The sequence below is a fragment of the Chryseobacterium vietnamense genome (assembly GCF_031454475.1).
Taxonomy (GTDB): domain Bacteria; phylum Bacteroidota; class Bacteroidia; order Flavobacteriales; family Weeksellaceae; genus Chryseobacterium; species Chryseobacterium vietnamense.
In genome coordinates, this window is sequence record NZ_JAVDQX010000006.1 from 1 (window position 1) to 57,671 (window position 57,671).

Consider the following 57,671-nt stretch of genomic DNA (forward strand, 5'->3'; position numbering starts at 1 on the left):
ACTGTCATTCTTTCGTTTTTCAGTGGGGCAAAGATAGAAACTTCATACACACCACGCAACTTTATTTAACATAAATTTTACCGTTTTGTAATATTAAGCCTTAAAGGACTGGGTAGCAGAGTGAAAAATTTTAAACAAAATTTCTAAAATTAGAATTTATTTAAGTCAAAACCAACAATACACCTATTATAGCTGGTTTTTATAGTTTGATTTCTGTATAGATAGTGCTTAAGAATTCAGCATATGACTTTTCCAGACCTATAATATCTCCTGATTTAAGGTTTAAACCTCCTACTCCAGAGTTATCGGGCTTTACTTTTAAAGATGAAATCTGGAAGTAAACATTGTCGTCATCAGCTTTAGGCTGAATTTTTACTGTAGAACCTAATAGTTTTCTGGTTGAAATTGTATAAACTTCTTCTGGAATAACTTTTAATTTTAAAAAAGATCTTGGAGCGACAGTATAATCTTTACGGTTGATACTTATTTTCTGCTCTTTATCAGAAGAGGCAAATATATACATCTCTCCATGTTTAACAGCTAATTTTTCTTTGGGTGTATAATACAAGGCGATTTTATAATTGGCAGCATTGAATGGCTGAGGGGTACCATCAACATTTTCGAAAGGTTTTAATTCAAATGTATTGGCACCAATCTCTTTTGCTTTTTTATATACCAGGGAAAATACGAGTGCATCATCTTTTGAAAAACCCTGTACTTCTACTTCTCCTAAATAAATAGCATCTGCAGCAGCTTCTTTTCTGAATAAGAATTTATCTGAGTTATCATTTGTTTTTTCAACTCTCGTCATATAAACATTCTGCGCACTCCAAAACTGGATACATAATATGGAAAAGAGGATTGCTATATTCTTCATATATATAATAGTATTAGTGTGAAAGGATATCAACACATTCTTCAAGACTGTTTTCCCAATGTTTGGGTTCTATTTTATAAACTTCTTCTATTTTATCCAAAGACATGGTACTTCTTACCGGTCTTTTGGCTGGAGTTGGATACTGTTCAGTCGTTAATGGATTTAATTTTATAGATGCCTTTGAAAATTCAGCAATTTTTTTTGCAAATTCAAACCAGGTTGTCTCCGGATAGTTTGAGAAGTGGAAGATTCCATAGGTTTTGTGTGGTGCTTTGATAATCTTCATAATCGCTTCTGCCAAATCGTTTGCATTAGTAGGTTGTCCAAACTGATCAGCAACGATTCCCAACTCTTCTTTTTGGGAGAAAAGGTTTAACATTGTTTTCACAAAGTTCTTATTAAATTCGGAATACAACCATGAAGTTCTCAGAATGATTGTTTTTGGATTGATTTCCAGAGCACGTTCTTCTCCTTCTCTTTTTGATGCTCCATATACACCTACAGGATTGGTAAAATCATCTTCAGAGTAAGGAAGGTTTGTGGTACCATCAAAAACGTAGTCTGTAGAAACATGGATCAGAACAGATTTAAAATCTGCACATGCCTGAGCCAGGTGAGCTACTCCATCAGCATTAACGGCAAAGGCTTTTTCTTTTTCCTTTTCTGCGAGATCAACTGCAGTGTATGCGGAGGCATTGATGCAATAATCAGGTTTGTTATCATAAAAGAAATCATTCACCTGCTCTTCATTGGTAATATCTAAAGTGGATGAGTCTGTAAATAAGAATTCATATAGATGTTCAAAATCCGGGGCAATTTTCTTTATGCAGTTTCCCAATTGTCCGTTACTACCTATTACTGCTATTTTTTTCATTTATTTATTATTAATTTTTAAATTGAAACCTTCCATAAGAAATAAGGCTACGAGTTCTTGGCATTCTGAGATCTTAAGAACTTCACTCTGGACTGGAAGTCTTTCTGGATAAGGTCTACATAAAATTTATCAAAAATCTCTTTGATATCTTCTGGGTGAACTTCGGATTTTCTTGTTTTAACATTAAAATAAATAACGGTCACCCAAAGTACAGCGTGAATTGTTTTTTCATCAAGGCTTTTCATCAGAATTTCGACTTTTGCCGTTCTATCCTGCACATCGATGGTCTTGCTGCTGATTACTACCTGCGTATTATATCTTACTTCTTTCAGATAGGCTATTTCATTTTGAATAGCAATCCAGGTACAGCCGGTTTTTTTGGTATATTCTTCATAGGTAAATCCATAAAATGTTTCTACGTGATCTTCTCTGGCATTGAACATATACTCAAGATATTTTACATTATTCAAATGTCCGATTGGATCACAGTCACTAAACCTAACTTTAACCGTAGTTGATACTTCTTTTTCCATTCCGCAAAAATAAAAAAACCACCTCTAAAAGAGGTGGTTAGTTTTATAAATCTTTGTTAATTTGCTGAAATTATTGAATTCCTAATTCTTTCTTCACAGCTGCAGTTGCGTCTGGTCCTGCTTTATAAAGGAATGCTGTTGAGTTGGCATCCATAATATAATCATATCCATTAGCTTTAGCTACTTTTTCTACTGCATCATTAAGTTTTTTCTCAATAGGAGCGAAAGCTAAGTCTTGCTTACCTTGTAGGTCTTTTTGAGCTTTTTCCTGCATTTGCTGAATTTCTTCAGCTAATTTTTTCATTTCTGCTTCTCTTGCTGTGTTTTCGTCAGCTGTTTTCTTAGGAGCTTCAGTTTGGTATTGCTGATATTTAGTTTGAGCTGCGTCAGCTTTTTTCTTAATCTCAGCTTGTTTAGTATCTAAGAATGTTTTAAGATCAGCATCTGCTTTCTTTTTCTCCGGCATTGCGTTAAGAACTCCCATTACATCTAAAGTAGCAATTTTTTGAGCTTTTGCCATACCTACAGATACAACCATCATTACTGCTGCAAATAATACACTTAATTTTTTCATAACTGGTAAATAAATAATTTAATTTGTTTTTAGATTTAAAAATATAGCAAAAGTTAATTCTTTAATTATTTTTTGCCTTTGCTATTTGTTTTTTCCTTCTTATCTGTTCCTTTTAATAGAATAGACAATACTTTTTCAGTGTAGTCATATTTAGACTGAAGGAAAATAACACTAATGTTATTGCTTTTATCAAGAACTATGCCCAAGCCATTTTTTTCGGACATTGTTTTGATGGCTCCCCAGATCTGATCCTGAAAAGGCTGAACCAGATTTGTTCTCAGTTTTGTAATTTCACCATTGGCTCCAAAACGTAAGCTTGTTGTTGTTTTAATATTTTTATCAAGATCGGTAACTTCCTTTTCTCTAAGTTTAAGCTGGTCACCTATCAATAAAACTTTTTCACTTTCAAAAGCAGCTTTTTTTCTTTCAAATTCAGTCTGGAGGCTTTGAAGTTCAGATTCCCAGGTATCAATCTGAGAATTCAATCTTGCTTCAGCTTCTTTATACTGAGGTAATTTATTTAAAATTTCATTAGTATCCACTACTCCTATTTTCTGGGCATTGTTCAACCCGAAAAGTAAGAGGAATGCGAATGTGAAAATTATTTTAAAGTGCTTCATATTTGTAATTATAATGTTTGGTTCATCAAGAAGTGGTTTCTCCATCCAGACTTATCACCTGAGATTGTCTTATCAAGACCTAGTGCAAAGTCGAATCCGATCAATCCAAATGCTCCCATATAAACTCTTACACCAATTCCGACTGATCTTTTCAACTGGAATGGGCTGTAAGAACTCCATGAATTCCATACGTTACCTCCTTCAGCAAATGTCAATGCGTAGATTTTTGCAGTCTGGCTCATTGAGATCGGGTATCTTAGTTCCAGCGTAAATCTGTTATAGATTGTACCTCCTCCTTTCTGTGTAATATCTTCTGCCTGACCTCCTTCTGTAGTGGCATTTTCATAACCTCTTAAAGGGATCAATTCTCTACCGTCATATCGACCTCCGAAAAGACCTGTACCTCCCATATAGAATCTTTCAAATGGCGGAGCTCCCAACTGGCTGTTGTATCCGTCCATGAATCCCATTTCTGCAGAAGATCTCAAGACAAGTTTTCCAATGATTTCATTGTAAACATCTGCTTTAAACTTGATTTTATAGAATTCCATCCACTTATATTTGTCAATGGCTGACATTGTAGAGTAATCTTTCTTCTTAAATAATGAGTACGGAGGAGTCAGTTTTGCGGATAGCTCAACATTGGATCCCATAGTTGGGAAAATCGGGTCAATACCCGCTGAGTTTCTGCTCAGACCTAAGTTGATACTGAAGTTATTGGCAGTACCATTATTTTCTGTAGATTCCCCAAATTGGAATGGATAGTTTTTGAAGTCGTACTTCTGGAACTGTAAACCAGTATACAGGGAGAAATAGTCATCCGGCCAGTTTAATAGTCTGTTCAGACCTACTGAAGCCGAGAAGATATTCAATTTCTGAGCATCTCCATATTGATCTGTATATCTTACTCTTGAGTTGTTCAAACTTACAGAAAGGGCGGTTGGTCTTGTACCAAATAACCAAGGTTCTGTGAATGACACTCCATAGTTCTGGAAGTACTGTCCTGCCTGTACCTGAACAGAGAACGTTTGTCCGTCTCCCTGAGGTACTGGTTTGAAATCTTTAAACTTAAGGAAATTCTTTAATGAGAAGTTATTAAATGTTAATCCTAAAGTACCGATGAAACTGTTACCACCGTAACCTGCCTGTAGCTGAACCTGAGACGATCCTTTTTCTACAAGTTTCCAGTTGATATCTACGGTATTATCCACCTGATTTGGCTGAATATCCTGTCCGATTTGCTGAGGGTCAAAGAATGACATCCCTGCTAAATCAAAATAGGTTCTCTTAATTTCTGTTTTCTTGAATAGCTCTCCCGGTTTTGTTCTCAGTGCTCTAAGAATTACGTGGTCATGGGTTGTTACATTCCCCTGCCATGTTACTTTATTCCAGGTAGCCTGCTCTCCTTCATTAATTCTTACTTCAAGGTTTACGGCATCACCAGACACTGACTTTTCTACCGGTGTTACGTTAGAGAAAAGGTAACCGTTATTCATGTAAACAGATTTAATATCTGAATCATCTTCTTTACCTCCGTCTTCACCAACTTTTTTGTTGAAACCTACAGCATCGTAAATATCACCTTTCTTATATCCTAACAATCTCTGTAAATATTCTGTAGAGTATACCGTATTACCCGTGAATGTAACATCCCCGATATAATATTTTTTACCCTCACTAAGTTTTACATTGATTTCATAGTTATTTCTTTTGTTTCTCCATACTGAATCTGAAACAATTTTAGCGTCTCTGTATCCAAGGGAGTTGTAATAACTGATAAGACTCTGTTTGTCTTCCTGATATTTATCTTCAATGAATTTTGAGGATTTCAATATTCCACCGATACCGAAACGTTTTTGTTTCGTTTCTTTGAAAGCTTTATTTCTAAGTTTTCTGTCGGTTACATTATCGTTTCCTTCAAATTCAATATGGTCAATTTTAATTCTTTTACCCTTATCTACATTAATTGTCCAGTCTACCAAAGCAGGGTCTCCTGCATTTACTTTATCCTGGATCGTAATTTTAGCATCAGCAAAACCTTTTTTGATGTAGTCTTTAGGGACATGGGTTTTAAGGCTTGAAACTAAGTTCTGAGTAATCTTAGTTCCTGGTTTAAGGTTGTTATCCTTTGCCAGTTTTTCACTTTTAGATTTACCGATTCCTTTTCCTGAAAATTTAACTTCTCCAAGTTCTTTCAGATCCTGCAGGTGAAATTTCAGAACGATCGTCTGTCCTTCAATGCTTTGAACATAAACTTCCACTTCAGAAAAAGATTGGGTATCCCAAAGTTTTTTTACAGCATTGCTGATTTTCTGTCCTGGAATGTCTACACTTTCTCCTTTTGTAAGGCCCGTAAATCTTAAGATCTGAGCTGGTGTATATTTTTTTACCCCATCTACAACGATGTCTTTAAGAGTATAAGTTCCTGCCTCATTTTCTGCGTGTACAGCATTATTTACTTTTGTGCTGTCTTGTGGAGTTACTTGTCCATAAAAATGTGCAGAAGCAGCAAACATAATGATGGGTAATAGTCTAAACTTCATTTTATCGAGTCTTTCTTTTCTTAAAATTTTATTGGCCTTTTACCTGTTCGCCGGTTAAGCCATATCTTCTTTCTTTGTTTTGATAATCAACAATACATTGAAAGAAAATATCTTTGGTGAAATCCGGCCACAGAACATTTAAAAACTGTAATTCTGCATAAGCAATCTGCCAAAGCAGGAAGTTGCTTATCCTTATTTCGCCGCTGGTTCTGATCAGTAAATCTACAGGAGGAAAATCTTTTGTGTAAAGATAGTTTTCAAATAAACTTTCGTTTATGTTTTCTATCTCTACTTTTCCTTCTTTTACATCAGAACTTATATTTTTTACGGCTTCCAGTATTTCATTTTGCGAGCCATAGCTAATAGCCAATACAAGGTTTCCTTTTGTGTTTTCTTTTGTGAGTTCTACCACACGTTCCAACTGCTCTTTTACTAATACCGGCAATTTTTCAAGATTCCCTATAACATGCATTCTCAGTCCTTTGCTGAAGATTTCTTCTGCTTCCAGCAGCAAGGTTTCTACCAACAGATTCATAAGGGTATTCACTTCTTCGCTTGGACGATTCCAGTTTTCTGAAGAGAATGTATACAATGTTAAGTAGGGGATATTAATCTCATTACAAGCATTAATAGCATTTCTTACTGCATTAATGGCATTTTTGTGACCGAAAGTTCTTTCTTCGCCACGAGATTTTGCCCATCTCCCATTACCATCCATAATGATGGCTACGTGTTTTGGTAAATTCTCAGAATTTATTTTTTCTTTAATCAACGACATATTATTCACAATAACATGGAGGTCTTCCGAACGAATATGTAAGTCCTAAACTGAACGTATTTATCCAGTCGTTGGATCTTCCATCTCCAATATTTCTCTTTTTAATAAACTCTGCTTCTCTTTCTTTAGAAACCGCATAATAATTTCCTGACTGTAATAATGAACCACCTGTAGCAGGGTCCAAAATATCAGCATTAAAAGAAGTTTTTACATCTTTGGAAAGGATCTTGCTATGATCCAACTGATCCGTCAATGTATATCTGAATGTAGCTTCTGCAAATATAGCCCAGGAATGGTTGAACTTATACTTCAAACCTACTCCAAAAGGAATATGCATTGTTACTTTTTTCCCTAATGAATAATCTGTGGTAGTGGTAAAATCCAATTCATTAATCGGAGCCAGTGCTACCCCATCAGCATCTCTTCTGAAATCATTCACCAGAGTCGCTTTCGGAGCATCAAACATCAAAGCACCAATACCTCCGAAGATGTAAGGGCTCAGCATGCTGATCTGCTCATTATTTACCGGGAAAAAGTTATATTCAAACATTAAACTCGCCTCATACACATTATTTTTTCCGTATGAGTTTCTATTTCTTCTATAATCTTCCTTTGCCGCTTTATCACTGAACTGGATCTGGTTGTATCCTAAATCCAATCTGACAGTCTGATGCGGGTTAAAATTAAATCTGTATAATAAACCACCATAAAATGGCACGCCCCAATCTGACGCTCTGCTTAAATCCAACGGCTTCTGTAAAATATAATTTGTCCTTCCTACATCTCCCACTAGGTTACTCATACCTAGACGAACTCCCAATTCGTTTCTTTGTGCTTTAACACTTACCATTCCAAGGAAAGCAAGGAAGCTAAACAATAATTTTTTATTCATAAAAGAATATGGATTTATGGTTATTTTAAAATTTAATTTTTGCAAATATAAAACATTTTTATATTAATGATAATCTTAATGTTTAGTTAAAAATAAACAAAAAAACATAATTTGTTATAAAGTAAACGGCAAAGTGGCAAAAATATTCTTTTTTTCATAGAATGAAAATACTTTAAATATGAAAAAACCCCCATTAAATGAGGGTTTAATGCTTTATTTTTTATTGAATAATACCTGTACTTTATTTCTGATCCTTATCAGTAATGGCTCTTTATAATTTTTATCTTCATCAAAATATCCGTAACCATAGCCATATCCATAACCGTAGCCGTAGCCATATCCGTAGCCTTGTTTAGTATTATAGTCGTTATAAACAAGTCCCAAATTATTAACTTCATCATTATGATACTTTTCAGTAATCATTTTCAGCATATACTTTTCTGTGTATTCATGACGCACTACATAAATATTAGCATCAGAATGCTTCATAAGCTCATATGAGTCAGCTACAAGACCTACAGGTGGAGAATCTATAATAATGAAATCATATTTTTCTTTAAGTTCTTCTATAAATCTGATATTTCTCTGGCTCATTAAAAGTTCAGACGGGTTTGGCGGGATAGGACCTGAAGTGGCAACATCAAGATTAGGGATCTTGGTCTTGTTAATAATCTGGTCGATATCAACTTCTCCTGTAAGATAATTTGAGATACCATATTTATTATCAATCTTAAAGTCTCCAAAAATTTTTGGTTTTCTAAGATCCATTCCTAATAAGATTGTTTTCTTATCACTTAAACCTATTACAGATGCCAGATTGATAGAAATATAAGTTTTCCCTTCTCCTCCAATGGATGATGTAATCAAAATAACTTTACCTTTTCCACTTTCATTATCCATTAAGAATCTCATATTTGCTCTTATTCCCCTGAATGCCTCAGATACGGATGATTTTGGCTGCTCCAGGACGGTAAGCATATTTTCATTGCTGTTATTTCCTATTACTCCGAGAAGCGGAATTTTCGTAGCGCTTAACAACTCTTTAATATTTCTTATTTTACTATCCAATACTTCACCTATAAAGATAAACAGTAATGGAAGCAGCAGTAATCCGGAGATAATGGCAGTCTTGGCCAACTTTACATTAGGTCCGATTGCTCTTTGCCCCAGGTTTTTAGCAGGGTCAATTACTGTAATATCAGATTGATTGGTAGCCATTCTCATCTTAGTATCACTCTGTCTTCCGAGAAGACTATTATAAGTAGCCTCAATCATATTATATCCTCTCTCTGCATCCAGATATCTTCTTTCTTTTTCAGGGTAAGATGCTAAATCTGAGTTGGCACCTGAAATATCACGATCAATTTTGTTGATCTCATCATAATATCTGCTATAGTATCCTCTTAAGCTATTTGATGATCCCATTCTTGCTTCATCAATAAGCCTGTTGATTTCTCTCATCGGCTCAGATGAAGGCTTATAAATAGAAGCCATTTCTGCTTTTTTGGTATAAAGAGCTTTCAGTTCAGAAACTGTTGCTGAGAATACGCCATCTTCAAAACCTGCAGCATTGGTTCCAATCATTTTATCAAAATTCTGAGACTGCAGCGTGTTTTTTATATTGTTAAGTGAGTTGATTTTGCTTATGATATCTGCTTTTTTAGCTTCCAACTCTTTTATTTTCTCAAGAGATTTTTCATCTCTGTCTTTAATATTATAGAGTTTTTCTGAGGTTTTTAAATAATTCAGCACATTCGCACTTGAATCAAGCTTTTTACGGATATTATCCAGATTTTCTTTTAAAAAGATGTCTGTGTTTTTATTAACTATATTTTTATCAGCCAATCTCTTTTTTTGTAATTCTGCAACAGATTTATTAAGGAAATTAACTGTACTATTAAGATTATATCCTTTTTTGGTAATAATCATAATCGATCTGATCTCTTTATCAAAGTCAACCCCTGTAGTAGAAACAATTTCATTTACACTCTCATTTACTGAGTTCAGGTTTACAATGATATTATCCAACTTGATTTTAGTGGGTACAGGATTTCTAACCAGTCTGAATCTCAGGTTTGGAGAATTGTACCACTCATTGATTTTAATGATTTTATCAGCGGGTCTGCTATATGCGCTGATACTCTGGAAGCCTTCAATCTCATAATTATATAAGTTGGTAGATTCTCCTTCTTCGGGTAAAACTACTTGATAGGCTCCATCTCCTTTGGGTATCAGGGTAATAGGATAATTAATCTGCTGAAGATGTTTTTTATCAATCTGAAGAAAGACAGGTGAGTCATCTTTATCCAGATAGGTAGATTTTATCAGTCCTTTAGTAGAATAATTAACAAAAAGGTCAAGTTCTTTTACCAAAAATTCGTTATGCGATCTGGATAAAAGCATTTTCTTCAGATAAAGCCCATCCTGATTTCCGGTATCTCCCCAAATGAAGTTGATAGATTGATTAGCCTGTGTTGGTAAAAACTCAGCTCCTTTACTGGAAGTACTTAATGACAGGTCTGATGCATAAATATTTTGTGCATAGTAATGACTGTATCCCCATGCCAGTGCATAGCCGATAAAAAACATAAATACAAACCAGTACCAGTTCTTAAGAATCCTTCTTAAAAAGTGCTCTAAATCAAATAATGCAAATGACCCATACTTTTCTTTCTGAGAATTATTCTTCTCTGCAGCGGTTACTCTTTCTGGAATCATGACTAAAGATTTTTAAGAAGTAAATAAATAGACAATGCTGTAGTAATGACCGAAACTCCTGTTGTTAAAGTCTGAATAGGATCTTTTCCGAAACCATTCAAGCTTTTTGCTCTTGTATTCAGATAGATCTCATCACCATTCTGAACATAATAGAAAGGAGAGTTCATAAGATCTTCCCGGGTAAGATCTATTTTGGCAATTTTGATTCCTTCCGGAAGTTTTCTGTGAATAACGATCTCTTTTTTGTCGATCGTTCTGTTCAGCCCACCATTGATAGCTAAAGCTTCAGTAATGGTAAGGGTATTTTTATGAGCTACTTTCTCTCCTGAAAGACCTGTAGTTTCCACATCACCAAGAATATAATAGGTGATACCGTCTGTATTCAGACGTACTTCAGACTTACCTTCCTGGAAATTTTCATTTACTTTTTCCTGAATTTCTTTTCTAATATCCTCTAATGTTCTCCCTTCTGCTTTTACATAGCCGATTCCAAAAACATTAATATCACCATTGGAGTCTACCTTGAGTCCATTAAAGTAAAAATTCATATTTCCACCTCTGCTTGCTCCAGAGGTTGCACCAACTCCTCCTCCAACAGAGCCACCCCCTGACATAGCGGGGCTTATTACAGTTCCGGCTCCGGTTCCGCTTCCTCCAGAGGAATTGTAAGAAGAATAAAACTGTGCAGCATCACCTTTGGGGGTTGTTACAATGTTAAGATTAAGGATATCATTTTTAGTAATCCTGTATACAGGAATGTTATAGGGAACAAGACCTTCTTCATTAATTACGAGACTCTCACTTGGCTGTAAATATCTTACATCCTTTGTTGTAATACATGAGGTAACTAAAAGAGGGAATATTAAAAATAAATATTTAAAGTTTTTCATCATATATATATAATATTGTTTACAAAAGTAATATTTAATTGTTAATTTTTGTTATTTCTTAATCGATATAGCAAATCTGGCAAATAAGCACCAAAAAAACCTATTGAAATAATCACCACTAATAAAAGATTGACATTAATATGTCTTAAATAATAAGCCACTCCAACAATCATCAGGTAGTACAGGATAATATAAAAAGTTGATCTCCTATGGGTAAGGTTCAATTTCAGCAGTTTATGATGAATATGGTTTTTATCGGCATCAAATGGGGACTTTTTGTTGTAAAGCCTGATCATAATTACATTTAAAGTATCCACAATCGGAAGAATCAGAATGGCTACTGCCACTACAGGAGCAGATTGAAGGTGATATCTTGGAACATCTATGAGCTTTTTATCTATAAAAATATCTATAAAACAAATGGATGTAAAAGCTAACAAAAAGCCCAGGAGCATAGAACCGGTATCGCCCATAAATATTTTGCGGGTACGGTAGTTAGACAGATTATAATACAAAAATGCCAATACAGTCCCAATAATAACAACAGATAATACCACCAACGGATAGTTATATTCTCCTAAGCGATAATAACTGATTCCAAATAAAGCACTACAGATAACAGAATAACCACCTGCCAGCCCGTCTATTCCGTCAATCAGGTTGAATGCATTAATCAGAATAATAAATGTTACAATACTGAATATCACACTTACGAAATACTCCAGCTCATATATTCCAAAGATCCCGAATAAGCTTCTGATTCTGATATCAGATCCAATAACAATCAGGGAAGACACAACAATTTGTGCAACGAGTTTTTTGTAAGCCCTCATGACTACAATATCATCCATTACTCCTACATAGAGAAGGATAATTAATGAGGCAAATAAAAATTTATAGAGATCAAATAATTCATAGGCAAAAATAGAGGCACAGATTCCTATTGAATAAAAGATGGCAATTCCTCCCAGGTTGGGAATTTCTCTAAGGTGCGAGCTTCTTATTCCAGGCTCATCCATCAGATTCTTTCTTCTTGAGATCTTGACAATGGTAGGAATAGAGAAGAATGTAATTAAAAAGGAGAACACGAAGCCTAGTCCTATTTTTACGTAGAAAATAGGTATTCCCGATCCGCTTAAGAACAATTCAAAATTTTTCATTCTTTTCTTATTCAGCACTTGTATCTCCTAAATAAAAAACCACAATACAGAACTTTACAAGAACTTCATTATCATTTTCTATTGACCGAAACAATAGTACTTACATTTGTGTTTACTAAATCAACTTTCTTATCAATCTTTTCTGTCCTGCAAAAAACAACAGATAAAAAATCTTTTTCTTCAAAGGCAAAGATAAAAGATAATTCTTACCAAAACGACTATACTTCAATATATCTTGAATTTTTATTTGTCTTTCCTTCATAAAAAGAACTAACTGATCAGACATACTATAAAATATTTCTTCTTTTTTCACATACGCCAGGTAGGCCAAAAATGAATAAACCCCTTCAAAAATCTGAAAATTTTTCAGCGCTTCATTTTTGTGGGAATATGGGGATTTACTAAATATCTGTTCCACATCAGATACAGCTTTTAATATATCCAGTCCTTTTTCTGTGTGGGTTTTTGTAATAGAATCAGTACGTTCAAGATACTGGTAATGGAAATTCTGAGTCTGAGCAATGATTTCACATTCCAATAAAAGTTGTGGAATAAGCTGAATATCTTCAAAATGAACTCCTTTTTTAAATCTTTTCTGATTAAAAAGTTCTTTTTTGAACAGCTTATTGCATGCAAAATAGCTGATATCAGAAAATACCGAGAAGTTTTTTTCAAGCACTATCTTCTCCGGCATATTGGGAAGCTGCGTCAGTTTTTGGATAATCTTCCCGTTCTCATCCACTTTCTGAATATTACAGATTACCATTTTTGCCTGGTGTTTTTCTGCTAAAAGAAGCATTTCCTCAAACATCGTTTCGGAGACATAATCATCACTGTCTACAAAACCAATGTAATCTCCGTTAGCTCTGTCAATCCCAAAATTACGGGCATCACTGAGACCTCCGTTTTCTTTGGTAAAGGCTTTTATTTTGTCAGGATATTTGTGTGCAAATTCTTTAATAATTTTTTCAGAGTTGTCTTTACTTCCATCGTTCACTACAAGAACCTCAATATCGGGAAGGCTCTGCTTCACCAAAGAGTCAAGGCATTTTGTCAAATAATGTTCGACATTATAGACGGGAACAATAATGGATACTCTTGCGGGAACATTTGTCATACATTAAATTTTCGTCAGTCTTGCATTCAGCCAGCCTTTTTTAGCTTCATCAAAATCTTTTCTGGAGCAGGGAATGCAGTTTTCTATATTTTCATCATCACCAAAATACCACAAATTACTGAAAGTATCACGTCTGAATGCATACTGCCTGTCATCTATCAAAACATAAAACAGCTCGTAATGTCTTTCTTTCGGATGGGAATGCTGGATATTGATTCCTTCGATCAGATACCACAGCATTTGTGCTAAAAGCTGATGATTCAGCTGGTTTTCAGAATAAATATTATAATTAAAAATACCAACAGACTTAAGATTTTCGCTTAATCCGATTTCCTTCATATAGGCACAGATTTCTCTTTTGTTCAAACCATTTACCTGTGGATTCATTGAAAAAGGCTCACTAAAGCTTTCAATAGCATCACAATTTACGGTCACCAAATCTGCTTTTCTGAAGAAAGGCTCTGTCTTTTCAGTAGAATTCATCATTTCAGCCAGTCGGATAATATCAAACTCTACTTCTTTGATGAGTCTTACAGAATCCATCTCATTCAGATGTTTCTGATAACCCAGATGATGATAATTTTTAATGGAAAAATTCTTGGCTCCGAAAATTTTGCTTAAAAAAGTATGTTCATTAATGGTCTCTCCTTGCTGAAGGGAGATAATATTACTGATTTGGGTATAATTGATACTTTTCTTATGGAAATTCAATGCTGAAAATAATGAAAAAGCAAAATCATTGGATCCGCCAATAATTACCGGAATGGCTCTTTTATAATGACATGCCGACAGCACTTCCTGTAAGATATAATGGGTATCCTGAACAGATTTCCCGGACACCAGATCTCCAAGATCTACAACCGGAATTTCGAAGTCCATCTGTGAAAGCTTGTAAAATTCTTTTCTTACTGCCGTAAAATCCTGCACTTCCGCATCTCCGCCTGCTCCTCTATAGTCTGATACGAACAAAAGAACAATACTGTCTTCTCTGATATCTTTTGTAATCCGATTTCCTATCTGCCAGCTTTCTGTTTTGAAATTTCTTGGTGAAATGATAAAGTCTTCGAAATCCATATTTTAATTTAAAATGTAATAATTGATTGATGTAACAAACATACAAAAAACACAGGAACTGAGTAAGACGTGGATCTTTTTGTTCATAAAAAAAGCCGTCAACATCTGTTAACGGCTTATTATCATTATTTTATATTTACTTTTTCTTAGCTGCCGGTTTTTTTGCGGCAGTTGTTTTCTTTGTAGTGGCTGCCTTTTTAGCTGCTGGTTTTTTCTTTTCTGCAAAGGCTTTAGGATCCTGATCTGTAATCCATTTCTTAACCTCATCCAAAGAAAGTTCTTTTAATTCCTCAGCTTCATATTTTGTATCATCTGCTTTTTTCGGAATTTTGAACATGGCTTTTCCAAACTTAATGAAAGGTCCCCATCTTCCGTTTTCTATGGAAATTTTTTCTTTTTCCCATTGCTGGATATATCGGTTGGCTTCTTTCTCCAATTTAGCGTCAATCAGTTCGTTGATATCGCTTTGTGAAAGATTTTCAAAATCATATCTTTTTGGAACATTCACGAAAATATCTTTGTATTTGATAAATGGTCCGAATCTGCCAGATCCTTTTGTTACCGGTTCTCCTTTATACGTAGCAATAGGAGCATCAGCAATTTTCTTTTCATTGATGATTTCCTCGGCACGTTTCTGATCTACAGAAAGCGGATCTTCACCTTTCGGAATACTGATATATGTTTCGCCCCATTTCACATAAGGTCCAAATCTACCAACACCTACAGAAACTGGCTGTCCGTCAACTTCACTTAAATCGAAAGGCAATTTGAATAACTCCAATGCTTCTTCAAAAGTAATGGTTGCAATATTCTGTCCTGTCATTAGCGAGGCAAAGATTGGTTTTTCCTCATCATCGGTTTCTCCAATCTGGATCATCGCTCCGAATCTTCCGATTCTTGCATGAACATTTTTACCTGTCTTTGGATCTACTCCTAATAATCTATCTCCGGTAGCACGGTCTGCATTTTCTTCTACATCTTCAATTCTCGGGTGGAATTTGGAGTAGAAATTGGTCATCATCTCTTTCCATTTCTGATCACCGCTTGCAATTTCGTCAAAACTTTCTTCTACTCTTGCCGTGAAACCGTAATCAAGGATTTCTCTGAAATTATCTGTTAAGAAATCATTGACTACTTCACCGATGTCTGTAGGAACGAATTTATTTTTATCACCACCGAATTTCTCTTCAAGAACTACTTTTTTGATCTTATCTTTTGTTAAAGACATTTTAATCACTTCACGGGTATGTGGTTCGATTTCTCTTTTATCTACATACTCTCTGTTCTGAATAGTCTGAATTGTAGGGGCGTAAGTAGATGGTCTACCAATCCCTAATTCTTCAAGTTTTCTTACCAATCCGGCTTCAGTATATCTTGCACTTGGTCTGGTGAACTTTTCAGTAGCAGTAATGGTTTTATAGTTTAAGACTTCTCCCACCCTTACTTTCGGTAACAACTTGTCGTTATTTTCCTCATCCTCTTCTTCTGTCTTTACAATTCCGTAAGCTTTCAGGAAACCGTCGAATATGATCACCTCTCCTTGTGCTTCAAAGTGATGTGGCAATGATGCATTTCCTATTTCAATCACTGTCTTTTCAATTTTGGCATTAGCCATCTGAGAAGCCAGTGTTCGTCTGTAAATTAATTGATATAATCTGTTTAATTGCACATCAGCTACGGTTTTTACTCCAAAATCTGTAGGTCGGATAGCTTCGTGAGCTTCCTGTGCTGATGCTGATTTTGTAGTATAGTTTCTTGGAGAAGAATATTCTGCTCCGTATTCTGATATAATTTGTTTTTTAGCTCCTTCAATAGCTTCCTGGGAAAGGTTCACGGAGTCTGTTCTCATATAGGTAATAAAACCTTCTTCGTACAGTCTCTGTGCCAGACGCATGGTATTGGTTACATTATATCCAAGTCTTGAGGAAGCTTCCTGCTGTAATGTAGAGGTTGTAAACGGAGCTGAAGCTGAACGCGTACCTGGTTTGGTTTCAACGTTGAGAACTTTAAATTCTGTAGTTTTAGCCTGCTCCAGGAATTTTTCTGCTTCTTCTTCCTTTTCAAAGTCTTTTTTCAGTTTGGCAGCAATTTCCTGCTCTGTTTTATTTAAAAAGATTCCGTCAAGTTTAAAACTTGCTTTGGGTGTAAAATCACGGATTTCTTTTTCTCTTTCAACAATTAACCTAACTGCTACAGACTGTACTCTACCTGCAGACAGCCCCGGTTTTACTTTTTTCCATAAAACGGGAGACATTTCAAAACCTACGATTCTGTCCAGCACTCTTCTTGCCTGCTGTGCATTCACTAAGTTCTGATCAATATCTCTTGGATTGTCGATTGCTTTTAGAATGGCGTTTTTGGTAATCTCGTGGAAAACAATTCTTTTTCTGTTTTCAGGCTTCAGTTTCAATTCATCCGCAAGATGCCATGCAATAGCTTCTCCTTCGCGGTCCTCATCGGAAGCGAGCCATACCATATCAGCTTTCTTTACGGCAGCCTTTAATTCGGTTACCAATTTCTTTTTGTCTGCTGAAACTTCGTAATCAGGACTGAATGTGGCAAGGTCTATCCCCATTCCTTTTTTAGGAAGATCCCGGATATGTCCGAAACTGGATTTCACGTCAAAATCCTTTCCTAGATATTTCTGAATAGTTTTTGCTTTTGCCGGGGACTCTACGATTACTAAATTTTTCGACATTCTAACTAAAAATTTTTGCAAAAGTAAAGCTTTTTTATTATATACTTTTTGTTAAACAGGTTTAATTTAATAATCATGGCGCTTTATACCCTCTTTCCACACTGGTTTTTTGGAGAAACAAACCCTTTGTAGCATAGGTTTTAGACTGTTATACAATTATCAGCATGGATTGATATAGAAATTTTCATCAGCCATAATAGATGTAAAAAATATGGTGTCCTATAAAAAAGCAGAATAAGAGACCTTATTCTGCTTTTTAGCACCTATTGTAAGATTTATTGTTTTATAATTTTCACAATCGCTTCGGAATTATTTATCCTTATTATATAAATTCCTGTGCTTAAAGATGAAAGATCTGTCTGGTTGTTGATAAACCGTCCTGATCTTACAAGTTGCCCCAGACTATTAAATATCTGAAAATTATATTCTTTATTTTCTGCTGCTCTGATATAAAGAACACTGGAAAAAGGGCTCGGATAAATAGAAATCCTGTTATTGACCACCGTAGATTTCGCAGTTTCTTTGATCAGTCTGGAGCTGCTGGCCACAACCAAAGCTCCTGATGCAGGACCTTCTTCATTACCATTGGCATCATATTTTATTTTCACACATCGGCATCCTGTTCCAAAGTAAGGGTCATTATTGTCATGAAAGGCTATCATTCTGTTGGTTGTAGAAGCTGCATCAAACAGCACATTAATAGATCTTCCAATGTAGTTTGAATTTAAAGCAGCCGTCCATACCGCAGGATACTGGAAATTGAGTGTATTAAAAGTTCCCTGCGCAGTCTGATTGGCGGTCACACTTCTGAATCCTCTTGAACCGGAATCAGGGTAATTCCCTATGAGATATGCGGGATTATTAAAGATATATCCTACTGTAGCATTGGCAGAATTCCTCACTCTTATTCCTAAATAATCTGTAGCAATACTGTAAGATGTTGCTACATTTTTATCTTTTTTATACCATGGCGTCTGTCCGAAATCAGCACCTGAAACCAGAGCTACACTTGTCAGATCCGGCACTCTCCATCCTTCAGGACAAGGATCAAAAGGAGATTTCTTACCTCCTCTTCCCCATCTGTCCGGAGCTAAATTAGGCTCCTGTGCCAGCCAGTCCGTTCCGTTGGTATAATTGGGAGTAGTACTGTTATAGGGAGCGAAAGTACTTGGAATCATGTATACCAAAGGGTTCTTCACAGAATAGGACAGTATCTTGGAGATTTTTTCTGATGGCTTATCCGTTACCTGTACATTTGATGCCGACGCATAAGTGTTATAAGGTACTATATAATTTCCTGAAAGATTATTATAATCAGACTGATCAAGCGTAATGTACGAAACAGTTCCTTTGGGACCGGGAGTCCCCAGAAATACATTATAAAAACTTCTGTTATCCGCATACTGGAATGGAGGAATAGGATCTTTCCTTCCCCATTGATAATGCAGCCCTGTAGCAGCACGTATTTTTAACAGTTCATCAGCTGTCGGTGCCTGTGGATTGGCAACGTTGGGAAAAACATCTGTTGCCCCAAGATTACGATCCATAAAAACGGTTTGCAATGCAACATCGGCTTTATTGACATAGTTCACGTAATTTGTAATAGCTGCCGGAGTTTCCGTAGTATAGGAATAAGATCCTACAGGAGAATCCGTTACCCAGATATGCCAGCTCCAATATACGGGCGAAGATATACTGCCATTATGCAATGTCACTACAGCATTTCCACTTTCATTAGGAGCAATTTCTATGGATATTTTAGAATTACCGATATCCTGTAGTGATGAAGGTGCTGGATTCACCATTAAAATTTTCCCGATAAGAGCTGTATTAGTTGTCCAGAGAACATTCACTTTTAAATTATTAAAACTGGAAGGATTTAATATATCAGCATTATCCAGTAATTGACTTTGTACAGAGAATGCTTTACTAACCGGAATTTCAATGGTCGTAACTGTTTCGCTTTTAACAACCTGGTAAGTGTTCGGATTATTGAGACCTTCCTTGTACTCTGTAGCTACAGGCAGATATTCCGTTGGAAAATCATAATCATTAATGGTGTAAAGCGGATCTTTGATACATCTGCAGCCATTTGCATCTGAAGTATACATTCCGGACATGGGAAAGTAGTAAAAACGCCCTTTAATATTGGGATAATTGGCATCCGGAGTATCAGGCTGTGTTTTATCCGGAATCATGGAAAGTCCTCTTACGGTAACAGCAGGAGAAGTATCGAACAACCGGGTCAGAGTAGCTGTCCACAATGCAATGTGATGCTGATCACTATACTGCCCTAAATGAGCTCCTCTGATAAGCTGCCCGGTTCCGGGAAAGATTCCCATATTATATCCACCGACCGCCGAAAGATCAAAGCCCAGATTAGGATAAATTCTAAATCCTGTCATGAAGGCAGGAACTCCTGTGTCAGTAGGTTTTATAATATGGTATTTATTGGTTTCAAAAACATTTTTTGCCATATTGGTTTTGACTCCAAAAGGAGAAAAGTCTATTCTGATATCATCTACATAAGAGGGTGAAGCCAGATTTGCTACCAGCATAGAAGGGATACGCCACCCATTGGGGCAAGGATCATAAGGAGATTTATCTCTATAAGGTTTTGTTTTATCGTCGGTATTATAAACGGTTTCAATCTTTCCCTGTGCATTATCAGACCACAGATTAAGTTCTGAAAGTCTGTTATTGGGCAAAGTTGTTGATTTGCCAAACCAATTAACAGGAAGATTAAGGTTATTATTGTAGTATGCCTGACCTGAGTTATCATCTTTATTAACATAGATAAGACTCAGTGGATTTTTTACAGAAAGTCTGATATTATTGGTAACCTCTGCAGCGGAAAGCGGAACAAATTTCCTGAAATCATCAATACTTACGGCATTAGTCATATATTTTGCCCCTCGATGTCTTACCCTGCCTATAGATCCGGATGCCTCATAAAAATCATTTCCTCTTGTTACTAAAGGCGGAATAGGATCTTTCCTTCCCCATTGATAAAGAAGCCCGATACTTCTGTTCCAGTCTGAGGCTGTGATAGAACTTGTGATTGCTCCCAGATTTCTATCCATCCATTTCCAGTCTGAGTCCGGGATTACCTCTGTTGTTCCGTCAGACTTCATTCTTTTGACGTTGTTGAAACTTTTATAGGTAACTCCATTGGTAGGATCATCCGTTACCCAGATATGCCAGCTCCAATAGATCTCTCCGTTTACTTTGAGAGCTATCACAGCATTTCCTTTCTTGGCTTTATTGACAGGGACTTTTATCTTGGCCTCCTGCCCGGTTCCCGTTATTTCAAGGGTATAATTCACTCCTGATTTTATAAGCCCATGAACATCTTCCCACAAAACGTCTGCTGTTACCGCCCCTGCCGGAATACCACTTCCATTAAGATACCCGCCTCCTTCCCACATAGCATAAGCTTTTTTTACAGGAACCAATAATCCTTCACTGTTCTGACTGGGATCAAAGATGTAACTGTTGGGTGCTTTTTTCCAGTCCGGAACAAACAACGGAGTTAATTCATTCAATGGTCTTTTCAATGAGTCCTTATTCTCAGTATGCCATATTGTTCTTATATGCCCAACTGAGCGAAGATCTTCTATGATATTACCTTTGGAACTTATTCCAAATAATATCAGGCAGATGACTGCCGCTAATTTTCCAGCTAATGTTTTCATTCCTTAGGTTTTAGTGTCATTAATAAATGCAATTTTTAAGCCCACTTCAACAAAAAGTGATTTATTTTATAAATTACAACACAATATATAAATTATGTTATTAATAAACCAACATAAAAGTCAATAAACAAAACAAACCTTAACGGAATTTTCACACAAAAAAAAAAAGACAGCCTGAGGCTGCCTTATATTTTAACTTTCAAAATTCTATGGAAGAACATGGTTTTGATAACGATCAATCGAAAACCGCCCAGCTGTGATATTATTAAACATAGAGAAAACGACAAAATTGAAGACGACAAGCGCGATTATAAATGCATAAATCATATTTTTAACCCTACCGGAAACAACATACATTGCGTTCGGAATAATAATGTACGAGAACCCGATAAACGCTCCTGCAAGTCTGGATGAGAAGATAGGGTTATTTCTAAAAATAAAATAAAGACATATTCCAATCACCGCATAGTTTCTATGGTATTCATAGTAGGGATACAGTTCTTTCATCTTATTATCAAAAACAAAAAGGAAGAAAGTAAGGATAGCCATCATGACCTCCGGGATTCCAATTCCTCCGTTAAGTCGTTGTACCGTTTCATCCATATATCCATTGAATCCTTCTACAAGTGTACTGTTGGAGGCCATACCATCTAAGAAACCTCCAAAACTCCTATAGATTTCAAACGGAGATAAAAAGACGGAACCTACAATCATAATCAGCATTACCGTTCTGTTCAAAGGAACGCGGGCCAGCCAATACATCGGCAGGAATAAATAACAAACGCTGTGTATACCCGATCCTATGAATATAAAAAACAGGTAATGCCAGAGCTTCCGTTCTTTGATATACCGTATCGCAAAATAAACGATAAAAGTTCCCAGGTTTTGTCTGATCTGCCCACTTTCCCCGATAAAAAAGTTGGGAATAAACATGAAAAGGGTAAACGTAAAGGGATAAAAAGTATTGTCTTCGGTATATTCCACTTTAAAGATCATCGCAAAAATAGCGATAACCAGTGTCAGCATATAAAAAGGGGCATCAAAAAAATTGAGAAGGACTTTATTAATCAAGGTATACAGCCATTCCACATCCAGAGTTTCCGTCCCTTCCATATGGAGCATCTTCATAAAGATACTGTAGTAGCTTTTGGTATCAGAATAAATATAAATTCCTTTGTAACTTCCGTAATCCGGACCTACGCTGTCTCTGAAACCGACAATAAGAATAAAATAGATAGCAAGAAACCAGAACCATTTTTTATCAACCTTCTTTCCATACACTTCCTGAACACTGAAAAACAGCATGTAGACGATTGCAATTATATAATATGGATGTAGTAAACTCATGCTAACTCTCTGATGTTTTTTTAAACTGATGATATGCTGTGATGAATCCGGTCAGAATTAATGGCAGGAAAAGCCTCACTTCCCAGAAAAGTCCTACTAAAGTAATCATAAGAAGATAAGGAATGGAAAAGAAAAAATACTTTCCAAAAACACTTTTGTTTTCTTCTTCTGTACAGAGACCATATATAAAATAAATCACAATTAATGCAAAGACCAGTCCCGCAAGATTAAAAGGACTGGAAAAGTTCCTGTTAATGTAAAATCCTTCCACAAAAGTTGTTTCATCCTGAACAAGCAGGGCTCTCAATCCCAGATAAGGAATCAGAAAAGCAACAACAAGTGGTATAATTTTCCAGATTACCTGATAATTTCCTTTCTTCAAGTCATCTATATTGAAAAATACTGCTGCAAAAAAAGCAATATTCAGGCAAGCCGTTTCTCTCACCAAAGTAGAGATACCAATAAGACCGATAAGAATAAAAAAGAAAGCATTTTTTCTGGTATCTAAATATTTCAGAGTCAAAAATACCCCTAACAGATAACAGAAGAGTGCAATAGTATCACAGTTTGTAGGGGCATACTGCGTTATCACAATAAAAAACACAGACAGGAGATGAATAATCCTTCTTGCATTAAGATTCAACAAAAGCCCTGTTGACTTCATCCGGAAGATAGCATTCAAAATCAAAGAACACAAAATAAAGAACACACTGTTCATCAGGAAAAGCCCATGATAAAAAGGGGTTCCGTTTTTTGACAAGAAATCTTTGAAGAAAGAAAGAGGTCCATTGATCAGGGTATACATCAGATCTGTCATCTGTACACTCAGATAATTAGGAATCACTCTGTAAGCATATACCGAGGAGAATAAAAAATCGGGAGTTTTTTCTGATGTTTTCAGTCTTGTATAGGAAGATTCAAATCCGTAATAAGACATAGCAAACAACAGAAGCGGAAGTACTATTACAAATAGAAATCCGTTTATTTTTTCATCATTTCTTTTCAACATATCTAAAACAGATTCTTATTTTTTTAATAATAATGGTGGTTTAAAATACATTTTTTCAAAAGGGAACTTTTGCAAAAGTAGAATATTTTTTCATTCTTCCTAGAATATTTTATTGATTTTCAGTTAAAACTTATCACTAACTATTTTGAACTAATGCTTAAAAAATTAAATTTGCAGACTTGATTTAAATGCAATGCATCGCTTTTTTATATTTTTATATTATCTGATTTCCAAAAATAAAATTCTATCTGTACTGACAGCACTTGGAATTGCCGTTTTATGCATTTTCTTTGCGTCAAAGATTAATTTTGAGGAAGACATCAATCAGATTATTCCTAAAAATGAAAAGTCAGATCTTACAGCAAAGGTCCTGAAACAGCTTAATTTTTCGGATAAGATTATTGTTATTATTGAGAACAAATCCGGCGAAGACAGCTTCCAGCTTTCTGAAACGGCAGATTCTTTCCTGAAAAAAATTGAACCCTTACAAAAATACATCGGTTCTGTTCAGGGTAAGGTGAATGATAATGAAATCTCCGAAACCTTTGATTTTGTTAATCAGAATTTACCTCTATTCCTTAATGAGAGTGATTATAAGGAAATTGACCGGAAACTTCAGAAAGACAGCATTGCCAGACAGGTAGAAAATAATTATATATCATTGGTTTCTCCCACAAGTCTTGTTACCAAAGAGTTTATTAAAAAAGATCCTCTGGGGCTTACTTTTTTGGGAATCAAAAAATTAAATACTTTAAACATCAGTAAAGACTTCAAACTTGAAGACAGCTATATTGTAACGAAAGACGGTAAGAACCTCTTGCTTTTCATTGATCCTAAAAATAAAAGTAATGACACGAAAGCCAATGAGGCCTTTGTAGATCAGCTTAATTCCATCAAAGACGGAATCAACAAACAATTCAAAGGAAAAACAGAGATCAGCTATTTTGGTTCTCCGGTGATTGCAGTGGCCAATGCGAAGCAGATTAAAAAAGATATTCAGAATACTGTGGTGATTTCCATGACGGTTCTTTTAATCCTTCTCATTTATTATTTCAGAAATATTTTCACCCCCGTCATTGTTTTTCTGCCTACCGTATTTTCAGTTCTGCTTGCGCTCTTAGTCCTTTATTTTATTAAAGATAAGATTTCGGCAATTTCACTAAGTGTGGGAGCTATTCTGATTGGGATTACCATTGATTACGCCCTGCATATTCTTACCCATTATAAGCACAACAATAATATTGAAGAGCTCTACAAAGAAATTACGCAGCCTATCATACTAAGTAGTGCAACGACAGCCGTTTCATTCTTATGTCTGGTTTTTGTCCGTTCGGAAGCATTGAAAGACTTAGGACTTTTTGCAGCTATTACCGTAATTCTTTCTTCAGTCACAGCATTAATTATTGTTCCTCAGCTTTATAAGCCAAAAGAGAAAGGAGAACATCTCAACACCAACTTTATTGACAAGATCGGGTCTTATCCATATGAGAAAAACAAACCTCTGATTATAGGATGCTCTGTCATTATTCTTGCCTGTCTTTTTGGTTTCAGGCATGTCGGTTTTAATGAAGACATCGGTGATCTGAATTATATTCCAAAAGAATTAAAGATCAGCGAAGCAAAACTTCAGAAACTTTCAGACATTACTTCCAAGTCTATCTATACTATTTCTTATGGAAATTCTGAAGAAGAGGCCTTATCCCGAAATTCAGAATTAAGTAGTTTTCTTGAAAAAGAGAAAAAAGAAGGCAAAATTTTAAGCTATAACTCTATTGGAAGTGTAGTACTCTCAGAAAAGGATCAGCAGAAAAAGATAGAGAAATGGAATAGCTTCTGGAATGATCAGAAGAAAAATCAAACTACTTCTGAATTGATCAGTAATGGGAACAAATTCGGTTTCAACAGTTCTGCATTTGACAGCTTCAATGAAACTTTGCGTAAAAATTACTCCGCGTTGAGCCTGAAGGATTATCAAAAGGTAAAAGCACTTCAGATTTCAGAATTCATGAGCAACGAAAATGGTTTCTATACGGTTTCCAATGTGGTAAAAGTGGACGAAAAAAAACGGGATACTTTCATCAGGGATATTGAGAAGAAACATGATGCTATTGCCATTGACCGCCAGCAGATGAATGAAAATTTTCTTGGTTTGCTGAAAAGAGATTTCAATACATTGATTAATTATTCTCTTCTTGCCATCATTTTAACGATCATTGTTTTCTTCAGGAATTTTGAGTTAACAATTCTTACGATGTTTCCCATTGTTTTAACAGGAGTAGTTACAGCAGGAATCCTTTATTTTCTTGGATTGGAATTAAATATTTTCAGTACCGTAGTGTGTACGCTGGTATTTGGAGTTGGAGATGACTTCAGTATCTTCCTGACTCAGGCTATGCAGAAAGAACATACCACAGGAAAGAATGAATTACCAACCTATAGAATTTCAATTATTCTTGCCGTTTTTACTACGATTCTTTCAATTGGCTCTCTGATTTTCGCCAAACACCCGGCACTGCATTCTCTGGCGTTGGTAGCCTTGATAGGAATGTTCTCTGTCATTGTGATCACCTCTACCCTATATCCTTTCTGGTTCAGATTATTCATTACCAACCGAACCAAAAAAGGACTTTCTCCAATCACCTTAAGATTATTTTTTATTTCAGTCTTTTCATTTTTATATTACGGACTTGGAGGACTTATATTTTCAGCATTCGGAAGCTTCTTTGTGAAAAATTCCAAAGGCCCGGCATTGAATATTATCAAATTTATTTTAGCCAGGTTTTTAACTTCTGTCCTTTATTCTAATCCATTTGTAAAGAAGAAGGTCATTAAAAATACATCGGAGGATTTCAGCAAACCTGCAGTCATTATTGCCAATCATACCTCTTTCCTGGATACGCTGGCCATCGCAATGGCTACCCACAAAATCATTTACCTGGTGAATGACTGGGTTTATCAGTCTCCTGTTTTTGGAAAACTGGTAAGGGCGCTGGGTTTTTATCCCGTTTCACAAGGAATCGAGAATGGAATGGATAAACTGAAAGAGAAAGTAGACCAGGGCTATTCCCTGGTAGTTTTCCCGGAAGCAGAGCGTTCTTATACCAATGATGTGAAAAGATTCCATAAAGGAGCATTTTATCTTGCTGAACAATTCGGGTTGGATATTCTCCCACTTTATATCCATGGAAATTCTGAAGTATTACCGAAAGGAGATTTCATTATCTATGACGGAAGTATTACGGTAAAAGTGGGCAACAGAATAAGCAAAGACGATATGAGCTTTGGCACCAACTATTCTGAGAGAACAAAGAAGATCAATGCCTATTTCAGAGAAGAATTTGCCAGACTGCGTGAAGAAATTGAGGATGAGAATTATTTTAAAAAGAAATTATTCCTCAGCTACCTGTATAAAGACAGTGAAGTGGTAAAAGAAGTAAAAGAAGACTTTAATACCAATAAATCAGTATATTTCGAACTGAATAAACATATTTCTCCTGATGCCAATATTATTCATATTGCTGATGATTTTGGACAGAAAGATGCTTTATTAACCTTATATCAGGCGAGCCGAAGAGTTTTTTCTCTGATCCGAAATGATGAAAAAAGAGCAACAGCTGCCCACAGTTATCTGGTAAAAAGAAGAAAGCTGCAGTATATTAAAGACCTTTCTGAAGTTAATAAAAAGATTGATGTTCTTTTGATTTCAGATGAACAGTTTACCATGAATAAAATTCAGGATTTGCCTGAAACAATCATTTTTGTAAATACAAAAAGCACTTCATTTGAAAGTGATAATTATACAGTACAATTTAGTTCCGAATCATTAAAAGTATTTAAAACTAAATAATACATATGAAAAACATACTTTTGTAAACGCTAAAGAAAACTAATGAAGAAAAATATACTTGTCATATATTATTCACAAACCGGACAACTCGAAGATATCGTGAGAAACATAGCCCAGCCTTTTGAAGCTAAAAAAGAGGCTTATGATATTACGTATTACAACATTCAGCTCAAGGAAGATTTTCCTTTTCCCTGGCCGGGTGATGTTTTTTTCAACACTTTTCCTGAGTCTTATTTGCAGATTCCAAAAGAAATCCTTCCTCCTTCAGAAGAAATTCTGAACAAAAAATACGACCTTATCCTGTTTGGGTATCAGGTATGGTATCTCACACCATCCATTCCTATTATTTCTTTCTTAAAGAGTGATTATGCAAAGCAAATCCTTAAAAATACACCTGTAGTAACGATCTCAGGAACCAGAAATATGTGGATGCTTTCCCAGGAAAAATTAAAGGTTTACTTGAGAGATTTACAGGCTAAACTGGTAGGAAACATCGCTTTGGTAGACAGACACGACAATTATACCAGTGTATTAACAATTCTCCGATGGCTCACTACAGGTCAGAAAGAAAAATCAGGAATGCTTCCTGCTGCAGGAGTTTCTGATGAAGAAATTTCAGGTTCGGTAAAGTATGGCGAGATTATTGAAAGACATTTTAATAATAATGACCTTACTCATTTGCAGCCGGATCTTGTGAAAAACGGAGCCGTTGAAATCCGTGCTTTTTTAGTACGCGTAGAAAAGGTGGGAAACAAAATTTTTACAGTATGGTCTAACCTGATTATCAAGAAAAAAGAGAAACGCCCATTGCTGATAAAATTCTTTAAGGTATATTTGATGGCAGCGATATGGATTATCTCACCTGTCGTTTTGGTTTTACACCTGCTTACAACCCCTATATTTTGGTTTAAAAGACAAAAACAAAAAAGATATTTACAAGGAATTAATTTAAAATAGAATGTACGACGTATTTATAACAAAAGCATCAAAATACTTACCCAATGAGCCGGTAGCGAATGATGAAATGGAGACTTATCTTGGGCTTATCAATGATGCGCCATCCAAAGCAAAATCACTTATCCTAAGAAATAATAAAATCACGACTAGATACTACGCTTTAGACAAAGAAGGAAACCCCACCCACTCTAATGCGCAGCTTACTGCAAAAGCAATTGAAGGACTCTTTGATGAGAATTTCAAAAAGGAAGATATGAAATTATTATCCGTAGGAACTACTTCACCGGACCAGATCCAGCCGTCTCACGCTTCTATGGTACATGGTGAGCTGAACATTGGAAAATCTATTGAGATTAATACCTCAACAGGTCTTTGTAATTCAGGGATGAATGCGTTAAACTATGGATTCCTTTCTGTAAAAGCTGGTGTTCAGGAAAATGCAGTATGTGCAGGTTCTGAAAGAATGTCTGCATGGATGACTGCTGACAAGTTCAACCACGAAGCTGAAAATTTAAAATTACTGGAGGAAAGACCTATCATTGCCTTCAAAAGAGAATTCCTGAGATGGATGCTTTCTGACGGAGCAGGTGCTTTCTTATTAGAAAATAAACCGAGAGAAAACAGTACTTCCTTAAAAGTAGAATTCATTGATTTCTATTCTTATGCCCACGAAATTGAAGCTTGTATGTATGCCGGATGTGACAAACTGGAAGACGGAAGCCTGAAATCATGGGCGGATTACCCTTCCGATGAATGGCTGAAGCAATCTATTTTTGCCATCAAACAGGATACTAAAATCCTTGATAAGTACATTCTGGTAAAAGGAGCTGAAAGTTTAAGATCATCTTTTGACAAACACAATTTAGATCCGGAAAAAATTGACCACGTATTGGCTCATATTTCTTCAGGTTACTTCAAAGATGGGCTGAAAGAAGAATTTGCTAAAAAAGGAATGGACTTCCCTGCAGAAAAATGGTTCTATAACCTTTCCGAGGTTGGAAACATTGGTGCAGGATCTATATTTATCGCTCTTGAAGAACTGATGAATTCCGGAACCTTGAAAAAAGGAGAAAAGGTACTTCTTTGTGTTCCTGAAAGTGGAAGATTCGCTTATTCATGCGCTTTATTAACTGTTTGCTAATGGAAAACAGACTGCCGACATCCGATAAAGATTTTGTAGAAAGCCTTATCCCACAAAGGTTTCCTTTTGTAATGGTGCACGAATTGTCAGAATATTCTGAAAATCATCTTTTATCCGGTTTTGAAATAAAAGAAGATAACCTTTTCATTCAGGACGGCTTATTCCAGGCTTCAGGCTTAATAGAGCACCAGGCACAGAGCGTTGCCTTGCATACCGGATATAAATATTATCTGCTGGGAAAAGATGCACCTACCGGATATATTGGTGCTATCAAATCTTTTGAGGCTGAAATACTGCCTAAAACAGGAGATCATCTGATATCTGAAGTAACTATTCTTAATGAAGTAATGGGAGTAACCCTTGTAGATATTGTTACGAAACTAAACGGTAAAGTGATTGCAAAATCTCAAATGAAAACCGCTGTAAAATAAACTGAAATGGAGATAAAGGAAGAGAATATCATCAATATACACAACTTTTTACCGCACCGTGAACCGATGCTGATGGCAGACTATATCCTGGAACTGACCAAAGAAAAAGTAGTGACTTCCTTTGAAATCAAAGCAGATAATATATTCGTTCACAACAATGAATTCGCAGAGGCAGGCTTAATCGAAAACCTGGCTCAAACCTGTTCATCTATCCTTGGACAAAGCTTCTTTGAAAATCCTGAAGCCGATACAAAAGTAATCGGGTTCATTACCAATATCAAGAAGATTGAAATATTTGCCCTTCCAAAAGTGAATGACAAAATTATTTCCAAAGCATCTCTTATCTCACAGTTTGAGAACATTTGCCATATCTTCTGTGAAACCTTTAATAATGATGAGTTATTGATCAGAGCAGAAATCAACCTGTTTATTCAGGAAGTAAAATCGTAATGATCAATTGAACATAGATATAGAAAAGCTGTACAAAACGTACAGCTTTTTTTATTCCAAACTATCTTAAATGAATTTGTGTTATTCGTGTTTAAAATATAGGTTTCGGCTAAAGCCCATTGATTTTTTCTTTTTTTTAAGCGGGCTAAAGCCCACTTCTATTGAATTGATTACAATGCCTTTACGAAAAAAAGTTCCTTTTTTGTTTATTTACACATTCATCAGAACGTTTAAAAACAACTGATAAACAATACATTACAGAATTAAAAACCTCATCATCAGATGAATTATTTCACGTGAAACATTTTATAAATCCGTGAAACTCTGATGGTCAGGAAGAAACAGTTGTAAACAACAAAAAAGCGGAACATTTCTGTCCCGCTTTTATCATTATTTTAAACAAAAGGAATTAATATCCAAAGATCTCTTCAAGAGATACTTCCTGGAATTCTCCCATTTTGTTGATCGATTCCATATTCAGGTTTTCTTTCTTACCGATGATCGCTGTATTGTATTTTACAGGTTTTACTTCAGTGTTGTAGAATCCTGTAAGCTGTGGCAGTGTCAATCCCTGGATTTCAGCGTAAATATCTTTTCTGATATCATAGTCAACCCCTAATTTTTTCAATGCTAACTGATTGAAGAAAATATTTGTTCTGTTGATTCTGTTGGAAGCAATCTGTTTCAAGGCAGAACCTCTTGCATTCTCAAACTGTGCTGGAATTTGTGGTAAAGATACCATCAGATCATTCATTGCATTTACCGCTAAAGGAAGCTTGTTTGACTGCGTTCCAATATAATTCGTCACATAGTTCGCTTTCCCTTTTTCTGAAGCATTTCCATAAGAAACATAGGCTGTATAAGCCAACGACTTACTTTCTCTGATTTCCTGGAAAACAATAGAAGACAGCCCTCTTCCGAAATACTCATTGAAAACATTAGCTTTTCCGAAGTTGCTAAGGTTTACAGTATTGGCTTTTGCAACTTTAGACATTTCCATCTGTACCATGTCGTAGTTTGTGAAATACACCTTCCCTTCAGTAGCCGGTTCAGCATATTCTTTTGCCTTTGCCGGCTGAAGACTTGTATTGATGATAAATGGCTTCACCGCTTTTTCCAATCCTGCCTGATCCTGTCCGTAAAGAAGCACCTGGTAAGGATATTGGTTCAGCGTTTTCACTTTCTTCATCAATTCTACGGCGTCAATGCTCTCAAGACGTTCTTTGGAAACAATGTCTGTCATTCTTGAATTTTTACCGTATTTAGCATAGTTTGAAAGAGCAGCCATAATTCTCACTTTATCTTTCTTCGCAGAAGCTCTTGATTCCAGAATTGTTTTTACCGTTTGGGCATAAATAGCTTTATCAGCTTTAACATTCGTCATCCAGTGGTTCATCAGCTCTGCAGCTTTTTTCATATTACTTTCAAGACCACTCAAAGTGATAATCATCTGATCGTTGGAAGTTCTCAGGCTATAGCTTACTCCCAGTTTAAAAAACTCTTCTTTCAGCTGCTCCGGAGTATACTTATCTGTTCCAAGATATTCGAAAAGAGTTCCTGCAACAGAAAGTTCTTTGTCATTATCTGTTCCGAAAGGGAAGACATAACTGATCTGTGCAACCTCATTATACTTGTTCTTCACAAAGCTTACCGTCTTATCTTTGATCTTTGAGGTCTGAATAGCTGTTTTAAAATCGATAAATTCCGGCTTACTTTCCGGCACTTTAGTATTCAGAATATCTTTAAGGAAAGGAGACTGAGCTTCTCTGTTCAGTTTAATCGGGGTAATTCCAGGGTTTTGTACACGTACAAGCTTATCGTTCACTCCTTTTTCCTTATAAATAACAACATAATTATCTTTAAAGAAATCGTTGGCAAACTTTACCACGTCAGCTTTTGTGATCTTATCATATTGATTGATCTCATCAAGCTCCTGCTCCCAGGTTCTTACATTGATATAGGAATCATAAAGCTCAGTAGCTAATCCATCAGCTGTTTCCCAGCTTTTCATGCGCTGAACTTTTTTATCATTTACGATAGCTTTAAGTATCCAGTCCGGGAACTGTCCTTTTTTCACAAGATCCAGCTGATCCATCAGAAGTTTTTTAGCTTCATCAAAACTTTGCCCTTCTTTGGGAGTTACTACCAGTCCAAATGTACCATACATTTTGTAAGGAGATTCATACGCTCCTGCTCCAAGCGTTTTTTGCTTCTGGTTGATATTCAGGTCAATTAATCCTGCATCTCCCCTATTACTTAAAATTTCAGAGACTACGTCTGCCAGTCTTGCTTCCTGAGTTCCATAAGAATCTGTTCTCCAGGCAACCGTCATTCTTGGAGTAGTAGGACTTTTTACAGTTCTGGTAACAATACTGGTCATTGGTTCTTCTGTAACCATCTTTTTCATCGGAAGTTCTTTGTATTTGAACGTTCCGAAATATTGATCAACTAATTTTATAGTTTTGTCATAATCCAGATCTCCTACCAATACTACAGCCATATTATTAGGCACATAATAGGTATCAAAATACTTGTGGATCGCTTCCATAGAAGGGCTCTTCAAATGTTCAGAAGTTCCGATTGTCGTTTGCTGTCCGTTCGGATGTTTTGGGAAAAGAGCCTGCATCAATGAATAGAAAACAAGACGGCTGTCATTATCCTGTGCTCTGTTGTACTCTTCATACACCGCTTCAAGCTCTGTATGGAAAAGACGTAAAACCAATTCTGAAAAACGTTCTTTTTCTACTCTTAACCATTTTTCCAGTTCATTGGAAGGAATATTGTTTTTGTAAACCGTTTCATCCAGAGATGTATGAGCATTTGTTCCTGTAGCTCCTAATGACGAAATCGCTTTATCATACTCATTAGCGATAGCATATTTGGAGGCTTCCTGGGAAACTTCGTCAATTTTTTTATAAAGTTCTTTCTTTTTTTCAGGATCTTTTTCTGCTTTATGCTGCTCATAAAGATCAGAGATCTGCTGTAATAAAACTTTTTCTTTTGCCCAGTCCTGGGTTCCCAAATGCGAAGTTCCTTTGAAAACCATATGTTCCAGGTAGTGCGCTAAACCTGTATTATCACTTGGGTCATTATTAGATCCAGTTCTTACGGGAATATAAGTCTGGATTCTTGGGGCATCATCATTTTTTGCCAGATACACCTTCAAACCATTTTTCAGGGTATATACACGTACGCCAGCCTGATCGTTCTTTACTGTTTCATAGGTATACCCTTGAGCATCTGTAAGCTTTTGGGTCTCAAATTTTTGTGCCATTGCGCTTATCATACAGAAAAGCGAAACCGAAATAAAAATTTTCTTCATAGTAGTTATTTAATATTATTTTCAAACCAATTTCCAGACATTAGTCTTATTTATCTTAACACTTGTTACAAGAGAACTGTTACAAGCAGAATAATAAGCCTTAGGATTCTTTTAAGATTCTTTTCAATATGATTAGTTAAAAGCTTCCTTTTAAACAGTGACAAGAAAATTCAGGATATATTAAAATATGGTAGGCTTATTGAAGGTATATCCTTTATCTTACAACAATAACTCCCTCAAATTTAATATGATTTACATATAATGTATTTTCACTATTTTAGCCACCTGATTAAAACAATCAAAAACAGGTGAGCCATATTTCATCTGGAATCTAAAAATATAAACATTATTTAGATGAAAAAACAAGACCTGCCTCAAGACGAAAGTAACCTGAAATCCGCCAACATGACTGAAGTTCTGTATGTAACGGATGAGAACGACAATTACACGACAGCAAACAGTACAGGCTGGGATGCCAAGAAAGCTGCTCTGGATGAATCTATGGAACTTATTTATGAGAGAATTGAGGAAGCAAAACAAAATGTTGCCAATAATGTAGCAAGTCCTATTGCCTATTTTATGGAACTGAATAAAATGGACATTGGTGTTCTTGCTTCTTATGTAGGAATGTGGCAATGGAGGGTAAAAAGACATTTTAAACCCAAAGTATTCAAAACACTAAGCGAAAATGCACTGAAAAAATATGCCGATGCATTCGGAATTTCAGTGGATGAATTAAAGAACTTCAACGGGAAATAAATGAGACCAGGCAGTGTAATGCCGGATCCTTTTTAACCCATGAAAAGATACAATCAGCAAATGAAATTAAACTTTGAACACCATCAGACTGCGCATTGCGAAAACGGTGTTGCTTCTAATTTACTGCTTAACAAAGGACTTAAACTAAGTGAGCCCATGATCTTCGGGATCGGTTCAGGACTGTTTTTTGTCTATCTTCCTTTTTTAAAGGTGAATTTTGCTCCGGGCTTCAGCTATCGTCCGATGCCGGGTGCTATTTTCAGTAAAGCAGCCAAAAGATTAGGAATTAAAATCAAAAGAGAAAAATTCTCAAATCCTCAAGATGCTCAAAAAGCGCTTGAAAGAAATCTGGAACAAAATATTCCTACAGGACTTCAGGTAGGAGTTTTCAACCTTACCTATTTCCCTGAAGAGTACAAATTCCACTTCAACGCCCACAACCTTGTGGTGTATGGAAAAGAAGACGGAAAATTTCTGATCAGTGATCCGGTAATGGACTATACAACCTCTCTTTCCGAAGCCGAACTGGAAAAAGTAAGATATGCCAAAGGAGCACTTCCTCCGAAAGGACATATGTACTACCCTGTTTATGTTCCGGAAAATGTAAACCTTGAGGAAGCTATCAAAAAAGGGATTAAAGATACCTGTAAAAATATGCTGGCTCCCGTACCGCTTATCGGCGTAAAAGCCATGAGGTGGGTTGCCAAAAGCATCCCTAAATGGGCAGAAAAGAAAGGAACAAAGGTAACCAACCATTATTTGGGACAGTTGATCAGAATGCAGGAAGAAATTGGAACCGGAGGCGGAGGCTTCAGATTTATCTATGGTGCATTTCTTCAGGAAGCATCTGTTATTCTTAAAAATGATGAATTAAAAGAATTATCAAAAGAAATTACTTCGATTGGTGACCTTTGGAGAGATTTTGCCGTGGATATTGCCAGAGTGTATAAGAACAGGAACTCAAAAAGCAATATCTATAACGAACTTTCAAAAACGATGCTGCACATTGCAGATCTGGAGGAAGCTTTCTATAAAAAACTGAGAAAAGCGATCTGATATGGCAGAAAATATGATTGAGATCAAAAACTTATACAAGAAATACAAAAATTCTGATGAGTTTTCTGTAAATGATATTTCTTTGAGCATCAGCCAAAATGAAATCTACGGAATTCTCGGACCCAACGGAGCCGGAAAAACGACATTAATTTCCATGCTTTCGGGACTGATAAAACCTACTTCAGGGCAGTTTACCATCAATGGTTTATCTCCTCAGAAGGATGGTTTCAAAATCAGACAGATTATCGGAATTGTCCCTCAGGAATATGCTTTATATCCAACGCTTACAGCCAAAGAAAACCTGATGTTTTTTGGAAGCCTGTATGGTTTAAAGCATAACCAGCTTAAAAAAGCCATTGATGAATCCCTGGAAATTATGGGTCTTTCAAAATTTGCCAACAAACAGGTAGGACAGTTTTCAGGAGGAATGAAACGCCGCTGCAACCTCATCGCCGGCACCCTTCACAATCCTAAAGTTCTTTTTCTGGATGAGCCAACCGTAGGAGTAGATGTTCAGTCCAAAAAAGCCATTATTGATTATCTGTTAGATTTAAATAAACAGGGCACCTGCATTATTTATACTTCTCATCACCTTTCAGAAGCGGAAGAGTTCTGTACTAAAATTGCCATCATCGATCATGGAAAAATCCACGCTGTAGGAACTCCTGAAGAATTGGTGAACAGAGTAGCAAGCGCTGAAAACCTTGAAGATGTTTTCATTTCATTAACCGGAAAAGAATTAAGAGATGTTGTTGTATAAACTGTGGAGAAGCTTTACTAAAGAAATCCTGCTGCTGAAAAGAGATATCGGAGGAATTGTCATCATCTTTGTGATGCCTTTGCTTTTGATTGTCACTATTACCCTTATTCAGGATTCTACCTTTAAAAACCTTGAAGGATCAAAGATTCCGATTATTTTTATTGATAATGATAAGTCTGAGGTTTCAAAAAATATAAAAGCAGAGCTGGAAAACAGCAAAACATTTCAGCTGCTGACCAATTTCAATGAAAAGTCTGCTCAGGATGCTGTTTTTTCGGGAGATTACCAGATGGCGATCGTCATTCCTGATAATTTAACGAAAGATTTAAATTCCAATATTGATTCTAAAGTTCAGACCATTGTAAGTTCATTCGGACTGGAAGGAGATTCAGCAAAAGTAAAAACAGCTGCTCCTAAGGCGAAAGAAATTCATTTGTATTTTGATCCCGCTACCAATGCCGGATTCAAAAACTCCGTGATGAATTCTGTGAATAAAATGGTTTTTGAGATTGAAAATAAAAAGATTTACAAGGCATTTCAGGAACAGCTGGGAACAACTGAAAATCTTGACGAAAATAAAAACCTGATCAGCTTTAAAGAGATCACTCCCAAAAAAGGAGAAATGGATGTGATGCCGAATTCCGTTCAGCATAACGTTCCTGCATGGACTCTTTTTGCAATCTTCTTTATTGTAGTTCCTTTATCCATCAACCTTGTAAAGGAAAAAAGCCAGGGCACAAGTGTACGAGCAAGAATAAGCCCTACGCCTTATTTTGTACATATTTTAGGAAAAACATTTACCTATCTTATCATCTGTCTTATTCAGTTTTTACTGATGGTTGCAGTAGGTATTTATCTTTTCCCTTATATGGATCTTCCGGCTTTTGATGTATCCGGAAAAATGTTTCAGCTTGTAACAGTAACGCTGTTTGCAGGACTGGCAGCCATTGGATTCGGTGTTTTATTGGGAACTATTGCCGATACACAGGAGCAGTCTGCCCCATTTGGAGCGACCTCTGTAGTTGTTTTGGCAGCTATCGGCGGAATCTGGGTTCCTGTATTTTTAATGCCGGAATTCATGCAGACCGTAGCCAAATTCTCCCCTATGAACTGGGGATTGAATGCCTATTATGATATTATTTTAAGAAACAGCGGAATTGGCGGGATTGCCAAAGAACTGGTTTTCCTTTTCTTATTCTATATTGCCACTGTAGCTATTTCCATATTTTATGAAAGAAAACAAAATGCAGTCTAAAGAAAATATATTAACCTGTACTGAAGAAGTAAGAGTACGCTTTAATGAAACAGATCCGCTGGGAATTGTCTGGCATGGTCATTATATCGTATATTTTGAAGACGGAAGGGAAGCTTTCGGACGTCAGCACGGTTTAACTTATCTCGATATTCAGAATGCAGGATTTGTAACACCAATTGTAAAAAGTACCTGTGAGCATTTTCTTCCTTTAAAATATGGAGAAACATTCAAAATTGTAACTACTTTTATCAATTCTGTTTCAGCTAAGCTTATCTACCGATATGAGATCTTCAATCAGGGAAATCAATTGGTATGCAGCGGTGAAACCATTCAGGTGTTTCTTGATAGTAACGGAAGCTTATGTTTGTATAATCCGGAATTTTTTCAAAACTGGAAAGATAAAATGGGATTGTCATGAGGAAAGAAATTTACATCACAGACTACAATTGTGTAACTCCGTTAGGTTTCAATGTTGATGCCAACTGGAATGCTCTTGTAGAAGGAAAATCTGGAGTTGATTTGCACAAAATCATCGACAAGCAGGATGCTTTTTACGCTTCCATGATTGATTCTGACAAACTGAATGAAGAATTCAACAGATTCTTCGACTCCACTCAGAATGACATTCCTAATTTCACAAGACTGGAAAAGATGCTTCTTTTAAGCTTACAGCCACTTGTTGAAAAACATACTATATCAGAAGACACCGCTTTCATCCTTTCCACCACAAAAGGAAATATCAGTCTGTTAAAAAACCAGTCTGACCTGCCGCAAGGCGTATATTTATCAAAATTAGCAGAAAAAATTGCAGATTTTTTCGGATTCAAAACAAAACCAATTGTAGTTTCCAATGCCTGTGTTTCAGGAGTAATGGCAATTGCTGTAGCGAAAAATATGATTCGGGCAGGAAAATACAAAGATGCTTTCGTTATTGCAGGAGATGAGCTTTCTGAATTTGTTATTTCAGGATTCAACTCATTTCAGGCTATAGGATCAGGACCATGCAAGCCTTATGATAAAAGCAGAGACGGTATCAATATTGGTGAAGCCGCGGCTGCAGTCTATATAACCAGCTGTCATTCTGACGAAGGAAGAATCTCACAAAACGGGAAATTCAGATTCAAGGTTCTGGGAGACTCTGCTGTCAATGATGCCAATCACATTTCCGGACCTTCAAGAACGGGTGACGGTTTATATGCCAGTATCAAAAGTGCCATGACAGAAGCGAATGTTTCTGCTGAACAGATTGATTTTATTTCTGCCCACGGAACAGCTACTTTATATAACGATGAAATGGAAGCTATTGCCTTCAACAGAATGGATCTTCAGCATATTCCGCTCAACAGTATGAAAGGCTATTACGGACATTGTCTGGGTGCATCAGGGCTTCTTGAAAGCATTATTTCCATGGAGAGCGCTCTTCACAGCACTTTGCTTCCTTCAAAGAATTTTGAGGAAACAGGAGTAACCCAGCCTTTGAATATCATTAAAGAAAACAAAACTGCAGATATTAAATATATTCTAAAGACCGCTTCCGGTTTTGGCGGTTGTAATGCAGCAGTTGTACTTGAAAAATGTTAAAATTATGCCCTTCAATTCTGAAGGGCATATATATCTTTATTCTCTCCTGGAAAACGAATTATTTCCCAGACCAATCATTGCTGTTATAACCGTTAACACCGATAAACTCTATACTTTCTATTTTCATATTAGAAAAAAATTGGACAAAAGTGTTATTCCATTCTCCATGATATTGCAGTACCATACTTTTAATTTGAGAGGGAATTTCATCCTGAAAGGTAATTGTTATCCAGGGAATTTGAAATTTATTGTCCAATGCGGGCTTATCCATATTAGAATCACAAAAAAACAATCTTAGTTTATAATATTTTATACCAGTATCTGTTTTGCCGCCATACCCTAAATTTACAATACTTACATTTTTACTTAATAATTCATTATAAAATTCAGAGAAATTATGCCCATAAAACTGTGTTTTATTAGCGGCAACAGAATTCAATTTTGGAACAACTCCATTATAAAATGCAATATATTCATTTACAGACGCATGCTGAGCATTGCAGTTATACATTAAAAATATATTTATTACAAATAAACTTTTTAAAAAGATAGATTTCATATTATTTTTTTTAATAATTAAATTATGGACATTTTGATACTTTCACACCATCTTTAATTTTACCACCGCTGTACGGCACTGTTATTTGTGTTACCTCTGCATTTATCTTTTTAAGATTTCCATTCGCATCCGCTTTAGCAATACTAATACCCGCATTAAATTTATCCAAAATATAAGCCATTGCAACAGCCCTACTATCATAATCTTCTCCCGAACTATTTTCAGATGCCCCAGATTGATAATATACGTCGGCCTTATAAAATTCTATTCCCAACATACTTTTTTCTTTAATTGAATGATCTTGAGAATTATAATTTTCATCTTTTGGGTATTGGCTAAGAAATTGCTGAGCCAAAGAAGCATTATTAATGACTAAGGCATAGGTCTCTGCAGTTCCTTCGCCAGAATTGCCATACACAAAACGATATTTAAGGGCAGGGTTACCAGCAAGGGAAGTAATCATATTATATAAATCTCCTCCCGAAGGATTACCTCTATCGCCAGAGTGAGAATGCCCATCACCAATATAGGGACTTGTTAACTGAGCACTGGGAATGGTTCCATTAGAAATATTTTGTTCTACAGGTGGTGTTATTTCATACTCACCATTAGGCTTCTGACCTATCGCTACCGCCCATTCATTAGGAGCCTGAATTTTTCCTTTTAAAGCTACATCCATTTTTTGTTTTACTTCACTATTTTTTAAAATAGTATTGGCACTCGTCATTGAGCTTTCTGCTTTCTTACAAGGATCGTCCATTTCCGGTGGATCCGGGTACTCATAACCATCACCTCCTCCTCCTCCTCCTCCTCCTCCGTCATCCATTCCTATAGGATCAAATGTTTTGGGGGTTGTACCAGGTACCCACTTGCAAATTGTTTCTGACGTTGTATACGGGGTGCAATTAGGGTCTTTATCAGTACATCCTATGGTAATCCATCTGGTACTGCACTGAAAAACGGGTGTGTTTCTTGACGAAGTTGAGGTTTGAGAATCTGTTTTCTCCCCATAATCGGTGATATTGGAAAAGATAACGGCATGGAAAAAATCAATTATTCTTTTGTCATCTTTTTCAAAGAAATAGACTTTATTTCCTTCTCTTACAGCTTCCATCAGCAAAACCACTCTGTTGTCTTTTACTACAGGTACCAAAAGATAACTTTCTCCAAACTGGCCGAAAGTCATGGCATAATCCCAATACAGATCACCATATTTGCTTTTTATGTGTTCCATATTGGCTACTTTCATAAATACCTGATGTACTTTACTGATGTACACTTCGTCTTCCTTCCAGAAACTTTTTGATGAAAATCTGGCTGAAGAATTATAAGAGCGTTGCTGAGCAGAATCTTCTGTAGAGAATTCTTCATTCCGGCAACACCATAAGGTAGACAGAATGGCAAGAAGAAAGCAAAGCTGGAAAATAGTTTTTTTCATAGACATTTGTTTTTTAATGTGTTAAATATAAATTTTTTTATCACATTGATGTGATAACAGATGCAATATTATTTAGAATTTAATATCTGTACAACAACTGTTGGTTATAAAATCAATAACCAACAGTTATCATTTCAAATTATTTTATATTTGTAAAAAATACCTCCATGAGCTTAGGAACCAAACTAAAACAGCTAAGACAAGATAAAAACTGGTCACAGGCTGATGCTGCTTACCGATTAGATATTTCACAACCGGCTTATAACAAATGGGAAACAGATCAGACAAAACCCAATATAGATAAGCTGGGAAAAATTGCAGAGGTTTTTGAAACAGACATCTATGAGTTATTAGAAAATATATCTACTATTAATTTTCCAAATGCAAATTTTGAGGGCACTTCTTATGTTGTTTCTGCTGAATCAACTATCAATATGCAATCGCCTGAACTTATTGAAAGTATTCTAAAAAATCAGGAGCAGATTTCGAAACTCATTGAATCTCAAAATAAATTAATAGAAAGCCTGCTGAAGAAATAATGGAAATACCATTAATGAAGAAAACAAACACCTGCACCATAGAACATTCAAAAATAACCGTTGACGGAAATCTTATTTTTGAAAGCCCTGCCGAAACCTTTCAGGAATTTGCCAAAGAAGCTTATAAAAGTTTAGATCTCAGCTATCCTAAATTTCATAAAATGGATCATTTGAGTAAACTGGCTTTTCTTTCCGCTGAAACCATTCTGAAAGATGATGATCACAGCAGAACAGCTATTGTTTTTGCCAACAGATCTTCCAGTCTGGACACAGATTTCAAATATCAGGAAAGTATCAATGATCAGGATAACTTCTATCCGAGTCCTGCCGTTTTTGTCTATACTCTGCCCAACATCTGTGTAGGCGAAATCAGTATTAAGCACAAAATGCAGACAGAAAATGCTTTTTTTGTTTTAGATGAATTTGATGAAAATTTTTTAAACGATTATTCTGAACAAATCCTGCTGTCCGGGAAGGCTGATAAAGTATTGTGTGGCTGGGTAGAATTGTATCAGGAAAATTATAAAGCTTTTGTATATTTGCTAACCTTATAAAAATGTAACAATATAACAGTGTAATGATGTAATGATCTTTATGATATGCCGAAGCACTGATAAACCAACTTAATTATGGAAAACTTAAAAACAGAATTGAAACACAAAATTATCGAAGTTCTTAATCTTGAAGATGTATCTGTAGAAGAAATCAAAGATACTGATCCATTGTTCGGAGGAGGATTAGGATTAGATTCTATCGATGCTTTGGAATTGATCGTTCTTTTGGATAAAGACTATGGAATAAAGTTAGCAGATCCTAAAAAAGGAAAAGAGATTTTCCAGTCTATCGATACGATGGCTAAATTCATCGAGGATAACAGAACAAAATAAATACAACAATCTAACTATATAGCAATGTGGTAATTACTAATCAATTATCACATTGCTACACTGTTTTATGATTTAATACCATGAGTCAAAAAATTGCCATAACGGGAATGGGCATCATTTCCTCCATCGGAAACAATGTGGAGGAAAATTTTATTTCACTACGATCCGGAAAACATGGAATTTCAGATATAGAAATGTTTGAAACCCGTCATACGGGAGCCATTAAAACGGGTGAAATAAAATTATCCAACGAAGAACTTGCAGAGAAACTTCAGCTTGATGAAGACAATAATGTGACAAGAACTTCTTTATTGGGAATGATTGCTGCAAAAGAAGCTGTAGAAAGTGCAGGAATTTCAGATATCAATGGATACAGAACCGGATTGATCTCTTCTACCAGTGTAGGCGGGATGGATATCACTGAAAAGTACTTCTACTCTTACGAAGACTTTCCTGAAAAGCAAAAATATATTGACGCCCATGATGCCGGAAATTCTTCACTGGCTATTGCCGGTTATCTGGGACTAAAAGGCATGGTTTCTACCATCAGTACAGCCTGTTCTTCGGCAGCCAATGCTATTATGATGGGTGCAAAACTGATTAAAAACGGAGTTTTGGATCGTGTGATTGTCGGGGGAACAGATTCTCTTTCAAAATTTACTTTGAACGGTTTCAATACTCTGATGATTCTTACAGATTCCTATAACACTCCTTTTGACAACAACAGAAAAGGACTGAATCTTGGGGAAGCTGCGGCTTTCCTAGTTCTTGAATCTGAAGAAATGGTCAAAAAAGAAAATAAAAAAGTTCTTGCCTATCTTTCCGGATATGGGAATGCCAATGATGCACACCATCAGACGGCATCGTCAGACAACGGACAGGGTGCATTTTTAGCGATGCAGCAAGCCCTGAAAATTTCCGGACTGGAAAAAGAAAATATAGATTACATCAACGTTCACGGAACTGCTACTCCTAATAATGATTTATCTGAGGGAATTGCAATGATAAGAATCTTCGGGGAAAACAAAGTTCCTGAATTTAGCTCTACAAAAGCGTTTACAGGACATACTCTGGCCGCAGCAGCAGGAATTGAAGCTGTATTTTCAGTTTTAGCCATGCAAAACAGTGTCATCTTCCCAAACCTGAATTTTAAAACAAAAATGGAAGAGTTCGACCTTACTCCTGTTACCGAATTGAAAGAGAAAAACATCAATCATGTACTTTCCAACTCATTTGGATTTGGAGGAAACTGTTCCACCTTAATTTTCTCAAAATCATGAGTGCAGTATACATCAACAGTGCATCCTGTATCTCTGTTCAGGACACTTTAAACGAAAATATTCTTCAGAACCTTCGTTTTGAGAATTCTTCAAACATTATTAAAGCAATAGAACCTAATTACAAAGAGTTCATTCCGCCAGCCATGATCAGAAGAATGTCCAAAACGGTAAAAATGAGCTCTGTCGCATCACACCACGCATTAAAAGAAGCAGGAGTTGAAAAACCTGACGCTATCATTGTAGGAACAGGAATGGGCTGTTCACAGGATTCTGAAAAGTTTCTGAAAAACGTGATTGACAATCATGAAGAATTTCTTACTCCTACCTTTTTTATCCAGTCTACCCACAATACGGTAGCAGGACAGATTGCTCTGGGATTACAATGCCATGCGTACAACTTTACCTATGTAAATACATCTTCTTCACTGGAGTTTTCATTACTGGACGCTCAGCTTCAGATCAATGACGGAGAAGCAGAAAATGTTCTGGTAGGTTCCACAGATGAGCAGACGGACAGAACAATGGAGCTTTACTGCTTAAATAATACCATAAAAAAAGAAGAAGATCTTCCTGCAGATTATCTGAATTCCAATACCAACGGAGTCATCTGGGGTGAAGGTGCCAGTTTTTTCGTTGTAGGAAAAGATAAGACCGAAAAGTCTTACGCCAGGCTTAAGAATATCCACATCAGCAATAAGGTTGAATTGAATGAAGTAAAGGATTTTATCCAGAATTTCTTAGTCAGTAATAACCTTTCAAACCATGATATTGATGCTGTTATTTTAGGATTCAGCGGAGATACCGATTCAGATATTTACTATAAAAAAGCAATGGATATCTTTCCGGATTCCGCACAGCTGTATTATAAACATTTAAGTGGTGAATTCAACACAGCAAGTGGTTTCTCAACTTTCATAGCCTGCCATATCCTGAAGGAACAGCAGATTCCGGAAGTAATGATGATCAATGCTGAGAAAAAGGAAAGTATAAAGAATGTACTTCTTTACAACCATCTGGCGGGTGATGATCATAGTTTGGTATTACTGGAAAAAGCTTAATTAAAGAGAAGTAATAAAAACAGTGCTGCTGTCATTCTGACGAAGGAAGAATCTCTGCTTTTTATATGATAGATTTTTCATTTCGCTTCGCTACACTCAAAATGACAAAATGGGTATAAATTCAAGAAGTTTAACAATAAAAAACAATCAGCAATGAAACATTATCCCTTCATCCTGTTCTATATTTTCTGCAACGTTTTTATTTATGCGTTCCACGGGAGCTTTTGGGTATACTTGTTTTGTTTTTTTGCTTTTTCTGCGGTAGTTGTCTGGGGTTCATTTGATATTGAACTGGGATATTTTGTTAACAGCATTACTCATAAACGTACTAAAATCAAGGAAGTGGCTCTTACGTTTGATGACGGTCCCACTGAATTTACGCCAAAGTTTTTAGACCTGCTTAAAGAGCATCAGGTAAAAGCCACCTTTTTCTGTATCGGGAAACAGATTGAAAAATATCCTGAGACATTTCAGAGAATTATTGCAGAAGGGCATATAATTGGTAATCATACCTTATCACATTCTAATTCTACCGGATTTTTATCAACTTTAAAAATGATTGAGGAGATTGAAAAGTGTGATAAGATCATGAAAAATGTGGGAAATATTAAGACCAATCTCTACAGACCACCTTTTGGGGTGACAAATCCCAATATTGCAAAAGCAATCAAAAAGACCAATAAAGACAGCATCGGATGGAATGTAAGATCATTGGATACCATCATTGACGATGAAAATAAAATATACAACAGAGTAACCAAAGGCCTGAAAAAAGGAAGTATTATCCTCCTTCACGATACCTCGGAAAAGACGTTTCGTGTGCTGGCCAATTTATTAGTATTTTTGAAGGATAAAAAATATACAACCTTTACTGTTGAAACAGTGATAAATTCAAATAGAAATGATTAAAAATATAGCTTTCGGAGTGTTCTTACTGGTTTCCGGTTTCTTTTTTGCACAAAGCACACCTATGTCAGGAGCTGAAGCCAAAGCATTTGTATCTAAGGTTTCTTCAGAAACGAAAGAAATTAAAACGTTGCAGAGTGATTTTACCCAGACCAAAAAAATGGATTTTCTGGATAAAAGTATTGTTACCTATGGAAAAATGTCTTTGCAGACACCCAATATGCTGAGCTGGAAATACACCAAACCATATCAGTACAGCATCGTTTTTAAAAGTAATAAAATTTTCATCAATGATCAGGGGAAAAAATCTTCTGTAGATGCCAAGAGTAAAACATTTGAAAAAATCAATAAGCTGATTGTAGGAAGCTCAAACGGAACCATGTTCAATGATCCCGAGTTTACCGTAACTTATTTTAAGAGCGGAAATTACAATGTGGCAAAGTTTATTCCCAAGACTTCCCAGCTGTTGAAATACATCAAACAGATTGAGCTGTTTTTCCCAAAGAACCAATCAACGGTTTCACAGGTGAATATGACTGAAGCTTCCGGAGATACAACCAATATTGTTTTCAAAAATACCAAGATCAATGCTTCCATTCCTGCGTCAGAGTTTACTTTATAGCCTGATTCTGATCCTGGCTGTTTCCTGTAAAACGTATAAGTTAACGGAAGTACAACCTGTTTCCTCTTCTGAAAAGCTGGTGGAAAACTTATACTTCTCCTCCGGTGAAGATTACGTTTACAAATGTCAGATGGATATTTATAAAAACCATATAAGTGGTATTCTGATCATCAAAAAACTGAATGAAACAACGCATCGTGTGGCATTAACTTCAGATTTTGGGAATAAACTGATTGATTTTGAAGTTTCTGACAATAATTTCAAGCTGAATTATGTACTTCCTGATCTGGATAAAAAAATAGTCATCAACTTCCTGAAAAACGACTTCCAGCAGCTTTTGAAAAGACAGTACCCGGTAAGCGAAAGTTTTGAGAATGACAATGCTAAAATCTTTCTTTCCAAAATTGAGAATAAAAGCTATTATTTATTCTTCAACAAGGAAAACGGTTTACTGAAACAGATCATTTACACGAAAAATAATAAGGAAAAAATCGATTTTACTTTTGATGCAAAAAAACCTATCTTCGCGGATAGCTTAAACTTACAGCACAAAGATTTTAAGATCAATATAAAACTATTTCAAATAACCGAAACAGAGTAATTTCCGACAGGAAAGACTGTACAACGTACAAATATTGTTTTCAACCGAAATGTATTGTACATTTAATCTTAAAAAATAAGATCATGCAAACCATTCTTACAGACTTTTATACTTTAACATCATACGATAAGACAGAAGACGGAAAGTTTACTGCTCATATTCATCTTAATAAGGACCATGATATTTTCAAAGGACATTTCCCCGGAAATCCGGTAACTCCCGGTGTTTGCATGATGCAGATTATTAAGGAGCTCACTGAAGAATTTACAGGTTCAAAATTGTTTCTGAAAACAGCATCCAATGTAAAATTCATGGCGATTATCAATCCTTTTGAAACCCCTGATCTGATACTGCATCTTGATATTGCTGAAAATGAAGAAGATGTTAAAGTAAAGAATACCACTTCTTTTGGCGAGACTATTGCATTGAAAATGTCTGTAAGCTATAAAAAATTACCCTCATGAAACTAATCTTATCATTCTTTGCAGCATTTGTTTTTCTCTTTCAGTCTGATCTTGAAACTCTGAGAAACAGCTATGCTAAAGCCACTGAATCTAACAGCAATACTCAAAACTTTATTGATACTGCAGAAAAGCAATCCGGTTCTGATGCAGTAACTGTAGGATATAAAGCAGCAGCAAAGATTATGGAGGCAAAAATTGCTAAAAGTAATAGAAAATCTCTTGTAAAAACAGGAGCTACAAGTCTTGAAGCGGTTATCAAAAGTAATCCTAATAATGCAGAACTTCGCCTGATCAGAATGAGTGTTCAGGAAAATATTCCAAAGATTGTAGGGTACCGTGGAAGCCTGAAGGATGATAAAGCTTTCCTGTTGAATAATTACAGCAAACAGAATACAGCCCTGAAAGGCTATATCAAAAGGTTTGCAACACAATCTAAAACTATGACAGAGGCAGAAAAAGCCACTTTAAAATAAAAAAATGTTCCTTGCTGCAGTACAAAATGCTATTTCTGAAAAGAAGATATGCATTTTAATACCTACCTACAATAATGAAAAAACTCTGAAAAGGGTTATTGACGGTGTTCTCGATTACACCGAAAGTATTATTGTGGTGAATGACGGTTCCACAGATTCTACGTTACAGATTCTTTCTCAATATCCTCAGATTATGGTTATTTCCCTTCCGGAGAACAAAGGAAAAGGAAACGGTCTTAAAACAGGTTTTAGAGCAGCAAAGAAGTCAGGATATGATTATGCCATCACTATTGATTCGGATGGCCAGCATTATCCGGATGATATTCCGGTATTTGTAGAAGCTCTTCTTCAGGAAAAAGAGGACGTTCTTCTGATCGGAAACAGAAATATGTCTCAGGATGGTATTCCTAAGAAAAGCAGTTTTGGAAACCGTTTTTCCAATTTCTGGTTCTGGTTTGAAACCGGAATCAAGCTGGAAGATACACAATCCGGCTACAGACTTTATCCTTTACATAAAATTCCAAAGAAATATTTTACCCCAAAGTTTGAATTTGAGATCGAGATCATTGTAAGAACCGCATGGAGACATGTTCCGGTAAAAAATGTTCCGATCAAGGTTTTGTATGATCCGGCAGAACGTGTTTCACATTTCAGACCTTTCAAAGATTTTACAAGGATCAGTATTCTGAATACAATTCTGGTAACGATTACTTTATTTTATATTATTCCGAGAAACTTCGTGAATAATTTCAAAAAAAAAAGCTTTAAAAGATTCATACAGGAAGATGTCTTAGAAAGTGACGGGAGCAACCGTACCAAAGCATTTTCTATAGCACTGGGAGTTTTTATAGGGCTTTCGCCTTTCTGGGGATTCCAGACGCTTCTGGTTATCAGTTTATCTGTACTTTTCAAACTCAACAAAGTACTAGCCTTTGTAGCATCCAATGTAAGTCTTCCACCTTTTATTCCCTTTATCATTGCGGCTTCTCTTTTTCTGGGAGCACCGTTTGTAAGCGGTAACAGTGATATTTTAAGTCAGGATTTAAACTTTGAGCTCATTAAGAACAATCTTCTCCAATATGTAATCGGTAGTTTTATTTTAAGTATTACACTTTCTGCTCTTGCAGGGATAGCTTCTTTTTTGTTTTTGAATAAAGTAAGCCCGGAAAACAACTAAAAAAGCCCGGACAATGTTCCAGGCTTATCACACAATAAATTAGTCCTATTTAGAAACAATTATCTTTTGAGAGTAATCAATTGAGTTATTGCTCACTTTCACAATATAAGCTCCATTGATTAGTTTTTGTACATTGACGGTATTTTGCTTGTTAAGATTGATATTTTCTTTAGAGATAAGCTTTCCTGTAAAGTCAAAGATAGAAACCGTAGTAATTCCTGATAGTTTCATATCGGATGGGGTTTTTATCATGAATTCATTTCTTACAGGATTCGGATAGATCGATATTCCTTTAGAATTATCAGTTTCTTTTACGGCCAATGCACATTCTGCAGGAACTGTAAAGTCTTCTACCTGATCACTCATTTCCGGTAAAGGTTGATTTGAACCCATTGCTAAACCATTTAGGGCCCCTGCAGATGCATTAACTCCTAATCCTCTTTTAGCGAATGTATTCCAGATCATACATTTATTTTCTCCTCCTGTGGAAGCCTGATCAGCAGCAAGAATAGCATCTCTGCCCTGAGCAAACGTTGGGTTACACGGCTGTAATTTAAGAGCATCCACTACCAGCTGTAAAACTCTTGCACTTCCGCTGTTAGGATCTGCCAGAACATTACTGTTATACCCATACTTCTCTACATACTTCCAGTTAAGATCCCAGAGCATACTTGCCCAGATAAATCCAATACTATGAACATCTGGTATTGTAATAGGGGTTCCCGAGACATTTGAGTTTATTTTCATGCCGTTTGTACGCCCGTAAGTATAATTATTGATTGCAAAATCAGGGGAATATTTTGCAGGTCTGATTCCTCCTGCGGTGGTAGCTTGTCCTGAAACAAAAGTTCCTATACCTCTGGCTATAGAAGAAGTATCTCCAGGTCTGGTTGTCATCATCAAAGCAAAGAAATCAGACCATCCTTCCCCCATTTGTTCATTTGATGAAACAAAATACAAGCACGAATCTCCTGTTCCGGTAAGTCGGTTAGAAATACCATGTCCAAATTCGTGGCTGATGACTCCGTTGTCTAAGCTTCCATCTTTATAAACTGCGGTGGTTTTGATTGTTGCATTGCCAACAATACCGTTAGTCAGATCATTTACCAGAAACTGGCCTTCTGTCATCCCCACCATAATGGTTGGAATTGTAATCGTAGTATCCGTTCCTGACATTGTTATCGGAGTATTGCTATACGGGTGGTATTGTATAACCCCTACTGCTCCTGCATTTTGCAAATTCTTTGTTTTGATAGTAAAAGCACATCCTGCAGCATTTACCACAGCAATCTTTCCTGTAAGACTTCCCGGGGTGACTGCAGTACATGCGTCAGCCGGCGTTGAAAGGGCAAGATCTCCTGTTACAGGAGGATTACCCATAATCTGAGGTCCAAAACTTGCAGTAGTAGCAGCCGGAGTTCTGGAGGTATATGTTGATGGTGCATTATAATAAAGATATCTTATCCCTCCACTAGGCGAGAAAAGGTACATCTGCATTCTTCCGCTTGTACCATCAGCTCCCGCGCTAAAGTTGGCATTATTAGTACCACCGCCATCTCTTGATTCTGCCAGAACAGGGTCGTTACCGGCACCTCCGTTTCCAAAATTGTTTACCTGGTAATTTCTTGCAGATTCTGTAAAACCAAATTTATAAAATACGTCATGCATTTTATTTGTATTATAGAATAAATTAGTTACAGCTGCCGACGTATAAGTAGTATGGGGTGCTGTTACATCCAATGGAAAGTCAAATGCTCGGTTTGTTCCTCCATCCGGATAAAACTGTGGTGTATTGAGGTTGTTCTCATCTGTATAGGCAAATGAATTATTACCTCTTGTTATTGTGTAATGATTAGTACCATCAGAATGCCAGCCTTCGGGTGAAGCGGTCAGATCCCAGGGATTAGTAAGAAGTGTTCTGCTACCGAATGTGGGGGCTTCTGCAGGGAATGCAAATACGTTATAAGTAGCATTATCTGGTGTTAATACAAAGTTGGCAGGTTTCTGCAGGTTTGCAGCAGCTTCAGCAGAGGAAAGAACTGGTGGAAGATGCTCTAGCTGTGATTCGGAGTGGTGATCATAAGCTTCGTCGTGAAAACGGCATGATAAAGTAGTATTTTCCTGATATAAAATAGTACCATCTTCTGTACTGACAATAGTGTTCCATACATTACTGGACTCTTTTTCTTCAACATAGAACTGATATCCCAGAACCAGCTCACCACCTTTTGCAACGTAAACTGTCTTTATATGAGTTGGTTTTTCTTTTCCATCAACATCTTTTACAGTATGCTTCCCATTAAGTTTTTTAATGGTTTCTGCAACTAACAGTTCTTTTTTGTCATTCTCTTTTCCTTTAACGGAGGTTGGATACACTCTAATAAACGTATCAGCAAGGCTTAATACTTTTCCATCCCTGATTAATACATTAGCAGAGCTCCCAAAAACAGGAATTCCATTAACCGTTTGCTGTATTCCTACAATATCACCTTTCAAACTTTTTGAAGGATCTACATTGATGACAGTAAACGTCTTCAACTTTTCATCTATTCTTTGAAAAGACGTTTTCTCAGAGTTGAAATAGTTGGTAATAATCTGTTCGTACTTTTGTGCTGAGATCATTCCAAATCCTGAAAAGAAACCCAATACTAAAAGTTTAAGAGTAAATTTTGTTTTTTTCATTGCTTCATATTTAATACACGCAATAAAAAATATAGCATATATAAAAACAAGAAAAAGACGGACAAAACAAATATTACATAAACAAATGGAGCATTTTAAGATAAATGATTAAAAAAAAATTAAAAATACAGAGAATTTCAAAATTTCAACAATGTAAAAAAAAATACAATAACTCTATATTTAGTGGTTTATTTATTAAAATCTAAACGTCTATTTAATTTATTTTTAAAGATCAACAGGATAATACTGCTGATTAAAAGAATATTAAGTCTTATTGCGAAATAAACTGAAGCAAATCTTTTAAAAACTGTTCGTCCACTTTTCCTTTTGTTTCATAATCTTTTGGAGATGGCTTACCGGAACCGGCAATGAATAAGTGGCTTAATGCAGGATACAACTTAAATACGGCTGTCTTATCATTTTTTAATGTTTCTTTCCAAAGATTAAAATCTTTTTCAGTCACCTGATAATCTCTTCCTCCTTGTGCAAAAAACATGGGAGCTTTTACTTTTTTAACCTCGTTAAGCTGATTGTAATCTTTTAAATATTTCCAGTAGGCAGCAGATTGTCCCAAAGGAAGTTCTGATGATGGTGAGCTTACATTAAATTTAGATGAATTTAAAAATGCTACCTGTTTTTTTACTTCCTGAACAGCCTCAGCAGGTACTTTAGCCGGATCTAAAGAATGAAGGTACTCATACTGCTCCACCAATATATCCTGTAATGGTCTTGCATTTCCAGCCATAAAAATATATTTCGAAACCTGAGCTTTTTCTGCAATTTTCGGCATCATATATGCTCCCTGACTGTGTCCCAGAAAGATAATCTGATAGCCTTTATAATCAGTATTATTTTTAAAATAAAGAGCTGCGTTTACGGCATCATTAATGGTTTCCTCCTCTACAGTAGATTTTTCATTAAATGTCTCAGGATAAGAATAGGTTCTTTTATCATATCGGTAGGAAGCAATTCCGTTGGCTAAAAGGTATTCTGCTATGTCTTTAAACGGCTTGTTTTCCCCAATGGTTTCGTCTCTGTCATGCGCTCCGGAACCGTGAACGAAAATCACCAGTCTCTTTTTATTATTGGAAGGTGGAACCAAAAGCGTCCCATTAAGTTCAACGGCATCACTCTTTATTTTGAGTTCTGTTTTATCATCTCTTTTTTCAAATGTTTTATGCGGAACTAAAAAGAAGCCCAGCATTTTATTATTGTCTCCAAAAGTTAGTTGAATATCCAGTTTTTCTTTTTCAAATTCAGAATAGTAATAATAGATATTTCCTTCATTATTTACTTCAAGGATATTTTTTAAACCTCCAACCTGGCCCTGAAGCTGCTCTGGAATGGCTTTAAGCTGATCCACAGGAATTTGTCCGGCTACGGAAGGATCGAAATAAGAGTGTGCTTTCTCCGCATTTTTATCTACAAGCAAAGCTTTAATGAAAGCATTTCCGATTTCTTTTCTGTCCTGGGAAAATGATAACAGAGCGTGTACAGTAAATAATAAGGTTAAAAGTTTTTTCATAATCAATTATTTATAAACCACATCATAAAATGATAGTGGCGTCATCATTATGGTGACAAATATCGCAATAATTACAAGAGCCAACTGGGTGATATGGTATATTTTTTCTTTTTCTTCGTCGCTGATTTCAAAAGTAAACTTTATTTTATCCGGTCTTCTGATGATCAGCCAGATAAAAATAAGTACAGCTAAATTCATCAGTACAGGAAACACTACAAATATTTTACTTCCATCAATATCTTTCATATTTCCGTACCCGTGAATAGGGATAATGTCAGGAATTGAACTATAAACTGTACACAAGTATACTGAATGGCAGATGATAATAACAAAGGGAATGCAAAACAGCAGTTTTATATATCTGGGGATCATTTCAGTTTCTTTAAAGTTTTCTTCAGGTATTTTTCAACATTTTTTCTGTCGGGAACCGTCGTTATTTCTTTAGCCAAAGCTTTCTCAAATTCAATTTTCGCGTTTGAATATTCTTTTTTGCTAAAATAGTATTTTCCGGATTGATAATAGACCAGCCAAAAATCAGGGTTCATAGCCTTATAGGATTGGATGACATCATCTGTCAACAACGTCTTTTTATCGTCAGCTGCTTCAGTGATTTCTTTACCATACATTTTGGACAGTTCATAGTTTTGAAATTCTTCAGAGTCGGCAAATGGATCTCTTGCAATATTCAAATCTGTTTTAGCCAGCAGACTTTGTGATAATGGCTTACCGGAAAAAATCTCATTAAGGTCATAACAAACAAATTCTCCCAGCTGATAAGGATTGGAAGAAACCCAAACCAATTTTTTCTGAGGTGAAAATATAACGGCATGGTGAGCCAATAGCTGATTAAGTGCTTTTTCATTTCCATAACCGATACTTTGATCTTTCAGGCCGGATTTATTTCTTAAAATAGAAGCCATCTTTTCCGGAGTAATTTTTTTTTCTTCCTGCAAAAGCTCCTGAAGTTTTTCATAACGGTATTCTGAGTGGCTTTCTTCAATCTGTTTCTGATTCCTTTTGTCATCTTTATAAGCTTCAGACTGGAAATGATTGGTACAAAGTACTCTGCTTACATTTTGTACTCTGTATACCCCGAAATTCTTAGGTGAAACTTCAATAATAACTGCATTTTTATCAGCCGCACTTCCTACAAGGATAGATTCTGAAACAAATACCTTTCTTTTTTGAGCAATGGCAATGGCTTCTTCTATATTTTTAGCATACTGTAAAATCTCTCTTGTAACAAGGGAAATAGGAGTCTTTGCCGTTAAAGGAATTTTTGATTTCCCGGCGTTAATCGTCACTGTAATTCCTTCTTTATTCATTCCGGACACTACACCAATCATTCCGGGCCAGCTTACTGACATGTATGGAATTCCTTCTTCGGGCTGCACAAATTCTACCAACTTATTTTTAGCAAAATCATCGCCCACATAAAAATCAAAATTTCTTCCTATCAACAAATCTCCATCTTCAGTATTTTCATTCCATACCGCAAGAGAGGTACAGCCTACCATAGCAAGATCCTGCATTGCATGTCCTATATCATGAGCTCCGTGCAGATAAAGGTTTCTTAAATATTTAGGCGCAATAAAATCATACTGATCAGATGAATACTGTGACAAGCCATATAATTCTGCCTGATAGTCTTCTCTTACATTGAGGTACATTTTTCTGTTGTACCATTTTAAAAAGCCTCTCAGCAGTCCTTGTTTGAATTTTGATGGTACAAAACTTTCCACTTTTGAAAAGAAAATACCTTCCTGCTTCTGCATTAAGCTTTGGGTCAATGCACCACTATTATATCCCAGCTGCAGCGGATTTCCTTTAATATAAAGTTCCCAGAGCTGCTGTTTGTTTTTGGTAAGATAATTCTGATTGTAACTAAAAGTACTGTCATTGATCTGGTTTACTTTCGGGATCTCCAGAGCATATTGCTTTACCTCAGGAATATGTTTGATAGACTTTGAGATTCCACAGGATGTGAGGAAAACACAAAAAGTGAGATAAAGAAAAATTCTTTTGTAAGATGAATATATGGTTTTAGTTTTTTTCACGTTAGTTTTTATTAATCATTTGGGTCAGCCGCATGTCTATCGTTTCTTTTCCAATAATTTCGGCACAGGTATTAAAAGCTCCGATCGTAACGCCTAAGATCCCATGCATATTCACGGATTGTCCGGTAAGAAAAAGATTGTCAATTTTGGTACGGGGAGAAACCATGGTTTTAAGAGGGTTTTCCGAGCTTTTCATGTATCCGTACATATTTCCTTCACAATTCCCGATATAGTCCCTGTAGGATAACGGAGAAGAAGTATATATGGTTTTAATGGCATGCCTTATATTCGGAATTTTCTTTTCCAGAACGTCAAGCATTTTTTCCGTTTTTTCAAGCTTAAATCTTTCATAGGCATTTCCTCTTTCATGCTCATCGGCAACAGTATTGAATGTATTTTCCCATTCTTTAACCTCATCAAAATCCATGTAAGATATTGCAGTGAGACTTTCGGCAAATTCAGGATGGTGCTTTGAAGGTGTGGAAGAAAGCATATAGGTTTCCGGCCACGCTTCTTTTCGGTACCGGAATGCATTCCAGACCAGATCTTCTGATGAATAGTGATATCTGTTGTAATTAAAATTCGGAAGATACTGAGGTTTTAAAACAAGATAAATACTAAAGCACGATGAAACCGGCTTCCAGCTCAGCACCCTGTTCAGAAAGGATTTCTTAAGTCTTTCCTCTCCGATAAGCTTAATAGTAGAACGGATTTCTATATTTGAAATAAACTGTTTGGCAGTATATTCTTTTCCTGTTTTTGTTTTTACGGAGACCAGTGTATTATTTTCATTAAAAACAAATTCGGAAACTTCCGAGTGCTTGTGGACCTCTGCTCCATATTCCCGAAGTTTTCTGATTAAAAGTTTAGAGATCTGGCTTCCTCCTTTCACACATTTGTAAGCGCTTTGGATATAAGAATTTACCGTCAAAGCATGTACATAAAAAGGAACATTCCCGGAATCTCCGGCATATAAAAAATTCGAACCCAGTAAAACCGACTGAAGCCTTTTATTCTGAGTAACAGATTCAATGAATCTTTTGGTGTTAAGATGGAGGATTTCTTCGTTGTAATTATCTTTTCCCACCACATGATACCTTGGAAACTGGCTGCATACGTATTGAATTTCTTCACAGTAATTTTCAAGGTTTTCTTTTTCTTCAGGAAAATACTTTGAAAGCTGTTCTACAAAATTCTGGTAGCCCTGAGCATGCGGATATTCTATTTCATCCTCTCCGAAACTGATTCTGTCATAGCCGTCTTCATCCATCAGCTGAAGTTCAAGATCATCCATGATTTCAAGATAGGAAAAGAACTGGTTTAGATTCTGCCCCTGGGATAACCCTCCAAGATAATGGACTCCGGTATCAAAAATCAGTTTGTCACGTGAAAAGGTCTGTAAATTTCCTCCGTATTGATTATTTTTCTCGAGAACGCACACTTTCAGACCTTCTTTCGCTAAAATAAGAGCTGAAACAAGACCTCCCAATCCGCTGCCGATTACAAGTATGTCGTATGCTTTCTTCAAAAGAGAATGTGCTTTTAATAATTAAGAAACAGGAATTTAAGATATTTAAAGCTTATTTCAGTAAAGTAAGCATAGAAATTTTATCGGTTCTCTTAAATCACGGTACATCTTAATGGTTTTTAGTTTTTATTCGTTTTTATGGGATAAAAATAGAAAAATTAATCAACATCATCCCAAAAATCAAAATAATTAAACCATTGAAGCGGGTATTTTTTAACCATGGTTTCAAGATTGTCAACATAAGACTGTAAAAGCCCCTGTGAATCACGATTCTTTATATTCTGTGCCACTCTTGCATACAGATGGTAATGAAGATTATTCTCTTTCATCACATAAACATATACTACCGGAACACCTAATCTAGAAGCGATCAAAAACGGACCAGCAGGAAATTTCGCACTTTTTCCCAGCAGTTTGGCTTCCAGGTATTTGGAACCTTCAAAATAACGGTCTCCGGTAAAGCAGATCAGTTCATTATTGGACAAAGCCTGATTGATTTCAAAGATATGAGACATGTCTTCTTTTACATAGATGAACTTGATATTGCTCTTTTTTACAGCAACACTTTCCAGATATTCTTTGATTACGGTAACTTCCTGATCGGTGGTCACAAGATTGATCTGACATTCAAAATCAATATCTGCAAAGAAATGTTCCGCAATCTCAAAATTACCGATATGGGCACTGATCAGTACGCCACCTTTTTTAGCGGCTAAAAGATCTCTCAGATTCTCAATACCGTCAAATTCATAGGTATATTTTTCTCTGAGCCCGGCAGAAATTGCAGTTTTATCAATCAGAACTTTTCCGAAAGTAAAGTAGCTTTTAAAGATAGAAGCTTTGGATTTCCAGTATCCGTAGTTCAGTCTTTTTTGAAAATAATAACGGATATATTGGTTACTTTTCTTCTGAAACAG

The 57,671-nt window shown here is 36.0% G+C and carries 48 protein-coding genes (1 of these 48 running past the window's edge); 22 read left to right on the plus strand and 26 right to left on the minus strand.

The window, feature by feature from the left end; genetic code table 11:
* Nucleotides 1-199: 199 nt before the first annotated feature.
* From J2786_RS19800 to J2786_RS19880, 17 genes are all read right to left on the minus strand, one after another.
* Nucleotides 200-877, minus strand: a complete 678-nt coding sequence (locus tag J2786_RS19800; protein WP_047429035.1) for a hypothetical protein — start codon at nucleotides 875-877, stop codon at nucleotides 200-202.
* Nucleotides 878-890: 13 nt separating this feature from the next.
* Nucleotides 891-1,751: a dTDP-4-dehydrorhamnose reductase gene (gene rfbD, locus J2786_RS19805; RefSeq protein WP_047429033.1), complete on the minus strand. Its 861-nt coding sequence runs from the start codon at nucleotides 1,749-1,751 to the stop codon at nucleotides 891-893.
* A gap of 47 nt (nucleotides 1,752-1,798) precedes the next feature.
* Nucleotides 1,799-2,284, minus strand: coding sequence for an acyl-CoA thioesterase (locus J2786_RS19810; protein WP_047429032.1), 486 nt, complete (start codon nucleotides 2,282-2,284; stop codon nucleotides 1,799-1,801).
* Nucleotides 2,285-2,354: 70 nt separating this feature from the next.
* Nucleotides 2,355-2,858, minus strand: coding sequence for an OmpH/Skp family outer membrane protein (locus J2786_RS19815; RefSeq protein WP_047429031.1), 504 nt, complete (start codon nucleotides 2,856-2,858; stop codon nucleotides 2,355-2,357).
* Between the two features lie 65 nt (nucleotides 2,859-2,923).
* The gene (locus J2786_RS19820) at nucleotides 2,924-3,478 is read right to left on the minus strand and encodes an OmpH/Skp family outer membrane protein (RefSeq protein ID WP_047429065.1); all 555 of its coding nucleotides are present in this window, start codon (nucleotides 3,476-3,478) and stop codon (nucleotides 2,924-2,926) included.
* Between the two features lie 8 nt (nucleotides 3,479-3,486).
* Nucleotides 3,487-6,021, minus strand: a complete 2,535-nt coding sequence (bamA, locus tag J2786_RS19825; protein ID WP_047429029.1) for an outer membrane protein assembly factor BamA — start codon at nucleotides 6,019-6,021, stop codon at nucleotides 3,487-3,489.
* Nucleotides 6,022-6,049: 28 nt separating this feature from the next.
* The gene (gene uppS / locus J2786_RS19830) at nucleotides 6,050-6,799 is read right to left on the minus strand and encodes an undecaprenyl pyrophosphate synthase (protein ID WP_047429027.1); all 750 of its coding nucleotides are present in this window, start codon (nucleotides 6,797-6,799) and stop codon (nucleotides 6,050-6,052) included.
* Between the two features lies 1 nt (nucleotide 6,800).
* A complete protein-coding gene (gene porG / locus J2786_RS19835) occupies nucleotides 6,801-7,691 on the minus strand; it encodes a type IX secretion system protein PorG (RefSeq protein WP_047429025.1) in 891 nt (296 codons plus the stop codon).
* Between the two features lie 213 nt (nucleotides 7,692-7,904).
* A complete protein-coding gene (locus J2786_RS19840; protein WP_047429022.1) occupies nucleotides 7,905-10,409 on the minus strand; it encodes a polysaccharide biosynthesis tyrosine autokinase in 2,505 nt (834 codons plus the stop codon).
* A gap of 2 nt (nucleotides 10,410-10,411) precedes the next feature.
* Nucleotides 10,412-11,302 carry a polysaccharide biosynthesis/export family protein gene (locus tag J2786_RS19845; protein WP_047429020.1) on the minus strand — a complete coding sequence of 297 codons (891 nt, stop codon included), beginning with the start codon at nucleotides 11,300-11,302 and terminating at the stop codon, nucleotides 10,412-10,414.
* A gap of 38 nt (nucleotides 11,303-11,340) precedes the next feature.
* Nucleotides 11,341-12,459, minus strand: coding sequence for a glycosyltransferase family 4 protein (locus J2786_RS19850; protein WP_047429019.1), 1,119 nt, complete (start codon nucleotides 12,457-12,459; stop codon nucleotides 11,341-11,343).
* 115 nt (nucleotides 12,460-12,574) lie between these two features.
* Nucleotides 12,575-13,576, minus strand: a complete 1,002-nt coding sequence (locus J2786_RS19855) for a glycosyltransferase family 2 protein (protein WP_047429018.1) — start codon at nucleotides 13,574-13,576, stop codon at nucleotides 12,575-12,577.
* 3 nt (nucleotides 13,577-13,579) lie between these two features.
* Nucleotides 13,580-14,650: a formimidoylglutamase gene (locus J2786_RS19860; protein WP_052186881.1), complete on the minus strand. Its 1,071-nt coding sequence runs from the start codon at nucleotides 14,648-14,650 to the stop codon at nucleotides 13,580-13,582.
* 136 nt (nucleotides 14,651-14,786) lie between these two features.
* Nucleotides 14,787-17,348, minus strand: coding sequence for a type I DNA topoisomerase (topA, locus tag J2786_RS19865; RefSeq protein WP_047429017.1), 2,562 nt, complete (start codon nucleotides 17,346-17,348; stop codon nucleotides 14,787-14,789).
* A gap of 275 nt (nucleotides 17,349-17,623) precedes the next feature.
* Nucleotides 17,624-21,043, minus strand: a complete 3,420-nt coding sequence (locus J2786_RS19870; protein ID WP_052186880.1) for a T9SS type A sorting domain-containing protein — start codon at nucleotides 21,041-21,043, stop codon at nucleotides 17,624-17,626.
* Nucleotides 21,044-21,250: 207 nt separating this feature from the next.
* Nucleotides 21,251-22,390 (minus strand): EpsG family protein, encoded by a 1,140-nt coding sequence (locus tag J2786_RS19875; protein WP_226798754.1) that lies wholly within the window; start codon nucleotides 22,388-22,390, stop codon nucleotides 21,251-21,253.
* A gap of 1 nt (nucleotide 22,391) precedes the next feature.
* Nucleotides 22,392-23,399, minus strand: coding sequence for a hypothetical protein (locus tag J2786_RS19880; protein ID WP_310026483.1), 1,008 nt, complete (start codon nucleotides 23,397-23,399; stop codon nucleotides 22,392-22,394).
* Nucleotides 23,400-23,592: 193 nt separating this feature from the next.
* On the opposite strand from J2786_RS19880, the gene J2786_RS19885 reads away from it, so the two are divergent.
* From J2786_RS19885 to J2786_RS19905, 5 genes are read left to right on the plus strand one after another with little or no spacing between them, the layout of a single operon-like run.
* Nucleotides 23,593-27,246, plus strand: a complete 3,654-nt coding sequence (locus J2786_RS19885; RefSeq protein WP_047429014.1) for an MMPL family transporter — start codon at nucleotides 23,593-23,595, stop codon at nucleotides 27,244-27,246.
* Between the two features lie 42 nt (nucleotides 27,247-27,288).
* Entirely contained in the window at nucleotides 27,289-28,203 is a 915-nt protein-coding gene (locus J2786_RS19890; RefSeq protein ID WP_047429013.1) for a hypothetical protein, read from the plus strand.
* A gap of 1 nt (nucleotide 28,204) precedes the next feature.
* Nucleotides 28,205-29,344 carry a dialkylresorcinol biosynthesis protein DarB gene (gene darB, locus J2786_RS19895; protein ID WP_047424825.1) on the plus strand — a complete coding sequence of 380 codons (1,140 nt, stop codon included), beginning with the start codon at nucleotides 28,205-28,207 and terminating at the stop codon, nucleotides 29,342-29,344.
* Entirely contained in the window at nucleotides 29,344-29,775 is a 432-nt protein-coding gene (locus J2786_RS19900) for a hotdog family protein (protein ID WP_047429012.1), read from the plus strand. The genes darB and J2786_RS19900 overlap by 1 nt, the downstream gene beginning before the upstream one ends.
* Before the next feature lie 6 nt (nucleotides 29,776-29,781).
* Complete coding sequence (locus J2786_RS19905) at nucleotides 29,782-30,225, plus strand: hotdog family protein (RefSeq protein WP_047429011.1); 444 nt, start codon at nucleotides 29,782-29,784, stop codon at nucleotides 30,223-30,225.
* Nucleotides 30,226-30,634: 409 nt separating this feature from the next.
* On the opposite strand, the gene J2786_RS19910 is transcribed toward J2786_RS19905, so the two are convergent.
* Nucleotides 30,635-33,547: a M16 family metallopeptidase gene (locus J2786_RS19910; protein WP_052186878.1), complete on the minus strand. Its 2,913-nt coding sequence runs from the start codon at nucleotides 33,545-33,547 to the stop codon at nucleotides 30,635-30,637.
* A gap of 354 nt (nucleotides 33,548-33,901) precedes the next feature.
* Here J2786_RS19910 and DarG point away from each other — a divergent pair, with 354 nt between their 5' ends.
* From DarG to J2786_RS19940, 6 genes are read left to right on the plus strand one after another with little or no spacing between them, the layout of a single operon-like run.
* The gene (gene DarG, locus J2786_RS19915) at nucleotides 33,902-34,306 is read left to right on the plus strand and encodes a flexirubin biosynthesis protein DarG (RefSeq protein ID WP_047429010.1); all 405 of its coding nucleotides are present in this window, start codon (nucleotides 33,902-33,904) and stop codon (nucleotides 34,304-34,306) included.
* Nucleotides 34,307-34,366: 60 nt separating this feature from the next.
* Nucleotides 34,367-35,362, plus strand: coding sequence for a BtrH-related acyltransferase DarH (gene darH, locus J2786_RS19920; protein WP_047429056.1), 996 nt, complete (start codon nucleotides 34,367-34,369; stop codon nucleotides 35,360-35,362).
* Between the two features lies 1 nt (nucleotide 35,363).
* Nucleotides 35,364-36,122, plus strand: coding sequence for an ABC transporter ATP-binding protein (locus J2786_RS19925; protein ID WP_047429009.1), 759 nt, complete (start codon nucleotides 35,364-35,366; stop codon nucleotides 36,120-36,122).
* Entirely contained in the window at nucleotides 36,109-37,377 is a 1,269-nt protein-coding gene (locus J2786_RS19930) for an ABC transporter permease (protein WP_047429008.1), read from the plus strand. The genes J2786_RS19925 and J2786_RS19930 overlap by 14 nt, the downstream gene beginning before the upstream one ends.
* On the plus strand, nucleotides 37,352-37,795 hold the full coding sequence (locus J2786_RS19935; RefSeq protein ID WP_047429007.1) for an acyl-CoA thioesterase: 444 nt from the start codon (nucleotides 37,352-37,354) through the stop codon (nucleotides 37,793-37,795). Before J2786_RS19930 ends, J2786_RS19935 begins: the two co-directional genes overlap by 26 nt.
* Nucleotides 37,792-38,958: a beta-ketoacyl synthase N-terminal-like domain-containing protein gene (locus J2786_RS19940; RefSeq protein WP_047429005.1), complete on the plus strand. Its 1,167-nt coding sequence runs from the start codon at nucleotides 37,792-37,794 to the stop codon at nucleotides 38,956-38,958. The genes J2786_RS19935 and J2786_RS19940 overlap by 4 nt, the downstream gene beginning before the upstream one ends.
* A gap of 58 nt (nucleotides 38,959-39,016) precedes the next feature.
* On the opposite strand, the gene J2786_RS19945 is transcribed toward J2786_RS19940, so the two are convergent.
* Both J2786_RS19945 and J2786_RS19950 read right to left on the minus strand, forming a co-directional pair.
* Nucleotides 39,017-39,517: a hypothetical protein gene (locus J2786_RS19945; RefSeq protein ID WP_156121371.1), complete on the minus strand. Its 501-nt coding sequence runs from the start codon at nucleotides 39,515-39,517 to the stop codon at nucleotides 39,017-39,019.
* A 22-nt stretch (nucleotides 39,518-39,539) separates the two neighbouring features.
* The gene (locus J2786_RS19950) at nucleotides 39,540-40,955 is read right to left on the minus strand and encodes a hypothetical protein (protein ID WP_047429001.1); all 1,416 of its coding nucleotides are present in this window, start codon (nucleotides 40,953-40,955) and stop codon (nucleotides 39,540-39,542) included.
* 167 nt (nucleotides 40,956-41,122) lie between these two features.
* On the opposite strand from J2786_RS19950, the gene J2786_RS19955 reads away from it, so the two are divergent.
* From J2786_RS19955 to J2786_RS20005, 11 genes are all read left to right on the plus strand, one after another.
* Complete coding sequence (locus J2786_RS19955; protein ID WP_047428999.1) at nucleotides 41,123-41,494, plus strand: helix-turn-helix domain-containing protein; 372 nt, start codon at nucleotides 41,123-41,125, stop codon at nucleotides 41,492-41,494.
* A 14-nt stretch (nucleotides 41,495-41,508) separates the two neighbouring features.
* Nucleotides 41,509-42,048, plus strand: coding sequence for a 3-oxoacyl-ACP synthase (locus tag J2786_RS19960; protein WP_047429054.1), 540 nt, complete (start codon nucleotides 41,509-41,511; stop codon nucleotides 42,046-42,048).
* A 75-nt stretch (nucleotides 42,049-42,123) separates the two neighbouring features.
* Nucleotides 42,124-42,381 carry a phosphopantetheine-binding protein gene (locus tag J2786_RS19965; protein ID WP_034692439.1) on the plus strand — a complete coding sequence of 86 codons (258 nt, stop codon included), beginning with the start codon at nucleotides 42,124-42,126 and terminating at the stop codon, nucleotides 42,379-42,381.
* 80 nt (nucleotides 42,382-42,461) lie between these two features.
* The gene (locus J2786_RS19970; RefSeq protein WP_047428997.1) at nucleotides 42,462-43,661 is read left to right on the plus strand and encodes a beta-ketoacyl-[acyl-carrier-protein] synthase family protein; all 1,200 of its coding nucleotides are present in this window, start codon (nucleotides 42,462-42,464) and stop codon (nucleotides 43,659-43,661) included.
* On the plus strand, nucleotides 43,658-44,719 hold the full coding sequence (locus J2786_RS19975) for a beta-ketoacyl synthase N-terminal-like domain-containing protein (RefSeq protein WP_047428996.1): 1,062 nt from the start codon (nucleotides 43,658-43,660) through the stop codon (nucleotides 44,717-44,719). The genes J2786_RS19970 and J2786_RS19975 overlap by 4 nt, the downstream gene beginning before the upstream one ends.
* Before the next feature lie 153 nt (nucleotides 44,720-44,872).
* Nucleotides 44,873-45,628, plus strand: coding sequence for a polysaccharide deacetylase family protein (locus tag J2786_RS19980; RefSeq protein ID WP_047428993.1), 756 nt, complete (start codon nucleotides 44,873-44,875; stop codon nucleotides 45,626-45,628).
* The gene (gene lolA2 / locus J2786_RS19985; protein WP_047428991.1) at nucleotides 45,621-46,247 is read left to right on the plus strand and encodes a flexirubin biosynthesis/transport protein LolA2; all 627 of its coding nucleotides are present in this window, start codon (nucleotides 45,621-45,623) and stop codon (nucleotides 46,245-46,247) included. Before J2786_RS19980 ends, lolA2 begins: the two co-directional genes overlap by 8 nt.
* A complete protein-coding gene (gene lolB2, locus J2786_RS19990; protein ID WP_047428989.1) occupies nucleotides 46,213-46,848 on the plus strand; it encodes a flexirubin biosynthesis protein LolB2 in 636 nt (211 codons plus the stop codon). The genes lolA2 and lolB2 overlap by 35 nt, the downstream gene beginning before the upstream one ends.
* 83 nt (nucleotides 46,849-46,931) lie before the next feature.
* Nucleotides 46,932-47,312 (plus strand): ApeI family dehydratase, encoded by a 381-nt coding sequence (locus tag J2786_RS19995; RefSeq protein WP_082001922.1) that lies wholly within the window; start codon nucleotides 46,932-46,934, stop codon nucleotides 47,310-47,312.
* A complete protein-coding gene (locus J2786_RS20000) occupies nucleotides 47,309-47,785 on the plus strand; it encodes a hypothetical protein (protein ID WP_047428987.1) in 477 nt (158 codons plus the stop codon). The genes J2786_RS19995 and J2786_RS20000 overlap by 4 nt, the downstream gene beginning before the upstream one ends.
* Nucleotides 47,786-47,789: 4 nt before the next feature.
* Nucleotides 47,790-48,962, plus strand: coding sequence for a DUF2062 domain-containing protein (locus tag J2786_RS20005; RefSeq protein ID WP_047428986.1), 1,173 nt, complete (start codon nucleotides 47,790-47,792; stop codon nucleotides 48,960-48,962).
* A 45-nt stretch (nucleotides 48,963-49,007) separates the two neighbouring features.
* On the opposite strand, the gene J2786_RS20010 is transcribed toward J2786_RS20005, so the two are convergent.
* From J2786_RS20010 to J2786_RS20035, 6 genes are all read right to left on the minus strand, one after another.
* Nucleotides 49,008-51,644, minus strand: coding sequence for a T9SS-dependent M36 family metallopeptidase (locus J2786_RS20010; RefSeq protein ID WP_052186876.1), 2,637 nt, complete (start codon nucleotides 51,642-51,644; stop codon nucleotides 49,008-49,010).
* A 271-nt stretch (nucleotides 51,645-51,915) separates the two neighbouring features.
* The gene (locus tag J2786_RS20015; RefSeq protein WP_310026503.1) at nucleotides 51,916-53,169 is read right to left on the minus strand and encodes an alpha/beta hydrolase; all 1,254 of its coding nucleotides are present in this window, start codon (nucleotides 53,167-53,169) and stop codon (nucleotides 51,916-51,918) included.
* Between the two features lie 6 nt (nucleotides 53,170-53,175).
* Complete coding sequence (locus J2786_RS20020) at nucleotides 53,176-53,415, minus strand: hypothetical protein (RefSeq protein WP_142018824.1); 240 nt, start codon at nucleotides 53,413-53,415, stop codon at nucleotides 53,176-53,178.
* Nucleotides 53,416-53,537: 122 nt separating this feature from the next.
* Nucleotides 53,538-55,226, minus strand: a complete 1,689-nt coding sequence (locus tag J2786_RS20025; RefSeq protein WP_156121369.1) for a C45 family autoproteolytic acyltransferase/hydrolase — start codon at nucleotides 55,224-55,226, stop codon at nucleotides 53,538-53,540.
* Nucleotide 55,227: 1 nt separating this feature from the next.
* Nucleotides 55,228-56,754 (minus strand): phytoene desaturase family protein, encoded by a 1,527-nt coding sequence (locus tag J2786_RS20030; RefSeq protein ID WP_047428979.1) that lies wholly within the window; start codon nucleotides 56,752-56,754, stop codon nucleotides 55,228-55,230.
* A 158-nt stretch (nucleotides 56,755-56,912) separates the two neighbouring features.
* Nucleotides 56,913-57,671, minus strand: the 3' portion of a protein-coding gene (locus J2786_RS20035) for a lysophospholipid acyltransferase family protein (protein ID WP_047428977.1). It continues 126 nt past the right edge of the window; 759 of the gene's 885 nt are visible here — the last part of the coding sequence; the start codon falls outside the window, past its right edge; the stop codon is at nucleotides 56,913-56,915.

What these genes read in the sequence shown, in the direction of transcription:
- J2786_RS19800 (WP_047429035.1), bottom strand. Translation starts at nt 877, where the DNA reads ATGAAGAATATAGCAATCCTCTTTTCCATATTATGTATCCAGTTTTGG.
- rfbD (WP_047429033.1), bottom strand. Translation starts at nt 1,751, where the DNA reads ATGAAAAAAATAGCAGTAATAGGTAGTAACGGACAATTGGGAAACTGC.
- J2786_RS19810 (WP_047429032.1), bottom strand. Translation starts at nt 2,284, where the DNA reads ATGGAAAAAGAAGTATCAACTACGGTTAAAGTTAGGTTTAGTGACTGT.
- J2786_RS19815 (WP_047429031.1), bottom strand. Translation starts at nt 2,858, where the DNA reads ATGAAAAAATTAAGTGTATTATTTGCAGCAGTAATGATGGTTGTATCT.
- J2786_RS19820 (WP_047429065.1), bottom strand. Translation starts at nt 3,478, where the DNA reads ATGAAGCACTTTAAAATAATTTTCACATTCGCATTCCTCTTACTTTTC.
- bamA (WP_047429029.1), bottom strand. Translation starts at nt 6,021, where the DNA reads ATGAAGTTTAGACTATTACCCATCATTATGTTTGCTGCTTCTGCACAT.
- uppS (WP_047429027.1), bottom strand. Translation starts at nt 6,799, where the DNA reads ATGTCGTTGATTAAAGAAAAAATAAATTCTGAGAATTTACCAAAACAC.
- porG (WP_047429025.1), bottom strand. Translation starts at nt 7,691, where the DNA reads ATGAATAAAAAATTATTGTTTAGCTTCCTTGCTTTCCTTGGAATGGTA.
- J2786_RS19840 (WP_047429022.1), bottom strand. Translation starts at nt 10,409, where the DNA reads ATGATTCCAGAAAGAGTAACCGCTGCAGAGAAGAATAATTCTCAGAAA.
- J2786_RS19845 (WP_047429020.1), bottom strand. Translation starts at nt 11,302, where the DNA reads ATGATGAAAAACTTTAAATATTTATTTTTAATATTCCCTCTTTTAGTT.
- J2786_RS19850 (WP_047429019.1), bottom strand. Translation starts at nt 12,459, where the DNA reads ATGAAAAATTTTGAATTGTTCTTAAGCGGATCGGGAATACCTATTTTC.
- J2786_RS19855 (WP_047429018.1), bottom strand. Translation starts at nt 13,576, where the DNA reads ATGACAAATGTTCCCGCAAGAGTATCCATTATTGTTCCCGTCTATAAT.
- J2786_RS19860 (WP_052186881.1), bottom strand. Translation starts at nt 14,650, where the DNA reads ATGGATTTCGAAGACTTTATCATTTCACCAAGAAATTTCAAAACAGAA.
- topA (WP_047429017.1), bottom strand. Translation starts at nt 17,348, where the DNA reads ATGTCGAAAAATTTAGTAATCGTAGAGTCCCCGGCAAAAGCAAAAACT.
- J2786_RS19870 (WP_052186880.1), bottom strand. Translation starts at nt 21,043, where the DNA reads ATGAAAACATTAGCTGGAAAATTAGCGGCAGTCATCTGCCTGATATTA.
- J2786_RS19875 (WP_226798754.1), bottom strand. Translation starts at nt 22,390, where the DNA reads ATGAGTTTACTACATCCATATTATATAATTGCAATCGTCTACATGCTG.
- J2786_RS19880 (WP_310026483.1), bottom strand. Translation starts at nt 23,399, where the DNA reads ATGTTGAAAAGAAATGATGAAAAAATAAACGGATTTCTATTTGTAATA.
- J2786_RS19885 (WP_047429014.1), top strand. Translation starts at nt 23,593, where the DNA reads ATGCATCGCTTTTTTATATTTTTATATTATCTGATTTCCAAAAATAAA.
- J2786_RS19890 (WP_047429013.1), top strand. Translation starts at nt 27,289, where the DNA reads ATGAAGAAAAATATACTTGTCATATATTATTCACAAACCGGACAACTC.
- darB (WP_047424825.1), top strand. Translation starts at nt 28,205, where the DNA reads ATGTACGACGTATTTATAACAAAAGCATCAAAATACTTACCCAATGAG.
- J2786_RS19900 (WP_047429012.1), top strand. Translation starts at nt 29,344, where the DNA reads ATGGAAAACAGACTGCCGACATCCGATAAAGATTTTGTAGAAAGCCTT.
- J2786_RS19905 (WP_047429011.1), top strand. Translation starts at nt 29,782, where the DNA reads ATGGAGATAAAGGAAGAGAATATCATCAATATACACAACTTTTTACCG.
- J2786_RS19910 (WP_052186878.1), bottom strand. Translation starts at nt 33,547, where the DNA reads ATGAAGAAAATTTTTATTTCGGTTTCGCTTTTCTGTATGATAAGCGCA.
- DarG (WP_047429010.1), top strand. Translation starts at nt 33,902, where the DNA reads ATGAAAAAACAAGACCTGCCTCAAGACGAAAGTAACCTGAAATCCGCC.
- darH (WP_047429056.1), top strand. Translation starts at nt 34,367, where the DNA reads ATGAAATTAAACTTTGAACACCATCAGACTGCGCATTGCGAAAACGGT.
- J2786_RS19925 (WP_047429009.1), top strand. Translation starts at nt 35,364, where the DNA reads ATGGCAGAAAATATGATTGAGATCAAAAACTTATACAAGAAATACAAA.
- J2786_RS19930 (WP_047429008.1), top strand. Translation starts at nt 36,109, where the DNA reads ATGTTGTTGTATAAACTGTGGAGAAGCTTTACTAAAGAAATCCTGCTG.
- J2786_RS19935 (WP_047429007.1), top strand. Translation starts at nt 37,352, where the DNA reads ATGAAAGAAAACAAAATGCAGTCTAAAGAAAATATATTAACCTGTACT.
- J2786_RS19940 (WP_047429005.1), top strand. Translation starts at nt 37,792, where the DNA reads ATGAGGAAAGAAATTTACATCACAGACTACAATTGTGTAACTCCGTTA.
- J2786_RS19945 (WP_156121371.1), bottom strand. Translation starts at nt 39,517, where the DNA reads ATGAAATCTATCTTTTTAAAAAGTTTATTTGTAATAAATATATTTTTA.
- J2786_RS19950 (WP_047429001.1), bottom strand. Translation starts at nt 40,955, where the DNA reads ATGAAAAAAACTATTTTCCAGCTTTGCTTTCTTCTTGCCATTCTGTCT.
- J2786_RS19955 (WP_047428999.1), top strand. Translation starts at nt 41,123, where the DNA reads ATGAGCTTAGGAACCAAACTAAAACAGCTAAGACAAGATAAAAACTGG.
- J2786_RS19960 (WP_047429054.1), top strand. Translation starts at nt 41,509, where the DNA reads ATGAAGAAAACAAACACCTGCACCATAGAACATTCAAAAATAACCGTT.
- J2786_RS19965 (WP_034692439.1), top strand. Translation starts at nt 42,124, where the DNA reads ATGGAAAACTTAAAAACAGAATTGAAACACAAAATTATCGAAGTTCTT.
- J2786_RS19970 (WP_047428997.1), top strand. Translation starts at nt 42,462, where the DNA reads ATGAGTCAAAAAATTGCCATAACGGGAATGGGCATCATTTCCTCCATC.
- J2786_RS19975 (WP_047428996.1), top strand. Translation starts at nt 43,658, where the DNA reads ATGAGTGCAGTATACATCAACAGTGCATCCTGTATCTCTGTTCAGGAC.
- J2786_RS19980 (WP_047428993.1), top strand. Translation starts at nt 44,873, where the DNA reads ATGAAACATTATCCCTTCATCCTGTTCTATATTTTCTGCAACGTTTTT.
- lolA2 (WP_047428991.1), top strand. Translation starts at nt 45,621, where the DNA reads ATGATTAAAAATATAGCTTTCGGAGTGTTCTTACTGGTTTCCGGTTTC.
- lolB2 (WP_047428989.1), top strand. Translation starts at nt 46,213, where the DNA reads ATGCTTCCATTCCTGCGTCAGAGTTTACTTTATAGCCTGATTCTGATC.
- J2786_RS19995 (WP_082001922.1), top strand. Translation starts at nt 46,932, where the DNA reads ATGCAAACCATTCTTACAGACTTTTATACTTTAACATCATACGATAAG.
- J2786_RS20000 (WP_047428987.1), top strand. Translation starts at nt 47,309, where the DNA reads ATGAAACTAATCTTATCATTCTTTGCAGCATTTGTTTTTCTCTTTCAG.
- J2786_RS20005 (WP_047428986.1), top strand. Translation starts at nt 47,790, where the DNA reads ATGTTCCTTGCTGCAGTACAAAATGCTATTTCTGAAAAGAAGATATGC.
- J2786_RS20010 (WP_052186876.1), bottom strand. Translation starts at nt 51,644, where the DNA reads ATGAAAAAAACAAAATTTACTCTTAAACTTTTAGTATTGGGTTTCTTT.
- J2786_RS20015 (WP_310026503.1), bottom strand. Translation starts at nt 53,169, where the DNA reads ATGAAAAAACTTTTAACCTTATTATTTACTGTACACGCTCTGTTATCA.
- J2786_RS20020 (WP_142018824.1), bottom strand. Translation starts at nt 53,415, where the DNA reads ATGAAAGATATTGATGGAAGTAAAATATTTGTAGTGTTTCCTGTACTG.